A 57,671-nucleotide genomic window follows, 5' to 3' on the forward strand; every position below is an offset into this window, starting at 1 on the left:
AATAGGAGGCGAACCTGCTGAACTGAAACATCTAAGTAGGCAGAGGAGAAGAAAACAAAAGTGATTCCGCTAGTAGTGGCGAGCGAACGCGGAATAGCCCAAACCAATGTTGTTACGGCAATATTGGGGTTGTAGGACCACGATATTTCTTGCGGATTGAATTAGAATTACCTGGAAAGGTAAACCGAAGAGGGTGATAGTCCCGTATAAGTAAGAGAAGATAAGGATAGTGGTATCCTGAGTAGGTCGGGGCACGTGAAACCCTGATTGAAACTGGCGGGACCATCCGCTAAGGCTAAATACTCCTGAGAGACCGATAGTGAACCAGTACCGTGAGGGAAAGGTGAAAAGAACCGTGAATAACGGAGTGAAATAGATCCTGAAACCATACGCCTACAAGCGGTCGGAGCCCATTCGTTGGGTGACGGCGTGCCTTTTGCATAATGAGCCTACGAGTTACCGTTGCTGGCGAGGATAAGTGATTAAGTCATGGATCCGTAGCGAAAGCGAGTCTTAATAGGGCGCTTTAGTCAGTAGTGGTAGACGCGAAACCGTGTGATCTACCCATGGGCAGGTTGAAGTTTAGGTAACACTAAATGGAGGACCGAACCGTTTAACGCTGAAAAGTTTTCGGATGACCTGTGGGTAGGGGTGAAAGGCCAATCAAACTCGGAAATAGCTCGTACTCCCCGAAATGCATTTAGGTGCAGCGATGATCATAGTTACTTAGAGGTAGAGCTACTGATTGGATGCGGGGGCTTCACCGCCTACCAATTCCTGACAAACTCCGAATGCTAATTAATGATAATCATCAGTGAGGGCATGGGTGCTAAGGTCCATGTCCGAGAGGGAAAGAACCCAGACCATCAGCTAAGGTCCCCAAATGTATGCTAAGTTGAAAAAACGCGGTTTGATTGCCCAGACAGCTAGGATGTTGGCTTGGAAGCAGCCATTCATTTAAAGAGTGCGTAACAGCTCACTAGTCGAGCGATCGAGCATGGATAATAATCGGGCATAAGTATACTACCGAAGCTATGGATTTACGTTTTAGACGTGAGTGGTAGGGGAGCATTCTATCGACATAGAAGCCGTACTGTGAGGTATGGTGGAGTTTATAGAAAAGAAAATGTAGGCATAAGTAACGATAAGGGGTGCGAGAAACACCCCCGCCGTAAGACTAAGGTTTCCTGAGCTATGCTAATCAGCTTAGGGTTAGTCGGGACCTAAGGCACACCCGAAGGGGGACGTCGATGGCCAACGGGTTAATATTCCCGTACTACTAATAATTGTGATGGAGTGACACAGTGATGAAAGCACCGCGAACTGACGGAATAGTTCGTTGAAGCACGTACCTATATTCCCTATAGTAAAATGCGTAGGGGATGGAGAAATGCGATAGTACTCAGCGTTTTCGAACAACGAGATAGTGTGCCTAAGGGCTGTCAAGAAAAGCTTCTAAACTTAGATTATTAGTACCCGTACCGTAAACCGACACAGGTAGTCGAGGAGAGTATCCTAAGGCGCTCGAGAGATTCATGGCTAAGGAACTAGGCAAAATAGACCTGTAACTTCGGGAGAAAGGTCGCCAGCGCAAGCTGGCCGCAGTGAAAAGGTCCAGGCGACTGTTTATCAAAAACACAGGGCTCTGCAAAATCGTAAGATGAAGTATAGGGCCTGACACCTGCCCGGTGCTGGAAGGTTAAGAGGAGATGTTATTCGCAAGAAGAAGCATTGAATTGAAGCCCCAGTAAACGGCGGCCGTAACTATAACGGTCCTAAGGTAGCGAAATTCCTTGTCGGGTAAGTTCCGACCTGCACGAATGGTGTAACGATCTGGACACTGTCTCAGCCATGAGCTCGGTGAAATTGTAGTATCGGTGAAGATGCCGATTACCCGCAGTGGGACGAAAAGACCCTGTGCACCTTTACTATAGCTTAGTATTGTTCTTGGATAAGTGATGTGTAGGATAGGTGGGAGACTTCGATCCTGCGTCGCCAGGCGTAGGTTAGTCATTGTTGAAATACCACCCTTTGCTTATTTGAGATCTAACTCTGCATTGCAGAGGACATTGCTTGGTGGGTAGTTTGACTGGGGTGGTCGCCTCCAAAAGAGTAACGGAGGCTTCTAAAGGTTCCCTCAGCACGCTTGGTAACCGTGCGTAGAGTGCAATGGCATAAGGGAGCTTGACTGGGAGACTAACAAGTCGATCAGGTACGAAAGTAGAGCATAGTGATCCGGTGGTTCCGCATGGAAGGGCCATCGCTCAAAGGATAAAAGGTACGCCGGGGATAACAGGCTGATCTCCCCCAAGAGCTCATATCGACGGGGGGGTTTGGCACCTCGATGTCGGCTCGTCACATCCTGGGGCTGGAGAAGGTCCCAAGGGTTGGGCTGTTCGCCCATTAAAGTGGCACGCGAGCTGGGTTCAGAACGTCGTGAGACAGTTCGGTCTCTATCTACTGTGGGCGTTAGAAATTTGAGTGGATCTGATTCTAGTACGAGAGGACCGAATTGGACCAACCTCTAGTGCATCTGTTGTCTCGCCAGGGGCATCGCAGAGTAGCTACGTTGGGCAGGGATAAGCGCTGAAAGCATATAAGTGCGAAACCCACCACAAGATGAGATTTCTTTAAAGAGCCGTTGAAGATGACAACGTTGATAGGCTATAGATGTAAAGGCAGTAATGTCATAGTCAAGTAGTACTAATAGCTCGTAAGCTTATGTGTACTCCCTCTACTTTAGAGTAGAGGGAGGGCAACTTTCTAAAATGAAGTAAGTATTTGTTACGTTATAATATACCGAATTAGTTATAGGATCCGCAAGGAATTTATAACAACCGCTTTAGGGTGGTTATTGCGGCGGGGCTCACCTCTTCCCATTTCGAACAGAGAAGTTAAGCCCGCTAGCGCAGATGGTACTGCCACATGGTGGGAGAGTATGTCGTCGCCCTTCTTTTGAAAAGCCTGATTACGTAAGTAGTCAGGCTTTTTTGTTTTATAGCTGTTGGTGAGAAGGTGTGGTGATGAGAGGGTGTGGTGTTGAGCAATTCTCACAAAGAGCAAAGAGCAAATTCACAAAGCAATTGGAGAGAGGAAAGGGGAAAAGGGAGAGAAGTAAATTTTCTAAATAGTGTAAATTTTTCTTTAATCGATAAATCTTACAACTTCACAAATAACAAACCTCACGAAAAACAAACCTCACAAAAAGCAAACCTCACAAAAAGCAAAACACAATTCTTCTATAAAAGTCGCAATAGGACAGAAAAATCGCAAGATATAAATATTTCGCTTTTTTAAATCTCATGTTTTGTCTTTTATTTTATGTATTAATACAAGAAATATTTTATATTGTGAATTTTATTATATTTGTTTGTGGTGTTTAACATATTTTTTGCTATTATTGTTTAATATGGAATAATTGTAGCTTTTTTTATCTAAATAATGTCGAAAATGTACTATCTTTGATAAAAAAGAAGAAATATCCATTTATATTGCTATGATTGAGCGTTTAAAAAGTAGGTTGAAGAGAGATATCCCTCGAGGAATTATATTCATTATAGATATCTTTATTATCCTTTTCACTTATTTTATATCATTACTGTTCTTAAGTAATTTTTATGGTACTTATGATATTGAGCTATTCTATTCTAAGTTACCAATTGTTTTAGGAGCTTATATCCTTAGTTTTTGGTTAGTAAAACCATATCGTAGTCTAATTCGTCAAACCTCTATCAAGGACATAGAGCTAGTTTTTATCACCTGTTTATTTGCTAGTGTTTTGATTACAATTCCTGCGGCATTACAGCGCAATGGAATTATTGAAGGTGAGCAATTAGATGATTTCATCAGACAATCTTATTCATTTATCGTGATGCATATGTTGTTGTCTGCTGCTATTCTTGTTTGTGCTCGTTTGTTCTATAGCCAGTTTTACCGAAGTTATATTTTAGAAGTTCGCAATGAGAAGCGTGTATTGATTTATGGTGCTGGTGATTCGGGTTTAATAACGTTAAACGCTTTAGCTGCAGATACCAAAATACGCACTCAGATTATTGGGTTTATTGATGATAATGATAAAAAAGTAGGGCAACGTATTGCGGGGTATCGTATTTATGGAAGTAAGGATATTACAACTGAATTTGTTCAGCATTATCGTATTGACGATATTATTATTTCTATTCAGAATATTCAGCGTGAACGCTTGAATGAGATTGCTGAATATTTGGTTGAATTGCCAGTTAAGATCAAGATTATTCCTCCAGCAACTGATTGGTTGAATGGGAAATATACCAATAGACAAATTAAAGAATTGCGAATTGATGATTTATTAGGTCGCAAGGCAATTAATCTAGAAAACCCCATCATAGGAAACGAATTAAAAGGCAAGGTTGTTATGATTACAGGGGCTGCAGGTTCTATTGGGAGTGAGATTGCTAGACAAGTAGCTTTGTTTGATTTCAAGCAATTAATCTTGATTGATCATGCTGAGTCTCCTTTATATGATGTGCAACAATCAATGGTTTCTCCATGTAAAGACCGCATTGTTTATATTGTGGGAAATATCCGTGAAGAGGCGAATATGTATGCTATTTTTGACCAATATAGACCGGAGATGGTCTATCATGCAGCGGCATATAAACATGTACCTTTGATGGAGTCTTATCCTTATGAAGCAATTTATACAAATATCAAAGGAACAAAACATATTGCCGATTTATCTGTTGCTTTTGGTGTGCATAAGTTTGTAATGGTTTCCACGGATAAAGCTGTGAACCCAACGAATGTTATGGGAGCTACAAAGCGAGCTGCTGAAATTTATGTTTCTAGTTTGAAAGATAAAAGTAAAACGAATTTTATCGTTACGCGTTTTGGGAATGTTTTAGGATCAAATGGATCAGTGATTCCTCTGTTTAAGCGTCAGTTAGAAACTGGTGGACCATTAACTGTTACTCATCCTGATATTACACGTTATTTTATGACGATACCAGAAGCTTGTCAATTGGTTTTGGAAGCTTCTATTATGGGGAATGGAGGAGAGATTTTTGTTTTCGACATGGGAAAATCGATGAAGATTGTTGATTTGGCTAAACGTATGATTCAATTAAGTGGATTGGTTTATCCGGATGATATAGATATTAAAATTACAGGGTTGCGTCCTGGAGAAAAGATTTTTGAAGAGCTTTTGGCTAATGATGAAAACACGGTGAAGACACACCATGAAAAGATTATGATTGCTCAAGTAAGAGAGCAAAATTTAATGGAAGCAAAATATGCAATTGAACAATTGTGTCAAGGGGTTTTAGAAGAAGAAACCAAAAAAGATATCATGTATTTAGTTACAATATTGAAACAAATTGTTCCAGAGTTTAAATCACAAAATTCGGTTTATTCTTCGTTGGATCAGATAGAAGCATAAAGAAAGGCTATCCAAATGGATAGCCTTTCTTTTTTATTTTTGCCAGAGTTCTATACTTTGAAATTTGATTTCTTTGATTGTATTTCCTTTTGCATCACCGATGGGTTTTTCAAAAACAACCCAATACATCATTCTCTTTTTGCTATCTGGGTTGGTGTATACGCAACTTAATAGGGGAGATTCAGGGTTATTGCCACTCCCGTTTTTGTATTTCATGGGGGTGGTACAATAAGAACTTAGTTCTTCATAGTTTGTATTGTATGCGTAATTTGCATGGGTATAGTGAACCTGTTTTTTACTGTCTATAGTATATTCACTTTTTAGTAGAAATTGAACACCAAAATACAGCTTATTGTCTCGTTTTAATTGTTCAACTGTAAATCTACTTTCTTCTGCTGTTGTAAAGGGAATATAATACATTTTATCTCCATCAAAGCCATCAAAAATACTATAGGAAAGGTTGCCTATTTTTACTTCTTTGTTATCAACGGGCATGGATTGTAAGAGCTGTTGAATCTTTTCTGTGTTCGGTTGACTTGCTGTCATTTCATACATCAAATCACCTATTTTCTGACCAAAATTTTTGGTTTGGCCATATGTGCTTATTGAAAGAATAAATAAGGCAAATACGGCAAATACAGGGTGTGAATAATATTTTTTCATCTTTTTTGTTTAACCTTAAAAATACAATTTTTATGCCAAACAAGTATGCTTTTGTCATTTGTTTTCGTTCCAATAGTAGCTATCTGGATAAAGTCGTTCTCCAAAAATAGCTGTTCCCACGCGAACAATGGTAGCACCTTCTGCAATAGCTATTTCTAAATCACCACTCATACCCATGGATAGTTCTTTCATTTCGACATTTGGAAGATGGAGCTCTTTGGCTTGTTGTTGTATGCTTTTCAGCAATCTAAAACAAGGGCGTATTTGAGCTTCATCTGCGCTAAATAAACCAATGGTCATAAGTCCTTTGATGTGCAATGTATCAAGTTGAGCAACTTCTTGTATAAGTGCTAATGCATGTTCAGGTGCAATACCAAATTTGCTTTCTTCATTTGAGGTGTTAACTTGAATCAGTACATCCATCGTTTTATTTTCCTGAGTTAAACGTTGGTGTAACTTAATTGCTAAGTCCAGTCGATCAATCGAATGAATACACGTAACATCGTATTTTAAGATGTCTTTAATTTTATTGGTTTGCAGGTGACCGATGAAGTGATTGGTCGGTTTAAGGTCAAGAAGATCGTTGTATTTTTCTTTGATTTCTTGAATTTTGTTTTCCCCTATTAATGTTTGACCTGCTGTAATAGCTAAGCGAATTCTCGCTGCAGGAACGGTTTTTGTAGCCAATAATAATTGGACCTCTTTGGGATCTCTATTGTTGGCGATACAAGCATTTTCAATGCGTTGTAAAATGTACTTGATGTTTTCTTGAATGTGTAACATAGCATATAAATTTTAAGAAAAACAAAATTGGCGAAGCCGAAACTCCGCCAACAAACTAGACTTATTTCCACCAATTATAGTAGTTATGCACTCCATCGTATTGAAAATCACATTTCGGATAGAGATTATTACCTATGATGTTCGTTTTTTCAGTTTCTAGCATTAATCCACAAGCACCTGTTTCTTCACACCATTTTTTGCTACGGTCAATTAAAGCAACCGACAATCCTTTTCCTCTATAGTCAGGATGTACAAATAGGTCACTTAATAACCATTGTTTTTGTAGTTTAATGTAGTGAAAAAGCTTGTATAATTGCACGAAACCAACTGCCTTATCATCTATCATAGCCAAGAAAATATCAGATTCTCCATGGAGTAGGCGGTCTTTGATAAAGGTTGTACTTCCTTGTAAATCTGATTCTTGTCGATAGAATATACGGTATAAGTTAAATAATTCTGAAGCTTCTTTTACGTCTTCTAAGCTTGCTTTTTTAATTGTGTAGTTCATCTTTATTTTTATTTTACGGGACAAAAGTATTAGAGATTAGGACTATCTTTGTGGTCCAGATAAGTTATAATTAGTAGTCCACTATGTTGCCATTTGAAAGAATCATAACGATAGATAGAACAAGTAGTATTCCCATTTATAGACAGATTGCTATTTCGTTTATCAATGCGATCAGTCAGGGAATTATTAAAGCCAATACCCATTTACCCAGTACGCGTGATTTGGCGAAATTACTAGGGGTGCATCGAAAGACAATAGTAGCTGCCTATGAAGAATTAGAAGCTCAAGATTGGGTTGTTTCTGTTCCGCGAAAATATGTTGCTGTTTCTGCTAAGATTCCTCATTTAAAACCCAAAAAGTGGTCAGAAGAAGCGAATCAATCCTCGTATAGAGCCATTTTTGATTTACCTTTTAAACAAATAACAACCCCAAAACAGAAGTCAACTACAAGATTACCTGATGTCATCATTGACGACGGTTTTCCTGATGTACGTCTTTCTCCCATTGATGATTTGCTTAAGATTTATCGTTCTTATACTTCTAAGAAACACAGTATTCGCAATGCTACTTTTAGCAGTGCACAAGGCAGTTTAAAATTGCGTGAAATCTTGGCGGAATATCTGTCAGAAACGCGAGGGTTAAATATTGAAAAAGAGCACCTTTTAATTACTCATGGCGCACAAATGAGTATTTATTTGGCTGCACAATTATTGTTGGGACAAGGGGATATTGTTGTGGTTGGAAAACCGAATTATGCCATGGCAACAAAGGTGTTTGAACAAACAGGAGCAACGGTTATTGAAGTTGGAGTCGATGATTGTGGTTTAGTTGTTGAAGAGGTACAAGCCATCTGTGAACAGCAGCCCATCAAGGCTATTTATGTGATTCCACATCATCATTATCCTACTACTGTAACAATGAGTATTGAAAGGCGTATTGCACTACTTAAGTTATCTCAACACTATGGATTTGCTATTATTGAGGATGATTACGATTATGATTATCATTACGCATCATCTCCTTATTTACCTTTGGCTAGTAGTCCACATAACGGCCATATTATTTACATAGGATCTTTTTCAAAACTATTAGATCCATCGATTCGCATCGGGTTTATGGTTGCCCCTTTTAATTTTATTGAACAAAGTGTAGCTTTGAGAAAGCGAATTGATGTGGGAGTTGATGGATATATGCAAAATGCTTTAGCTGAGTTGATTAAACTTGGTGAATTGAAACGACATATTAAAAAAGCAAAAAAATGTTATTTTTCTCGAAGAGATTATTTAGATCAGTTGTTGCAAGAGCATTTGCAAGCTCATGTGACGTATGCTTTACCATCAGGGGGAATGGCGATATGGTTGGTCTTAAAGAAACCTCACCTCGTTGAGTATTTAATTCATCATCCACAATTGGCCATTAAGCGAGCTATAGTAGAATTAAATGCTTTTCGCTTTGGTTTTGCTTCAATGAATGAAAAGGAATTGGAGCAGGCTGTGTTGTTGTTGAAAAAGATTATAGAAGAAAAGAAATAGAGGAAATAAGTATAAGATAAAAACGTTGATTGTCGCGTGTGAAACATGAAGTGCTTCACACACGACATTTCACGTTTTATTATTTAGCAATATCAATTAATATTTTTACTTCTGAAGGGTTATTGATTAAAGCTTCAAAACCTTTATCCACAATTTCTTCTAGGCGAATTTTATTGGTAATTAGTTTTTCTACAGGCATTTGTCCACTGCTAATTAGCTTCATGGTTTGCGGAAATATATTTCGATATGCAATTACTCCTTTGACTGTAATTTCGCGTAAAACTTGTTGGAGCGCATCATGTTGAACGGGTTGACCAAATAGTGCCACAAGTACTACAGTTCCACCGTTTCGTACAACATTAAATCCCGTAGTGTAAGAAGCTTGTACACCCGCACAATCTAAAAAAACATGAGGACCTAATTGATCGGTTACTGCTTTTATTTTTTGGTGTAAATCAACAGCTGTAGCTTTGAATACATGAGTTGCACCAATTTCTTTCGCTTTTTCTAGTCGTTTCTCTGCAACATCGGTTACGATAACAGTACTAGCACCCGCTGCTAAAGCCGCTTGGGTACACAATAGTCCGATAGGGCCTGCTCCAGAAATGAATACCGTTTCTCCTAACTGCACCTTACTTTGCATAATAGCATAAACAGCGACGGCTGCTGGTTCTACCATAGCACCTTGTTCAAAAGTCATAGCGGTTGGCATAGGATGGACCATATAGTCTTCCACAACAACATAGTTTGCAAATCCACCATCACCAGCTAATCCAATAAAGCCAAGGTGTTCTCCTAAATTGTATTGGCCTGCAGTCGTAAAGGGACTATCAAAATTTTTATAGATTGGTTCTACTACTACGCGATCGCCTTTTTTGAGATGAGTAACTCCTTCGCCAACTTCTTCAATAATTCCTGAAAATTCATGACCTAAGGTGGTTACGCCTTGGTGGCCATTTAGGGGATAAGGAGCATCCATGGGAATTAATTGAGGTCCGTGGTTATATTCATGAAGGTCAGAACCACAAATTCCAGCAAATTGAACGGCAATTTTGACTTGACCTGCTTTGGGTTGTGGAATATTGACTTCCTCTACACGGATGTCTTTGGCTGCATGCCAACGTGCTGCTTTCATTGTTTTCATAGGTAGATTTTTACGTGTTTCTATCAAAGTTAGGAAAAAGGAAGCATATCGTTTGTTTCTTAGTAGTTAAACGTATATAAATTAACGAGGTTTAAGAAAAAAGAAAGGGAGAGTAATCAAGGGAATACTTGTGGTATTCAAATCCTCAGCATTCCGTCTTGTGATTTGCGACAAGACTTCGCAAGATTTAAAGCAAATAGTTGGGCATTTTTTCTTATTTTTGTTTGAATAAAAAAAGTAAGGTATGGCAACAGTTACATTAAAAAATAATCCCTTTCACACGGTAGGTGAATTACCAAGCGTAGGTGTGGTAGCTCCTAATTTCGAATTAGTTGGAGTAGATTTAGCAATAAAATCAATAGCGGATTTTGCTGGTAAAAAAGTAGTTTTAAATATTTTTCCTAGCATTGATACGCCTACATGTGCGATGTCTGTTCGTACATTTAATCAACAAGCAGCTCAATTACCGAATACTGTAGTATTGTGTATTTCTAAGGATTTACCTTTTGCTCAAACTCGTTTTTGTGGTGCTGAAGGAATTGACAATGTAGTTATGTTGTCTGATTTTAGAACGGGAGCTTTTGGTCAAGCGTATGGAGTAACATTTGCTGATGGACCTTTGGCAGGTTTATTATCGCGTTCTATTGTTGTAATTAACGAAGAAGGAAAAGTCGTGTATACAGAACAAGTGGCTGAAACAGCGAATGAACCAAACTATGAATTAGCTCTAGCTGCCCTATAAGCGGATTAAATTAGCGCATGTAAAAAAGATATTTTTAAAGAAAGTAGTGATTTGTTATTTAAAATTGACGACATTCTTTAAAGATATCTTTTACTTTATTACATTAGCGAGCCAAGTGTAAAAGCCTATCTTATCAATTGCAATGTATAAATGGAAAGAGAAAATAAATCAACAAAGAAAAAAACAGCCCCGCTTGAACAGAAAAAATACGATACAGCCATTTTAAAAAATTCGCGTTTTCTATTTTCTATTTTATTGATTATTATGGGGATATCCCTTACTCTGAGTTTTATTTCTTATTTTATTTCAGGAATAGAAGATCAAAGCAATTTAATCGATGTAGGGAATAGAGAGCTTGAAGTCAACAACTGGTTGGGTAAATTGGGGGCCTATCTGGGTCATGTTTTTATTTATCAAGGATTTGGATTAGCTTCTTTTTTCTTTGCCAAATTATTGATACATACAGGAGTCTATGCATTTTTTGGTATAGCTTCAAGAAGAATTAAAAAAGTTGTTTTTTGGGACCTAACTTCTATGGTATTACTTGGGGGATTTTTAGGGTTCTTTTGGCAATCAAATCCGCTTTTAGGAGGAACAGTAGGATATGAAATTAATTTGTATTTGACTGATTATCTTGGTACTGCGGGTGCTATTTTACTGATTAGCTTTATTACGTTGACCTTCTTTTTATTCCGCTATAAATTGTCTCCTACTAAAATTAGAGATTTTATTGCGACTATCCCAACTAAGTTTTCTAAACTTTCACCTGCTACTAAGTTAGATGATGCTTCTTTCGATAAAGAGATAATTGCAACGCCAGAGGGAAATAAAGAGGCTGTTGAACCTAAGAAAAAGGAGCCGATTGTACCCGTAGATGAGAAGGTGAATAAAGGAATACAGCCAGAGGAAGAAATTCGCGCAAAAGAAGTACAGCCTTCTGCTTTTTCCATCGATCATAAAAGTATTAAACCAACCATAGGGCATAGTTCGGAACTGAATTTACCTCATAAAAAAGAAGGAAGCGATTTACAAAAAGAAGAAGAGCCTAAACTTGTTTCAACCGAGGATTTTGTTATTGAGGCTGCACAGGACGAGGGAACGGTAGAGGAGAATTTAGCGGCTCAATTGGTACAAGATTTTGGAGAATTTGATCCGACGTTAGAATTGTCTAATTATCAATTTCCTTCCATTGATTTGCTGAAAGATTATGGAACAGGAGGGATTACCATTAATCAAGAAGAACTAGAAGAGAATAAAAATAATATTGTAGAGACCCTGCGAAATTATAAAATCGATATTGCTCAGATTAAAGCAACGGTTGGACCAACGGTTACTTTATATGAGATTGTACCGGAGGCAGGTGTGCGTATTTCTAAAATTAAAAACTTAGAAGATGATATTGCTTTGTCTTTAGCTGCTTTGGGAATTCGTATTATTGCGCCGATCCCAGGAAGAGGGACAATTGGTATTGAAGTACCTAATACAAGTCCATCGATTGTTTCGATGCGCAGTGTAATTGCGTCGCCTAAGTTTCAAAGTGCTGAAATGGAATTACCTGTTGCTTTAGGGAAGACGATTTCCAATGAAACTTTTGTGGTTGATTTAGCAAAAATGCCACACTTACTAATGGCTGGTGCAACAGGACAAGGTAAATCGGTTGGATTAAATGCTTTATTGGCTTCTTTGTTGTATAAGAAACACCCTGCCGAAGTGAAGTTTGTATTGGTGGATCCGAAGAAAGTAGAGTTGACCTTATTCAATAAAATTGAGCGTCATTATTTAGCGAAATTACCCGATTCAGAAGAAGCAATTATCACAGATAATACCAAGGTTATCAATACCTTGAATTCCCTTTGTATCGAAATGGATAACCGTTACAGCTTATTGAAAGATGCAATGGTTCGAAATATTAAGGAGTATAACGAGAAATTTAAGCAAAGACGTTTAAATCCTGAAAATGGGCACCGTTTTCTACCTTATATTGTTTTGGTAATTGATGAGTTTGCCGATTTGATTATGACGGCAGGAAAAGACGTTGAAACACCAATTGCGCGTTTAGCTCAGTTGGCGCGTGCGATTGGAATTCACTTAATTATTGCAACGCAACGTCCATCGGTAAACGTAATTACAGGTATTATTAAGGCGAATTTCCCTGCGCGAATTGCGTTTCGCGTAACGTCAAAGATTGATTCTCGTACGATTTTAGATCAACAAGGAGCTGATCAGTTAATTGGTAGAGGGGATTTATTGTATACACAAGGGAATGATTTAGTTCGCGTACAATGTGCTTTTGTTGATACGCCTGAAGTTGAAAAAATAACAGAGTATATTGGTGGGCAAAAGGCTTATCCAGATGCTTATTTATTGCCAGAATATGTAGGAGAAGAAGGAAGTGGATCTGCTTTAGATATGGATATTAGTGAAAGAGATTCGCTTTTTAGAGACGCAGCTGAAGTTATCGTAGTAGCACAACAAGGCTCAGCTTCTTTACTACAACGTAAATTAAAGTTGGGGTACAACCGAGCAGGACGTATTATTGATCAATTGGAAGCAGCGGGAATTGTTGGTCCTTTTGAAGGTAGTAAAGCCCGTAGCGTACTGATTCCAGATATTGCCTCCTTAGAACGCTTCTTTCAAGAGGAACAAAATGACTTATTTAACTAAGAAAACGAAGAGTAAACATGAAAAAAATAGTATGTCTTTTATTAATTTGTAGTACAGCGCTAACGTATGGACAGAGTAGTCAACGTGCTAAAAATTATTTAGATGAAGTAAATAAGAAAATAGCAAGCTATACAACCATCTCTATTGATTTTCACTATACGCAAATTGATGGGAAATCAGGTGATATCAATCAAGAAACGGATGGGCATATCGATTTGAAAGATAATTTATATCGCTTGACCTTTATGGACATGACGCGTATTTTCGATGGGAAAAAAATCTATACCATTAGTGATGAAGATAAAGAAGTAACCGTTTCGAAATACGATCCCAAAAAGATTGACAATGCATTGCCTTTACAAATATTGACGTTCTATAAAGAAGGATATGATTTGCAATGGGATATCTTGCAAAATGTGAAAGGTAAAGAAATTCAGTACATTAAATTGATTCCACTAGATAAGAAATCTGGAATCAAAGAAGTATTGGTTGGTGTAGATCATGCAACAAAGCAGATTTATACTAAAATTCAAGTAAATAAAAATGGTTCGAAGTCAGTCTTGACGGTTAAATCTTTTAAAACTAACCAAAGTTTGTCGAAAAATCATTTTACCTTTACAAGCGCAGATTATTCAAATTATTACATCAATAACATAGATTAATTCCACTTCGTGAAAATACTTGATCGCTATATACTAACCTCTTTTGTATCGACACTGTTTACAGTGTTTATCATTCTTTACTTTATCTTTATTTTACAGGGAATTTGGTTGTTTATTACTGAATTGGCTGGAAAGGATTTAGATTTTTTTATCATTGTACAGTTCTTACTGTTTTATTCCCCTAAAATGATTCCGTTGGTTTTGCCCTTATCGGTTTTATTAGCGTCGATTATGACGTTTGGGAATTTTGCAGAACACTACGAGTTTGCTGCGATGAAAGCATCGGGAATTTCATTGAAAAGAGCGATGCAGCCGTTGTCTATTTTTATTGCTATACTAGCTTTAATTTCATTTTGGTTCGCGAATGATGTTATTCCAAAAGCGGAATATCGCTTTATCAATATGCGAAAGGAAATTTTGCAAACTAAACCTGCGATGGCAATTGCAGCGGGACAGTTTAATGATGTAGGTGCGATTAATATTAAAGTAGATAAGAAAACAGGAGATAAGGGACAGTATTTAGAAAATGTAACCATGCATATTAAATCAGCATCAGGTTATGATAATAAAGCTGTTATTCGTTCTGTAGATGGTGAATTAGCTTCAGACAATTCGTCTAATATTTTGCAATTGCATTTGTTTGATGGGAACTATTATGAGGATGTTGTTCCTAAATCTACAGCTCAAATGCGTAAAAAACCTTTTACGAAGGTGGCTTTTGAAAAGTATACGATGAATATTGATTTGGGCGCTTTACAAGATGATGGAGCTGAAAAGGAAGAGATTAAAAACACATATCATATGTTGAATATCAGAGAATTAACCTATACGATTGATTCTTTGGAAACGTCTTTAATCAGCGATAGAAACTCAAATATGGAAAATATGTTACTTCGCTATAATGGCATTTACAATCCATATAATTACAAAAAGACTGTAGTTACATCTACGACGGATACTACAAAAGATTCTATTCAAGAGAAAGAAGTGGATTTAAAAGGAAATGCATTAGCAAGTTTTTCTGAACCCATGCAAGGAAGAATTTTACAATCAGCTATTGATTATACTAATAATATTGTGTTTAACACAGAATCAAATGATGTGGCAGCATTGGGGCAGATTAAGAAATTAAATGATCATTACTTGGCGTTGTATGAAAAATTTGTCATCGCATACTCTTGCTTTTTGATGTATTTCATTGGAGCACCTTTAGGAGCAATTATTCGAAAAGGAGGATTGGGATTGCCAATCGTATTTGCTGTGATTATCTTTATTTTGTATCACTTTGTCAATACATTTGGTAAGAAATTAGCCCAAGAAGATGGGATACAACCTATTTTAGGAGCTTGGGCAGGTGCAATGGTACTGACACCATTGGCAGTCTTTTTGACGTTAAAAGCAACACGCGATAATGGAGAAGTCAATTTCTTGGGATTCTTTTCAACAGTTGGAGATTTCTTTAAAGGATTGTTCACCAAAAAGCAAGCAGGAAAAGAAGAAAAAACAGTAGAATAACACACAACAAAAATATATTTATTATGTCAACGAATCATATTCAGTTAAATACGATAGAAGAAGCTATAGAAGATATTAGAGCAGGGAAAGTAATTATTGTCGTGGATGATGAAGATCGTGAGAATGAAGGGGATTTTATCGCTGCAGCGGAGATGGCAACACCAGAGATGATTAATTTCATGGCTACGCATGGACGTGGTTTGATTTGTGCGCCATTAAATGAAAAACGCTGTAAGGAATTAGACTTAAAACCAATGGTTCAAAATAATACGGTATTGCATCAAACCGCTTTTACAGTGTCTATCGATTTAATTGGTAATGGCTGTACAACGGGAATTTCAGTGCAAGACCGTGCTAAAACTATTTTGTCTTTGGTAGATGATACAACAAAGCCGGAAGATTTAGGACGTCCGGGGCACATTTTCCCTTTGATAGCAAAACAAGGTGGGGTTTTACGTCGTACAGGGCATACAGAAGCAGCAGTAGATTTAGCGCGCTTAGCGGGATTTAAATCGGCGGGAATCTTAGTTGAAATCTTAAATGAAGACGGAACGATGGCTCGTTTACCTCAATTGATGGAAGTAGCGAAGAAATGGGATTTAAAAATTATTTCAATTGAAGCTTTGGTGGCTTATCGTATGAAGCACGATAGCTTAATTGACAAGAAAGAAGATTTTGAAATCGAGACGCGTTTCGGTAAGTTTAGATTACGTGCTTATCAACAAATTACAAATAAACAAATCCATATTGCTTTAACAAGAGGAACGTGGAATGAAAGTGAAGCGGTTTTAACGCGTATTAATTCTATGATTGGAAGTAATGATATTCTAGATGCATTGAGTGGAAAATTGGATGTGCGTATTGAATCAGCATTTGCTAAAATCAACGAAGAAGGGAAAGGAGCTATCTTATTCATCAATCAAGATGCACAAAATATTAGTTTGTTACGTCGATTGAGTTTTATTAAGGATCAATTGAATGGGAAATTAGATATGGAAACCCCAAAATTACCAGGAGATGAAAAGGATTTTGGTATTGGAGCTCAAATTTTACATGATTTAGGAATTACCAATATTCGTTTAATGACGAACTCTGAGCCAGAAAAACGTGTAGGAATGATCGGGTATGGTTTAGAAATTACAGATTACGTTACGTATTAACTAACGATATAGTAAGTAGTTGGAAGTATAGTGTGATTTTTTATTTAAAAAATGAATTTTCTTTTTTGCATAATTAAAAAAACGCACTATATTTGCACTCGCAATACAGAAGTAAAGCAGACTACTGGAGAAATGGCAGAGTGGTCGATTGCGGCAGTCTTGAAAACTGTTGACTGTAACAGGTCCGGGGGTTCGAATCNTGCGGCAGTCTTGAAAACTGTTGACTGTAACAGGTCCGGGGGTTCGAATCCCTCTTTCTCCGCTGATTTATAAAAGATAACTTTTTCAAAAGTCATCAAAAAAGCACAAAACCTATGATTCTCAATGAATTATAGGTTTTTTCTTTTTTAGGGGTATCGCATTCTGTTCAAAAGTGCACCTAAAAAGATTCGGGATTCGGTGCACAAAAAAACATCTAAGCAATGTGCACCTTTCAACTGAGCAAACCTAGACGCCAAAGGGTGCCAGAGAGTTTTAAACTGTGTTTTTGGAACGTTTTAATTCGACATTTATTAATATTTAAAACAGTTGAATTATGTTAGAAAAACAGTTATCAATTAATTTCTTTCTCAAACCGAGTAGAGAGAAAAGTGATTTAAGAGGTGTTTACCTTAGAATCACGGTAGATGGTATTCGCAAAGAGACTTCTCTAAGTCATAAATGGGATATCAACCGATGGAACCAAAAAGCAGGTCGTGCTAATGGTGCGAAAGAAGATGCTAAAACTCTAAACTACATCTTAGATACAATCGTATCTAAGATTACCAAGTACAAATTAGAACTTTTAAGTAATGAAGAGCCTATTACTGCCTCTGTGCTTATGGATTATATCCAAGGTAAAGGAACAAGTAAAGCTAAAGTTTTAGAAGAATTCCAAAAGCACAACGATGAAATCTTTAGACTTGTACCTAAAGAGTATGCTATTGGAACACATGAAAGGTATGTTACAGCAAGATCACATGTAGCTGAATATATTCGTTATGTATATGGTAAAGAAGATATAGAGTTTAGAGAACTCAATTATGAGTTTGTACTTGGTTATGAGCATTATTTAAAGACCGTTAGAGCGTGTTCTAATAACACAGCTATAAAGTATATCTCAAACTTCAAGAAAATTGTTTTACGAGCAGTTGCTAAGGGAATTATTGCTTCTAATCCATTTGTACAATACAAACCTAAAAAGACTAAACTCAACAAAAAACCATTAAGCAAAGAAGAATTATCTATTTTAGAAAACAAAGAGTTTACCAATGAACGATTAGCAACTGTAAGAGATGTATTTGTTTTTCAGTGTTATACTGGTCTTGCCTATATTGATGTATTTCAACTAAAGAAAAGTGATATTACAAAAGATGAAGAAGGTAATCTGTGGATTAGAATTAACAGACAAAAGACAGATGCTAATATTACTATACCATTACTTCCAAAAGCTATTGAGATAATGGAAAAACATAAAGATCATCCTGATTGCATTGGAAAAGACGTAGTGCTTCCTGTTCGCTCTAATCAAAAGATGAATGAGTATTTAAAAGAGATTGCTTCACTTTGTGAAATAAGTGAACTAAACACACACAAAGCAAGAAGAACTTTTGGAAGTACTGTAACTCTTGGTAATGGTGTACCTATTCATGTAGTAAAAGAAATGTTAGGGCATCACTCTGTTAAGCAGACAGAGGAATACGCTCTAACAGAAGAAGAGTCTATCAAAACCGAAATGCAGAAATTAAAAGGTAAGCTTGAAATAAAAGCAAATAAACATGCTGATAGTTACACAGACTTAATTGAGAGTTTAAAAAATCTAAATCCTGATAAATTAGCTCAGCTAACTACTTTTATTAATCAGTTAAATGGATAATAAAACTCCCTTGGATTCTCTACATTTTATAATAATTCAACTGTCATATTTGTAGCACAGAATTCGAGGGAGTCAATTTTCAACCTTTTTAATGAGTAGAAGTTAGCTTCTACTCATTAAAAAGGTTCATAATATCTTTGCGGTTGTAGTAATACGAACCAAGTATTTTGCGACACTGCAATTTACCACTGATGCGTAGTGTTTGTAGTGAAGCTGGCGAGATACTGAGTAATTGCCTTGCTACTTTTGCCTTTACCCAATCAAGAGAATTCTCTTTGTTTTGCTTAGCTAGGATTTCTTTTAGCTCTCCAATGATTGTTTGTGCAAACAATCTTAAATCTTCTTTTGTGATTTGATTTTCCATGATAGTTGTTTTTTAGGTTAAACAACTAAGGTAAAGTAGTTGCCAAAAGGTTTATATCCTTTTGAACATTGATGTACTCTTTGGCTATAATAAATAAATTATTCAACTGTAATAAGAGCTTTGATTTAAAAGTAATATTCTATTTTAAATACTATCTTTATAAGATATAGACCACTTATAATAAAGCTATTCATAATGCGTAGAATTATTTTTTTCTCTAAAGACGATTTGGCGTCGTATTCAATGTTAAATCAAATAGATGAATTCTTCAAAAATAAATCTTATCAATCATCAGTAACAACGATTAATGATTTACTCGAAAAACAACATATCATACTTTATATGGACAACGATTTTGTTCATGATACGTGGACTAATGAAGAAATAATTGATTATAAGAAACTAACTAAAACTTTCAAAGAAGAAATTAGTTTGTATTTTCGATCATTAACTACAGAAAAAATATCAGCTTTCTACAATAAAATAAGATTCGATTATTATTCAACATTCTGGCTTCTACTAAATAAAACTGGGGTTTACAAAATGTTTTCAAATGAGGATTTAACTGAGTTATTAAAAAACAATAGAACATCATTGAGAGATGTCTTATATTGTAAGAACATTGTTACTCATTTTGATTCAGAAATTAGTTCACATATCATACAGAACTCCAAAAATGCAGAAATTTTGTTAGATTACTACGAAGCACATCATGATAGAGTTCCAAAAGAAATGTTTTTTCCTAAATCATTAACATTAGATAAACGAGAAGCAATTATATGTAATTATCTGGATAATGAAGATGCAAATTTAAACTATGTAAGATTAATCAAGTCAAGTAAAGATTCGGATCATCTTAAATTCTCTGATAAGATTAAATTTAAAGCAAAAAGAATTTCAAAAAAACTTAATGACGATATTCGCGATAGTGATTACTCAATCAATATACGAAAAGGTGTTTCATTATCAGAAGATCAGGAAGAGATAAAGAAAGTAATATTTAAAAATAACGTAAAGATTATTTCTTATAGTAAAAAGAGACTGTTAGAAAATAGTGATAAAATTATTCTATTTAAGAATTTTAAAACGGTTTTTGAATTGCTAGATAAGCAAGGAGGTATAAATTTATTAGCTAGGAAGCGTGAAATTGATACGTTTGAATCTACTATAGGTATCAATTCTAAAAATGATTACTTTTTATCTCATTCATTTTATGAAAAAAGAATGAACTCTTTATTATCATTTGAAGTTTACAAAATAGCACTTGATACAATAAATATTAGTTTTGAAAATTTGATAGAAAATTACGTAAACAACTACTTAAACCAAACATTTAATATCAATTACTTTAAGTTACATCTTCCTAGTTCAACATCAACTTATCTTGAAAAAATTAGGTTAATAGTACCTGAATTTGAATCAATTCTTGAACAATATAAATTGTATGTAGAAGACGATATTGTAGATTATGAACTCTTACAAGTAAGTACTAAAACCTCAAAGTTTAATACAATACCATCAATACTTGAAAATAAGTATATTTATCCAAAAGGAGAAGAATACAATAAACTTATTCATACTTTCTTTAGTACGAATAGTTATTTGTTTAATTATGAAAAGCATAAGGATAAATATCAAAGTTTATTTCATCTATTAGTAGACCCAAATTATGCGTTGACTAGGGATGATTTTAATACTACTCAAAATGAATACTTACAACACTTTTTTGATTCAAATTACATTCGAGAATCGAAGAAAGGTAATATAGAAATTATTGATTTAGAGTTTTTTTATATTCTTTTTCTTTTTAGTACTTATGACGTCATAAGTTATTGGCACTTACCTATAAGTATTAGAAAAAAGATAGTCTTATTAGACACAAAAGGAATGGTGAAATTTTCGAATAAGTTGCTGACAACAGCAGAGCAAGAATATTTTGATTTTTATTTAAACAATCGTTTCAGTAATGGTTTGTGGTTAAGGAATAAATATGTTCATGCAACGAATAGCCATGATGAAGAAATTCAAAAGGATGATTATCGCACACTCCTTGTACTTATGGTACTTTTGATTTTAAAAATTGAAGATGATTTAAGTCTTGCATGTAAGATATTAAAAGAAAACACATTAAATGTAATGGATAAATAAAAAACAAGAGAGGAGTTAGACCTCTCTTGTGCTTGTAATTATTTTTAATTCAGCTTGTAATTGAGTAATTAGTTCTAATAGTACTTCTGTTTTTTCTGTATCAAAATTAATAAGTCGTTGATGTAGGACTCTATAGTAATCTAATAAAGAAAAAAACTTGGTACCGAATTTATCAAATAAGTATTGATACTTAATTAAGTCAGTATTCACATTTACACAAAGCAACCATAAAGAATAGCTAGATAAGTAATTAGGTAAGTATGATAAATGAGCTAATATATATGTCCTACAAAATGACATAAAATAAAGTGATAGTAGATAAGGAATACTTTGCTTGCATTCTTGGTTCTTTTTTAGTTTCTGTAGTTTTTTGAGTAGTTCTTTAGCAGTATTATTAGTAACAGAATTATAGTAATATAGATCAGTATATAAGGATTCGTGAGGGACTAACCAATGTAGTGATGCATTATGTTGACTAGATGAATAAATCTTGTTCTCATTTTTTATGATGTCAGCAAAGAAATCTTGTGAGCAGTATAATTCTGTTTGAATCCATATTTTAGTATGAGCTATAATAACAAAGTTCGTTTGCTTATTAAACTTATCTTGTAAACTTGATTCCAAATTCTTAATCTGTTCATTTGCAAACTTATCACCTATGATAAGAAGATAGTAAATAGTTTGGCTACCAAGAATTAACATTTGGTACAGATAAATTTCTTCTATACGCTGATTTTGATTTAAGCATCTTTCAATGATGATATCATTAAAAGTATCTTGCTTATTTAGTTCTAAATTTACCTCTGTAGTCGTAGGAATGGATGTTGGGTGTTTGATTAAACGTTTTAAAGACTTAAAGCGGTCTTGAACAAAATTATGAAGAGTGTTTTCAACATTATTAAAAGCCTCAAAGCACTCATGGTAATAAACTTCTCTATCCTCTTCGATTGCTTCTTTTACTCTGCCTATTAAAGCGATAAGGTAATATTCCTCTTCATTTCTTTTAAGAAATAAACTTTCAATCTCTGGATTAAACTTGCTGATTGCTTTTATTCGTTGGTGCAGATTATTGATTGGGCTGATATGCCCTACATATAGTTCTTCTAAATATTGTAAGTGTAATTCTAATATACGCTCGTATAGGAGAAATACACTTGAAATAGCGTCTAAAGACTTATACTTATTAAGTTCAGAACTCAAAAGATCATAATCTTGAAAATATCTCTCTTTATAAATATTGTACTGATTATTAAATTCTTTGAAACTTCTTGTAGCGAGTTTAGTAAAATCAATTTCTTCTTGCAGATAAATTAGATGCTCTTCTTGGTAGATAAGCTCTATTAGTGGATAACCATGTTTAAACTTGTATTTCAAAGAGTCATAATCAAATAACAATACTATGATACCGTAGTTCTTAAATAGTTTTTTAATTCCTTTGCGATTGGCAATAATGTCAATATCACTTCTATTATTTAGGTGTATAAGTAAATAGGAAGTCATCTCTATATTATTACTACAATAGTAAATTTCTAGTACAGAAGGAAACTTTGCAATAATCTCTTTAAGCTGATTACTTAAAAAGTCGTTGATAGATAAAATAGTTGTTTTCATAATTATTGAGTTTTTTTGATTTGATTAAAATTCAATAGAACTCATAGAGTAAACTATTCTACTTATGAAGTATAATATTCTCATTATGGGATATTTTACAAGATATTTTTATAACTTTACCTTTCAATCTTTTTAAATCATTGGCTTTATCTTTGAGCCTTCTTAACTCAGCTATTAATTATGGAACATAAAATACATCAAGGAAGAAATGTAAAGCGTTTTAGAGAAATGCTTGGAATCAAACAAGAAGTTCTTGCTTTTGATTTAGGGGAAGATTGGAATCAAAAAAAGATATCTGTTTTGGAACAGAAAGAGGTAATTGATAATTCACTACTACAACAAATATCAAAGGTGCTTAAAATACCAGTGGAAGCAATTGAGAACTTTGATGAACAACAAGCTATTAATATTATTTCAAGTACATTTAATGATACTCAGGGATTGATAAATTATAATCCTGTATTTAATAATAACACAATTGATAAAATAGTTCAGCTTCACGAAGAAAAAATAGCTTTGTATGAGCGTATGCTCAAAGAGAAAGAAGAAATGATGGCTCGTTTAGAGAAATTGATTCAAACTAAGTAGATATAAGTTTCTATATATAGTAGAAAAAAGGTAGAATTACTATGGATGGTATTCTACCTTTTTTTGCTTATTCAGATTATTCATCCCTCTGATATAATAACCAGCATGCCTCTATCAATCTATTTATACTAATAAAAGAGGTATTAACTTCTATTGATGGTGGTTCTATAAAGTCTCCAAGTGCAAACTGTGTTATTTCAAATAAATCAGTTTCTAACTTAACTACAGATTGTTTTTCAAAAACATTCTCTAATGCTAAATAAGGGTTTAAATACTCATCTTGTGAAAGTGAGCCCAAAAATGTCATTAATTTGGATACTTCTGATTTGTCTATTGGATTTATCGAATAATATTTTTTTGAGTTGCTTACTATCTTATAACTGCAACGTACAGTCGAACGTAGTAAAGAATAGATCAAAAAAACTATATGAGGGGTTTTCTGTAGATAAATTTCACTTTTATGAGTATGATTCATTAATTCTGATAGATGCAATTTTAACTCAGGAGGGTGAACTACATCAAATAAGCAGTACAACATATAATAAGGATTCTTGATTGGTTCTCCATACCACATATGGGCTTCTAAAGAAAATTTTACTTTTTTCATAATTCTTGTCTTTTATGGTTTGTTTAAAAGTATCATGCTCTATATCAGTAAACTATTCACTTTAAAAGATAAATTATCTTCTATAAAAGTATTGCTACTTTAAAAAGATAAGACTCATTAAAACATAGAAAATCAGAACTAAAAGAAAAGAATTATTAGATTTTATTTTTATTAATAATTGCACAAAGTTAGGCAATGCCTAGCGGTTCGCTAACAAGAAATTCCCCCATAAATGCTTGACTAAAGTCTTCGCTTTATTGCGTTGCTTCTTGTGCTCGCTAAGCCATTACCAATTGTGGCTCCATAATTAATTTAAAAATTTAATAGTATGGAAACTACAGTTTTAAACACAGAATGGCTTATCGCATCAGAAGTAGAATTGATTTACAAATCAAAAGTGAAGGCTTCACAGAGACCTCAAATTACATCTTCTTACAGTGCATATCAAATAGCATTAAAAGCTTGGGATAGTAACAAGATCGAATTATTAGAACAGTTTAAAGTACTTATGCTTTCAAACAACAATAAAGTACTTGGAGTATTAGAAGTTTCCTCAGGAGGGATAACAGGTACAATAGTAGATTTAAGAATCATTTTCTCCGCTCTTTTAAAAGCACATGCTACAGCATTCTTGATTGTACATAATCATCCGTCAGGAAAATTAGCTCCAAGTGATGCTGATAGGCAAATTACAAGAAAGATTAAAGAAGCAAGCAAAATACTTGATATTACGCTTTTAGATCATTTAATTATAACAGCAGAGAGTTACTACTCTTTTGCAGATGAAGGCACCTTATAGGGTGCCTTTGTTATTTTAAGATGTAAAACTGTAAAAGCACCTTTACAGTTTTACATTTTTATTGTTTTATTGAAATACTTAAAAGATAGGTTTGTTCTTTTCATTAAAGCTTGTGGTTATCTCTTGTTCGAATTCGTTAAAGTGATGCTCTAATAGATTGTTTATATAAGTATAGACAGATACCTTATTTTCGCCTATTACTTGGACTATACGGTTTAACTTCTTATGGAAGTCAGGTCGAATATAGACCGTTTTACCATCTTTTGCTTTAGTAGATACTTCTTTTAAAAAAGTATCTACATAATTCTCTATACTCTTAGTCGTTTGTACTTGAGCTGATTCTCTTAATTGATTAAGTTTTTCCATTATAAAATAGGTTTGAATTTGTCATTAAAATATTGGGTAATTTCAGAGTTATACTGCTGTAGATGTTGCTTTAAGATATTGTCTAAATAAGAGTAAAGCGTTGTTTTTTCTTCTTTAGCTAGTTGGGTTATACGAAGTAATACTTCGTGATACTCAGGTCGGATATAAACAACCTTCCCTGCTCTTGATGAAGGAAATTCATTAATTAGAAAAAGCTCTTGGTATTTAGTAGTTGCTATTTCTTTCTTTGGCTTCTTCTCTTTGACTTTTGTTACTTCTTCTTGGATTAGAGGTTCTTCTTTTTCTTCTACGATTGGCTTAGCTTGTTCTACAGACTTTACTTCTATATCACCACTCATGATATTCATTAAGTAGTCTTCATCGACTAACTCCTTTTGACTGTCTTTTTTTGATGGTTGTTTTGCTGTTTCCATATTATACATTTTTAAAGGTTTACATTTTACATTATGGATAGTTGCAAGTTTTAGCTTGTTAGAAACATTATACTAATACGTTTTTACACCAAGATCATTTTAAAACAGCTTTAAGGCACTATTTCAAAGACAATTGCAAAACTTACTTTACTATCTTACAGCAAAGAAAGTATATATACAGTTTGAAAACTTTAAATGGAATTTTAAGGTTGTACTTGGCACTTTAGTGTCAAATAGTGAGTAATTTCTTAATATGAAATCACTATAGATTTTACTTTGTAAAATTGATAGATTTAGTAATCGAAAGATTACAGCAAGTTATGTTTTGAGGCACTCGAAATTGAGATTCTCGCTTTTCAAAACGACTTGCTCTTGCAGAGGGCTGGAAAACTACTCCGAAGTCGTCAGTTTTGGGTTTAAAATAGTAGATAGACTCAAAATATTGAGGGGTTTACGGATTTCAGTAATAGAATTAACAAAAATTTTAATATGTTTGATTTGATTATTTAGCTATCCATATTTTAAAAAGATATTTTTTATTTGGATAGTTTCGATAACTGTAATAGACTAGCTTTTTGACTATTTAATTTACAGTAAACTAAGTATATTAACAGCATGCTATCTGAAATATAGATGTAGTTTTATGAAACTATGCTCCATTTTATTTCGTAAAAAAAATTATTTAAAAGTTATGTCAAAAGTATCTGCTAAAAATGAAAGAAATTAATCTATTATCAATATTAAGTGCTTATAAAAATTTAGATAAGGAAGCATTCGAATCTTTTTTGTTATATCACAACATCAAAATCAAAGTTAGTGAAATTAAAGATTTACATAAGCTTGTACAAAATTTCACTTCAATTAGTAAGAATACAAAATTATTAGATAAGTATTTTATTGGATATTCAATACCTCAAATTGGAAAGGAATTTGATTTATTAAGAATAGATAACGAAACAATAGTTAATATTGAATTAAAAAGAAGTAGTACTGAAGATAAAATAAAAACTCAATTACTGCGAAATCTTTATTATTTAAGTTTTTTAAAGAAAAAGATATCTTGTTATACATATGTTTCAGATGACGATAAACTATATACTCTTGATAATACTAACAATTTAGAAGAGGTAAACTTTAGGCAGTTAATCAGTGAACTGGTATCACAAGATGTTTTAAAAATAAAAAATATTAACAGTTATTTCAACCCATCTAATTACTTAGTTTCACCATTTAACTCCACATCTGAATTTACAAAAGGAAAATATTTTTTAACTTTACAACAAGAAGAGATTAAAAATATTGTACTTGCTGAATTAATTAAACCAAGTTATTCTATATTATCTATCAAAGGAAATGCTGGTACAGGAAAAACTCTTTTGACTTATGATGTTGCAAAAGAAGTTTTAAACAAAAAAGAAGTCATATTAATCCACTGTGGTATTCTAAATAATGGACACTATCAGCTAAGAAATGATTATGGATGGACAATAATATCTGCAAAAAATATCGTACATCAAGACTATTCTAAATATCATCTAATTATTGTGGACGAAGCTCAAAGAATTCGTCCTACTCAATTGAATTTCTTAATTGAAAAAATAAAGAAAACTACTAATAATATCATTTTTTCATACGACGCACAACAAACACTAAGAAAGCAAGAAATAGTTTATAATGCTGTCGAAAAAATTGAAAATAGTACTACAATTCTACCTTTTGAGTTGACTACTAAAATTAGGACTAATAAAGAAGTAGCATCATTTATTCAATGCCTTTTAAGTAAAAAGAGAGCTTTAGTAAAACATAATTATGAGAATATTGAAATATTTTATTTTGATAATTATGATGATGCTAAAAATTATCAAATTCAACTTAGAACTGAGGGTTGGAAAGTAATAAACTATACTCCATCAACAGTTGATGTTTTGCCATATGAACAGCATAATTTAGAAGACGAGTTAGATAACGCTCATACTGTAATTGGTCAAGAGTTTGATAGTGTTGTAGCTGTAATAGATAGCCATTTTTACTATAAAAGTGGTTATTTGTCAACCAGAAATTATAATAAATATCCTTACTATCATCCTACGAAAATGCTATTCCAAATAGTTTCTAGGACAAGAATAAAACTAGGAATAGTAATAATTAATAATCAGGAAGTATTAAATAGATGTATGGAAATTTTAAATCAAAAATAAAATAATTTTCACATAACTTAACATTCGCTCAATTCAAACCTGTACTTTGCCAAACCAAGTACCGTTAGCTATAACTTTACAAAAAAATTTCACACATGAATTTAGAAACCATCAATACTATATCTTCTATAGCAGCTCCTTTTTCTACAATAATCATCGATACTTTTCTAAAACCAAAAATTGAAGATTTCAAAAAAAAATATGATAAAAAATCCAAAATAATTGATCATTTCTTTGACAATACTTTTAAAGATTATCTCAATGATTGTTATGATAAATACTCTACACTTAATACTGTTGCATTTAAAAGGAATAAAATACTCCTAAAGAATGTTTATATTCCATTAACTATTAAAAGTTATGATAATTCTAAAAGATTTAGATTAGATGAAATTACGGATGAGATATTCATAAGCAATAAAATACTTATTACTGATTCCGCTGGAATGGGAAAGTCAACGATTTCGAAGAAGCTTGTTCTTTCTATTATAGAAAACAATTATGGAATTCCCATTTTAATAGAATTAAGGAGGTTAAATAAAAACAAAGATATTGTTCAAGAAATAATTGAACAGTTAGCACCAATTAATGAAGAAGTTGACAAACAATTAGTTTTAGATTTAATAAAACGAGGAGATTTCATATTTTTCTTAGATGGGTATGATGAAATACTTTTATCAGAAAAACAGCATGTGACGAATGAAATTCAAAATTTTATTGAAAAATCTAATAGGAATAAATTTGTACTTACTTCAAGACCAGAAGAAGCAATTTCTTCTTTTGGTAATTTTGATAAATTTAGCATTGTAAGTCTTGATCAAGATGAGGCATTTGAATTAATTAGAAAATATGGAAACAATAATGATGTAGCAGAATTATTAATTACTAAAATTAGTGAACCGGAAATATTCGAGAATATTCAAGAATATCTGAATTCACCACTTCTTGTTTCACTATTATATGCTGCATTTGAATACAAGCAAAAAGTGCCCTTTGAAAAACATAATTTTTACCGACAAGTATTTGATTCTTTATATGAAAGTCATGATTTATCTAAAGGTGATTCCTTTGAAAGAGAAAAACATACAAAACTTACTTTAGATGAGTTCCATAAAGTTCTAAGAGTTTTAGCATTCAATTGTTTAAAAAAAGACAATAAAATTGAGTTTAATAAAGATGAATTTATCAAAATCATAGAAGCTACTAAGGATAAATGTCCTGATTTCAATTTTAGTGTTTCTGACTTAATGAAAGACTTAGTGGTAACAGTTCCAATTTTTTCACAAGATGGGTTATATTATAGATGGTCACATAAATCTTTGCAAGAGTATTTCGCAGCCCAATTCGTTTATTGTGATGCAAAAGAGAATCAAAAAATACTTCTTGAACATATCGCATTTCATGATAATAACTCAACATTTTACAATGTATTAGATTTGTATTCAAGTATAGATTCAGAGTTTTTTAATAATACTGTTGTTTATAAGCTGTTGAAAGATTATTTTCAATTCTTGAATAATTCTTTTTTGAACATTCCTGATAATGAAGATAGATTGTTTAGAATTCAAATTATGTTTACACATTATATTTATTTAATTAGACATAAATTTGGAGAAAGAGAGAGTGGTACTATCCTTTTTAAAATTATTAAAAAGTATAATCCTAAACACATATCCATGTCTATAGGTTTAAATGTGGGATTAGAAAAAAACTTGTCATATATAAAGATTCCTGAGATTACAAATAAGTATTTTGTATTACTAAAACTACTCTATTCAAAAAAATATGACTTTGTTGAAATTAAAGATTATGGAATATCAAAATTAAAGAGAGAATCCGTCGAAATCAAAATTGATTTGAAAGATGATATAATTTATCCTTTAAATAAGAGAAAGAATTCAACTTTTAACAATTCCATAAACTTTGAAAAGGTAAATACTCTGATTAAAATGTTTCTTTGTAGAAAAAATGAGAATGTATTAATCATAAATAAAGAAAAAGCTACTGATTTTATACAAAAAATTGAGACATTTAACAAAAATAAAAAGAGAAATAATTTATTAGATTTCTAAAATACCGTATTTATGAAATACACATTTTAGAGATAAATTAAAATAACTCTCTTTTATCATTAAGCAGTATATTTGACATAGAATCAAACGATTTCAATCATAGTTTAAAACTTTCCAAATAAGGTGCTCACCACAATTCAAAAAAGTGAACATCCCTATTTATAAAGCATACGAAGTAAAAGAGGCTAACCCTCTTTCTCCGCAAAGAAAACCGATAACGAAAGTTATCGGTTTTTTTATTTTGTGAAAGTGATGGAGAGTTTTACTCTCAGCATCACGTTTACAAAATAAAAAAAGTACAATACCGAGTGTAGCGAGGTATTGGTTTTCTTTGTGTTTATTTACCTTGTTTGGGATATGCAATCCCTTTATGGGAGATGGGAAATGAGAGAAGGGAAATGGGTTAAATTTTCTAAATAAAAAAAGCACAATGCCGAGTATATCGAGGTATTGGTTTTCTTTGTGTTTATTTCCCTTGTTTGGGATATGTAATTCCTTTATTGGAGATGGGAAATGAGAGAAGGGAAATGGGATAAATTTTCTAAATAAAAAAAAGCATACTACCGAGTGTAACGAGGTATTGGTTTTCTTTGTGTTTATTTCCCTTGTTTGAGATCTGTAATCCCTTTTCGGTTAAGGAATGTGAGCTATGAGTGATGTGAAAAATAAGTTTTAAAAATCTGACTTTTACAATGCTGATAGTTGAAAATGCTCGAAATCTGGGTAATGTTTTTTCATTCCCTTATTTTTTAGTGTATCTATATTAGCTTGACCTATGCCTACAAAATCAATCGCAAGGTTGTGAGCGGTTATTAAATCCCAAAGCCCGTCACCGAATGAAATAATACGATCAAAGTGTTCTGTTTTATAGTATGCTTTGGACTTTTCAATGGCTTTATTTACAATTTGCTCTCGTTCTTCTAGCTCATTTGAAGCCACTACTTGAATCGACTTAAAATTGATCCCAATTCGCTCAAGTTTTAATACGGCTGGCTTGTACAACGATCCTGTTGCAAAACAAACACCAAAATCAGTATTTGTTTCTAACTCCTCGACTATTTTCTTGGCTCCTTTAATTTCTTCTATCTTATGTTGTACAATTTCTTTATATAAGTATTCTTCAAATTCTTCGATTATTGTTTTATCACAGTTTTGATGGAAGGTAGACTCATATATTGTCTTAACAATGTGGGAGTCTGTATGGTGTTTAAAAGTTCCAAAAGAGTTAGAAAATTCTGGAATACCAATAGATTGTAGTGATTTTCTAAATGCATTTTGGTGTATTTCCACTGTATCGGTTAACGTACCGTCAATATCAAATACAATAAGATTCTTTTTTGCCATATTTTTTGTTGTTCGTAGGTGTCAAGTAAAGTTAAACATAAAATATAGCTTTAAGAGACTAGTATTAATTTTAATACTTTTCAACCAGCTAGTTGGTTGTGTATTTATATATCAAAGATAAATTATAGTAGTCAAATACGATATGAAATGCAGAGCTAGGTGTAGTTTTATGCTAAAAATAAATTAGAATTTCTTATCCGCTAGATGTGTTGAGATTCAGGTTTTTTCTATAAGTTCGCTTTTGAGAAACACATCGGCTACGTTTTGTCTATATTGAACTTTTCGTTGAATTAATTCGCCATTTGGGCCATGCGTTTCTCGTTAGCAACAAGTATAGATAAACTTAATATTGACATGAAAACTTTCCCCGTTATAGCCTCAATCGTATCCCCAACTGAATTAGGAGCATTTGTGAATGAAAAATATCTATTAGAGGCTCATTTCGATTGCACACTTTTTAGAACTGGAGTAAATCATACTTATTTCTTATCTCATGTAAATACAAAATATGTTGTTCGAGTTTACTGTCATAATTGGAGAACAAAAGCGGAGATCCAAGAAGAATTAAAGCTTTTAAATGTACTCAAAACACATACACTTTCAATTTCAATTCCAATTCCTGATAAAAATGGAAATTTAATTCAAGAAATAGTTGCTCCAGAAGGTTTGCGATATGTTGTACTTTTTACTTTTGCAAAAGGTGAAAAAATACGCTTCATGACCAATGAAACTTGCTCTGCAATTGGTTCTATGATGGCAAAGATTCATACTATTACGGCTGCAAAAAAAATCAACAGAATAAATTATACTTCGGATGTTCTGCTGAATAAGGCTTATGATAAACTAAACTTTTTTTTTCCAGAGGATTTGAATGAGATGAAGTATTTAAAACAAATCTCTTCAATAATAGCAAAGCGTTTTGAAACGATAGTTTTATCCGAAGATCAAAAAGGTATTGTTCATCTTGATATTTGGTATGATAATTTGAGTGTAAATAAGGTCAATGAAATTACAATTTTTGATTTTGATAATTGTGGAAATGGTTCTTTGATTTTAGATATCGGATATTTTTGCAAACAATTATTTTTTATTGAAAGCGATAAAAAGGAATATGAAACAAAAGTTGAAAGTTTCTTAGATGGTTATAAAAAAGAAAGAAATTTATCTGAAGAGGAGCTCGATTTAATTGCTGAAGCAGGAGCATCTATTTTTGTGTTTTATCTTGGTGTTCAAGCGCAAAGATTCGATTGGTCCAATATATTTCTAACCGAGAACTATCTTAAAATGTTTGTTGGAAGAATCAAAAATTGGTTAGAGTATTACGAAGAAAAAAACAACTGCAACTAATTTCGGCTTGACGAATAAGGCTGATCTAATTCGGAAGATAAAAATAGAATAAGCCTATAAAAAAATAGTATAAAAAAACCGATAGCTAGGCTACCGGTTTTTCAGCTTGTTGTTTCTAGTCAAGCTAATCTTTGTTTTTAAAATCTCCACAACATGAGTCCAGCTTGATACCCTGCGCCTAAGGTCCAAATCAAAATATATTCGCCTTCTTTCAATGGTTTGACGAGTTGCTGATATTGGTCTAAGGCTACAAGTGGACTAGATGACCCAGAGTATCCGATTTCTTTGGAATAGAAGGGAACTTTGTCATCGGGTAGGTTAAAGTGATTTTTGATGATCTCAATATTTTTTAGCGATAATTGAGAAAATAAAAACAAACTGATATCGTCTGTTGTAAGTTTGTTTCGACGAAGAAAATCTTCTATTTTATTGGTTGCGTACTCTACACTGCCACTGCCATCAAAGGAAGTATCCCACATCGTTAATTCTCCTGTTGCAAAACAGGAATGCCCTTTAGGTGGAAATAATACCGTATTGCAAAAACTGCTATCTGTGTGGTAGTGTACATCAATTAATCCAGAGGAAGTCTCATCTTTTTCTACGATAAAAGCAAAAGCAGAATCGGAAAAACAAAAGGCTGTTACTGGATTTTCTTTATCGAGTATACTCGATAATTTTTCAGCGCAAATAACCAAGGCTTTTTGTGCAGTTTTGCTATTATTTAAGTACTGGGCTACCTGATCTAAAGCGATGAATGTACCAATACAATTGGCATTAATATCATAGCACATGGTGTCGGGTTTACCTTGTAAGGCTTGGTGAATGAAGATGGAATCATTGGGAATTTGATGCTCTGGTGTAGCGGTTACAAAAGCAATAATGTCAATTTCATTCATAGTGATTTTACTCGCTCTTAAAACGCCTTTAGCAGCGTCAATTCCCAAAGAGAGCGAAGTTTCAGGAGAATCGGTTGGAACCACATAACGATTGGTTCTACCAAGTGCTTCTTGAATTTTTTTCATAGAAACACCTTGGTTTTCGAATTTTTCTATCACCGCTTCGTTGGTTTCTAGTTGCGAAGGATGGTGAAAATACATGTGTTTTAGTTTCATACTATAAGGGGTTTTGTTGATAATAAAAAAATAGTATGGAACGAATTTAGGATTAAAATTATTTTTTTTGATTTTAATTATGTTAATATTTACTTATTTTTTACAATATTAAGGGTTGGGTAGTAGGGATGAACAAGTGTTTTTCTATACTAGAGAACGGTATTGTTTGAAAAGAATAGCCCTTGTTTTTAGGTACTGTCCAAGAAAGTGTAAAGGCAATGGAAATAAGCTGTGGCCTTAGGTTGATGTAATGTCAGTGTAAAAGATTACTGTATTTTTTAGGGAGGTATCGGTTTTTGAGAAAACGAAAAAGTATCCTTGTAAGCCCCTATTATCCGGCGTAAAAGAAGATTTAGTTTTAGCAACTATTTGAGGTTATGCTTTGGTGTTTTGTTTGGAGAAACGTTGTAATGTTGTAGGAAATAAAAAACAAAGGCACCACAAAAATAAAGTAGGCAATCCATCCAATCTCCCGTATAACGCGGATTGTGTTGAGGTAAATACCATTCAAAATACACCGAATAAAATAGGGTAACAGCTAAAATTAAGGACAAAGAAAGATGAAGCTTTTTATCTTGTTTAATTTTCCGAACAACGAATAAGCAACTAGTTAATACTAAGGGTAAGAAGAGAAAATCATTGACGTAATTATTCACCCAAAGAGGAATATTCAGCTGTGTTTGTTGGAAAAGATAGATACTAATGGCAATACCTAAAGCAATAAAAAAGAGTGTTTTTTTCATCTTCCGAAGTTGGGGGTATTTTCATTAGGCTGCAATCATCCCAACGAGATAGGCAATACCTGCGGCAATAGTTGCAACTACTAACCAAACGGTGTGTACAAGGATATAGAGTACTCGTACAAAAGGATTGGAGTGGTTGCGTAAGGTTAAAAAAAACTTTTCTGTAGCCGTTGGTTCACGCAGAATTTCTTTTTGTATGCGCTCTTCTTTCAATCGTTGCTGCTCGAGTTGGCGTTCTAGTACAATATTGATAATTTCCCCGCAGTTTGTGCAGTAATCCGTATTTACATTTTCAGTCTGACAGTGTTTACACGTAATATAATGTTTACTCATGATTCGCTTTTATAAGGAAGAGAAAGACCAGATGTGGTATTGCTCTGCTGCAAAATTGAGACAAATAGTTAGCGTAAAAAAGAACGATTTGTCATCAAAACTGTTCTAAAATACGCCTTTTTTTCCATTTCTTGTTTTTGCCTGGGGAATTGCTTCCTTTACATGAGGGGGATAATGCATTGGTTTCTATTTTGGATTTAAAATTGCTTTCTGTATTGGCCAGGAGAACAACCTACTTTCCTTTTGAAAAACTTGCCAAAAAAAGAGGTGCTATTGAAGTGTAATTCATCTGCTATTTCCATAATGGTGAGTGTTGTATTCGTTAGTAAGAGCTGAGCCTCTATTACAATAGCTTGATCTATTAATTCTCCGATGGTTTTGGAGGTTACTTCTTTGATTACTTTGGCTAAATAACGGTCGGAAACACAGAGTGTAGCGGCATAAAATCGGACTTGTTTTTCGGTTCTAAAATGAGTTTGTAAAGCTTCTAAAAAGAGCAAGGTTAAATGCTCTTTCCTCGAAATGTGCTCTTGTATAATGGGATTTTGATGTTGACTAATTGCTTTTAATTCAAGTAAGAGTAAAGCAAATAAATGATGTATGGATGCGATGTAGTATTGAAAATCAGCTTTCTGTTTGTTTTTTTGATCAATTAATTCACATAGATTGACCAATATAGGAAGTTGTCTGTCATCCAGTAGTAGATGATGAACTTTAGAGGAGGCAAGTAAGCTGAAATCGCTTTTTTCATTTTGGGTATGAGTAATGGCAAAGGTTTTGTCAAAGCTCAATGTAATAAACACTAAATCAGTACAAAAGCTTTTAAAGTAGATAACGGTATGCGGGGGAACTATAACCAATGTATTTTGCTTTAGTTCATACGTCACTAAATCAAGTTGAACTGTCATGGTTCCTTCTTGAAGGAGCAATATGGTATAATTGGCTGTTCGATAGGGATGTTGAAGAGGATGGTCTGACAGCTGCTGTGTAAAATCAACATAGAGTCCACTTTCTTGAAAATCATGTTCAAGTAATTGAAGTATATCTTGAATGGAATAGTTGTGAATTTTATCAAGCATCATAAAAAATGAAAGGAAAAAAAGGCAAAATTGACCTACTGCGATACGAATATATTACTTTTTTGAGGGATGTAAAAGCCAACTTCTTCTTGTAAATCTAGTAAAAACCTCTTTTAGATTGACTAAAAATTAACGAAATAAAACAATGATAATTTTAATTAGTCTAATTCTATTATAATTAAGCGCGATGTTATAACGATTATGTAGTGAAATTTGTAAATAACAGCACCTTGTTTTTAATTAGATTTAATATAAATAGATTTGTTGGTAAAATTATAACTGCGTATTAATATGAATCATTTGTACCCTAAATCAGAGTTTAGACCGTTGTTTAATCCTCATCAATTTTATTTTTATCAACCCAAGGGATGCCCATTAGGTTTTGTTTTAGGAATGAATTAAAGATAGAAAAGCGCATAAGCGTTTTCGAATAAAACGAAATAAATCACTACATAATCAAACAACATGTGTATCTATACAGTTAAAAAAACACTTATCTTATTGATAGGAGGTATGCTAGGGTGCTTTACTACTCATGCCCAGCATTTTCGAGCACATACTGCTCAAACTTTTCCGGGGGTTTTCTATGGAGATGCCGCCGTACTTGACGTCAACCAGGATGCTTTTCCGGATTTAATATTCTCAGGAACTGGAGAAGGATATGGATCTGGAAATACGTTAGTCTATGTAAATGAACAAGATCATTTTACTGCCTTAAATAATCAATTTTCACAAATCATGTATTCTGCTATTGGAACAGGAGATTTGGATGGAGATGGGAAGATGGATTTTGCTATTACAGGGTTTCGAAAAGAGGAAGGATTTCCCAATGAAAAAGTTTTTGAAATTTACTATAACAATGGCGATAATACATTTACTAAAAAGAATATCGCTACAATTATTCCTGCGCAATATGGATCGATAAAAATTGCAGATTTAAATGGAGATGGATTAGCGGATTTGTTGGTTAATGGGCAAACAGATGCAGGCTATAGTTCTAAAGTTTATTTTCAGCAAGCGGACGGCGAGTTTATTGATGCTAATATTGAGTTGTTGGGAACTTACTTCAGTGCGACTGAAATCTTTGATGCAAACGGAGATGGATTACCTGATATCTTGATTACTGGTTTTAGTACTAGTTACGTACCTGCAACTCAGTTGTATCTTAATGAGGGCAATGGAAATTTTCGCGCCCATGACTCTGGCTTAGGAGCTGTATACTTTTCATCTATCAGTGTAGCTGATTTTGAAGGGGATGGCGATTTAGATGTATTATTAGGTGGAATGAATGGCAGCATGACGCATAGTCTTGTACTGTATTTAAATGATGGACAAGGTAATTTTACAGCTGCGCCTTATGCGTTTGAAGGGATTATCATGGGATCCAGTGCACTTGTAGATTACAACAAGGATGGCTTTTTAGATGTATTCTCTTTTGGAAGTACTGCTTCTTCTGGTATCAAGACAAATATATATACCAACCAACAGAATCAATCGTTTGTTTTGGATGAAGAAAATTCTAACGCGATTAGGGGATTGAGTACATCTAGAGCGAAGTGGTTTGACTTTGATCAAGATGGAGATATGGATCTCTTTGTGATAGGGTATACCAGTGATGGAACAGCAATGACTATGTTGTATGAAAATACACTTCCTCCTGTAGTTCCTTCGGATTACTGTGATGTTTCTGTATTGTATGGCGTAGAACCTATTACTTTGGTGCAATGGGCTAATCTGAACAATCAAACCGATGTAGACCCCAATGCAACAACAGCACCAGCACGTTATGAAGATTTTACTGCTATGACTGCACAAGTGCAACGTGGACAGACCTATACATTGACAGTTAAAGGAAATACCAACGGGAATTTTGAAAATGATATTCGCGTGTTTATCGACTGGAATAACGATGGACAATTCGATATGCAAACGGAATTTTACACCGCATCATTATTGCCTTCTACAGGTCAAGATGAGGTTAAAGTAGAAATTGAAATCCGAGTACCTGATACAGCTGTACTAGGAAAAACACGTATGCGTATTATTAAAGACAATTGGAATATTTATGAAGAAGGAGAATTTGATGCGTGTTTAGATGCAGAATATGGACAAGTGGAGGATTATTCCGTTCAAATAGCTGATGGTACAACTAATCCTGGGGATTATTGTGATGTTACCGTATTATATGGTGTGGAGCCTATTACTTTAGTACAATTTGCAAATTTAAATAATCAAACCGATGTAACTCCGAATCCAACAGTAGCTCCTGTGGCTTATGAGGATTTTACGGCGATGGTGGCTCAAGTAGAACGAGGTCAAACGTATACGTTGACAGTTAAGGGGAATACCAATGGAAATTTCGAACATGATATTCGCGCTTTTATTGATTGGAATAACGATGGACAATTTGATGTTCGTACGGAATTATATCGAGGATTACTCTCTCCATCTACTGGACAAGATCAGGTGAAAGTAGAGTTTGAAATCCGTGTTCCTGATGATGCTGTATTAGGAAATACGCGTATGCGTATTATCAAAGACAATTGGTATATATATGAAGAAGGTGAATTTGATGCTTGTACTGATGCAGAATATGGTCAAATTGAAGATTATTCTGTTCAGATTACGGACGGAACAGTACAACCTGGTTGTACCAATCAAGAGCCTGGAATGAACCCAGGAGATACAGGTTGTGTAACGTTTCAATATAATGGATCTACGGTAACTTATACAACGGTTCGCGCAGTGGATGGAACCATTTGGTTACAACAAAATTTAGGGAGTGAACAAGTGGCGACAGCCGCAACAGATGCTTCAGCTTATGGAGATTTATTCCAATGGGGAAGATGGGATGATGGACACCAAAAACGCACCTCTACTGTTGTAACTGGCGTGCTTTCACCGAATACTCCGCGTGGATTAGGACAAAATAATACGAAGTTTTATTTGACTGATCCATCTTGGTGGCAATCGGGAACAAGTACGGATACATGGGGAGCTGCTACTCCTCAAGCGGTAACAGATACGGATGGATGCGACCCTTGTAAAGCACTAGGAGAAGGATGGACGTTGCCAACTCAAGACCAATGGCAGGCAATTATTACTGCAGAAAGTATCACTAATATTCAAACCGCTTTTGATAGTAATTTGCGCTTAACAGTAGCGGGTGCCAGAGGAGGGAATGGCGTTTACAATGAAGGATTGCGAGGATACTATTGGAGTAAAACAGCTTCAACTAATCGCGATTTTGCAAAACATTTATTCTATAGTAATATCACAATGAATGCAGGTGCAGGTGCGCCTCGTGAACAAGGATCTGCCATTCGTTGTATAAAAATGGCTCCTGTTGTGACCCCCGATGAGTACTGTCAACCAGAAATTTCGGATACTGCATATAGTCTACCTATTTATGAATTTACTCTTGGTACAACAACACAAACCAGTGGAAGTAATACAAGAGTTGAACCGTTATATGAAGACTTTACAACGAATGTAATACCGGTAGCGAAAGGAGAAACTTATCCTATTACGGTGAAAGGAAAAAATGACGGACAGGATATGATGTTGGTGAAAGTTTATATTGATTACAATCGAGATTTTGAATTTTCAGCAGATGAAGCGGTCACTATTGGATTTTTAAATAACCTAGGAGGAGAAAGAGGAGAGGTATCAGGAACAATCCAAATTCCAGCTGATGCATTGATTGGATCAACGAGAATGCGCGTTGTGAGTATGTATCACAATCCAGAAACCACTTGGGTTCACTTAGAAAATGTACCTTGTCCAACAGGGTATTACCTAGGTCAAGTAGAAGATTATACGTTGGATATTCAAGGACCATTGGTAGCAATAACAGGGGTAGAAGTGACCACTGCAAATAGTGTTCCTGCAACCATTACAACTGAAAATGGAACATTGCAGTTAGTTGCGCGTGTATTGCCAACAGAGGCTAATCAAGCGGTAACATGGTCGATTGTTGAAGGAGCAGCATTTGCTTCTATTGATCAAAATGGACGCGTTTCTGCTTTAGCGAATGGCGTTGTCAAAGTAAGAGCTACTGCAGTTCAAGATACAACAAAGCAAGATGAAATTGAAATTGCGATTGATATTGAAGCCTTGCGTTGTCCTCCAGTAGAGCTTAAAGTAGAGGATATTGGGGAAGAAACGGCTACGCTTCAAATTTTATCTGAGGCTACTGTTTTTGATGTCGAATATGGAGAAGAAGGATTCGTTCAAGGAGAAGGAACGAGGATAGATCAAATTTCCTCAGTTCACCAAATACAAGGACTAACAGCTGAAACTACCTATGATGTTTATGTACGTGTAGCAGCAGATTGTTCAATTTGGAAAAAAATTAGCTTTACGACAATCAAAGTCAAAGAACAAACCATTACGGTTGAAAATGTAAACAAAGTATATGGTGATGCTCCTTTTCAAACAGGAGAATCAACCAGTCAATTGCCGCTTGTCTATACCGTTACAGATTCTTCTGTTGCAGTAGTAGAAGCGGGAATTATCGTGATCAAAGGAGCTGGTGAAACAGAAATCCGCGTGAATCAGGCTGGGAATAATGAATATTTTCCAGCAGAAGAAGTGCGTTTTACTTTACGCGTAGCGAAGGCTCCTTTAGTTATTCAGGCAACGAATCAAACCAAAACATACGACGGAACACCTCATACTACGTGGGACGTTACCTACCAAGGTTTTGTATATGGAGAGAATCCAAATGTGTTAACGGGAACCTTGCATTATGATGGAACGGCAATAGAAGCAACCAATGCAGGAACTTACTCGATTGAAGCAAGTGGGTATGTATCTACAAATTATGCGATTCAGTACCAAGCAGCTACCTTAACGATTACCAAAGCAACGCTCGAAGGAATTGTATTTGAAAACGGTTCATTCTTGTATGATGCAACGCCTAAATCCATAACGATTAGAGGTGAACTACCAGCAGGTGTTCGCGTAACGTATGAGGGGAATGAACGAGTTGAAGTAGGAAACTATGCCGTTACAGCACAACTTCACGGTGGAGCAAATTATGAAGATAGAACCTTAGAAGCCAATCTACAAATTCGCCATGCTTTAGCAGATCTTGTATTTGAAGATGCAACGTTTGTTTACGATGGTACAGCGAAGCAAATAACGGTGCAAAATGTACCAGAAGGTGTAACAGTAACCTATCAAAACAATGATAAGATTGCCGCTGGAACTTATACGGTCATTGCTGTTGTTCAAGGAGGAAATCAATATGAAAACACCACCCTTCGCGCTACTTTAAAAATTACTAAAGCGGCAATTGAAAATATTCAATTTGAAGGTCAAACGTTTACTTATGATGGAACAGCAAAATATATTTTCGTTTCAGGTTCACTACCGCAAGGAGTAACAGTAGAACATAGCAATAATGGAAAAATTGACGTGGGAAGTTATGAAGTAAAAGCGACAATAAATGGCGGAAATAACTATCAAAGTCGAGAATTGACAGCTACATTAAAGATAGAAAAGGCAAATCAAGACATTCGTTTTGATGAATTAGAAACGCGAATCTTAGCTGAAAGTGAAGATTTCCAACTTCAAGCTACAACAACGTCTAACTTACCTTTACACTATACATACACCTATACTAGTGGGCAACCTGCCGCTGAGGTAAGTGAAAAAGGTTGGGTAACACTTAAAAAAGTAGGAGAAATTACGATTACAGTTACACAAGCAGGTAATGCAAATTATCACCCTGCCTTGGCGGTGAGTCGAGTGTTGCGCATTGTAAATAACGATGCTTCTATTCACGATATCTGGATTGCTGATGAGCAGTATACGAAACCTCAAAATCAGATATACCACTTGATGAGTTGTGAAGATTTAAGAACCGAAGTACCTGTGAAAATTGAGGTAGATGAAGGAGCAAAAGTAACACCTAGTGCAACATTTAGTATTTCAGTACCTAAACCAGGAATTTACAAACAAACGGTTACAGTTGTTTCACAAAATGGAAAAGTAAAAGAAGAGTATGTTATTGTTGTAGAAAAACCATTTGCCTTTGAGCAAATTGCAGTACAAAAATTCGATAATACGCTATTGATTAACAAAAATCCACAGACCAATGGAGGTTATCAATTGGTAGGATTCCAGTGGTATAAAGACGGAGATCTAATTTCAGAAGAACAAGTCTACTCTGCGGGGCCTAAATCAATATTAGACCGCAATGCGGTGTATCATGCTATCGTTAAAACAGCAACAGGAGAAGAAATTCACGTTTGTCCAATGGAAATTACAACCGCAGTAACACCTGTGATTCAATTGTATCCTAATCCAGTAACTCTTGGTCAAAAAACAACCCTAGAGGTACATGTTACAGGGGTACAATTAAGAGGAATTCCTGTTCAAGTATTCAATTTAAACGGGCAATTGGTTCATACGTTTTCAATGGAAGGAGAACAGACAACGATTTATTTACCTCAAAACATACAAGGAGGAATGTATGTAGCCATTTTTGAATTAAATGGAACAAGAGAGTCAATCAAATTTGCAGTAAAAAAATAAGATGAAGACAATAAAAATAATGGTATGGGCCATGAGTATGATACTCGGTCTACATACAGCCCAAGTAATGGGACAGGAAGTTGAAGTTTCTGTTTTAGGAGGATTAACAGGAGGAAGAAAACCTAGTATTGGGTTATCTGATGGATCTACCGTTGGTTTTTCAGCTTTGTACATGCAAGAAATACGCCAAAATCTATCTTTAGGCGTAGGATTGGAAGTAGGAGCGTATCAATTAACGAAAGAAGATTCAAACTATATAGGAACAAGTCCTTCGATTGATGGACAAGGAGCTGCCTTTGAATTTCGCTATACAATAGCGAAATTCAAAGAAGAACTCCGCGGTAATTATTTTGCTATACCCATTAAAGTGCAATATGTAGGACCCAATTTAGGAAATGAAAAACTACGTCTTTATGCCGCTGGTGGAGTGAAGTATCAAATTTATACCAAAGTAAAAGCAACACAAACCTTGGAAGGAGTAAAAACGAGTGGTTACTATGAACAATGGGATGCTGAATTACACAATCCGACCTATGCTGGTTTTGGAAACCTCGGAGATAAAACAGAAGAAAATAAGTTCAAATTAAACAGCGGTTTTTTTGTTATGGGGGAACTAGGTGTGAAGTATGATATGGCTAATAACCAAGCACTTTATCTAGGATTCTACGGAGATTGTGATTTAGGCGCTGCAGGTCAAGCAGATAAATCAATATTGACCTATAAGGATAAAGAACAACTTAACAGTATACTGCCTGGTGAGAATGAACGATATAAGTTGAGAATGTTTACTTTGGGAATTAAGGTAAAATACAGTTTTGGTTTATAAGATTGTTTTTTGTGAGGATATAAACCTCTCGTTGAGTGCTGTTTTATTTCACATCGCCTCTGTTTAAAGGAGTAAATTAAAAGTTAAGTACAAAAAAAGCTTGAGTAATCTACTCAAGCTTTTTTTTATAGCCGTTCATCGCTTCCCTATTTAGCCTTTAAATGGGTAGCTACGCCAATTCTATTCCAAGCATTAATGGTGACCATGCACATGATTAGTTGAGCAAGATAGGTTGCATCAAATAATTGTTCTGCTTGTTGGTATAGTTCATCGCTGATTCCACCTTCGTGAATGAAAGTAACTGCTTCTGTTAGCGCTAGAATTACCTGTTCTTCTGCAGTGAAAAGTTCAGTTTCTCTCCAACCAGCCAATACAAGTAAACGTCTTGCGGATTCTCCGTAAGCTAAGGCATCTTTGGTGTGTAGATCTAAGCAGTATCCACAACCATTTAATTGAGATGCTCGTATTTTAATGAGTTCTTTATGCGTAACTGTAAGTTGTGATTCATTGAGGTATTGCTCTAGTTTTAGCATCCCATCATAAGCTTTAGGATCTACGCTGTAAATCGCTTTTCTTTTTGACATATTCTATTGTTTTTGAATGAAATCAAAAGTAGAACTTCGTCAAGTAAAAAAACTTCAACCTGTTTAAGAAAAGCGTTTCTTTTTAATTTCACTTAAGTATTCAGGGCTAAAGCCTAAGTAAGAAGCTAGTAAATATTGAGGAATGCGCTGTACAAAGGCAGGAAATTGTTTTTCAAAGTGAAAGTACAATTCTTCTCGGCTGTATTCATATAAGAATTTTAAACGATGTTGAGCTGCGCCACAAGCAAGCTGGAATAGCGTTCGGAAGTATTTTTCCATAATGGGATGGGCATCCACTAAGGCTTTAAAATTAGCCTGAGTAATACAAAGAATATCCGATGGTTCTACCGTTTGGATGTAAAAGTCGCTCGTCGTTTGTTTTTCAAAGGCAAGGTGATCGGTTAACCACCATTGTTCAATAGCAAAATCTAATGTTTGTACTGTGCCGTTTTCTTTGATATAATAGCTTCTCAAACAACCGTGGAGTACAAAGTACATCCTGTCACAAGGCATGCCTGCTTCTTGAATAGTCGTTTTTTTCGACAACGTCTGAAAGGTGAAAAATGATAGGATAGAGACTATTTCATCAGCATGGAGTGGGGTAGTGAATCGCTCAATATGTTCAATAAAAAGAGTCGCATTTTTCATATACAAGTAGTTGATATCTAGTGCAAGTAGTACAAAGTAAAGATAATAATACGAAGATACTACTTGAAAATTAGAATGCAATAGAAAACAAGAAAGAAGCGGAAGATCAGTTAACAAGTAGATGGTTCTACGGCTATGATAGTTTGGGTGAAAAGAAAGTGAAAAAAATATACTTTATTTTTAATCATATTTTGCGTTTTTTACATATTTATTTGTTAAATAGGTGTTTTTTTGTGTTGTTTTAGGTGTTTTTTTTGTGACTTTGTTTACGTTTCTAAGTCTTAGAGGAGAGGTAGTTAATTGTTGGATGGATATTAGGAGTCAAAGATGAAAAGTAAAAAGGGGGATAAGGTAAAGAAAAAGAAGCAATATGTTCGTAATGTATTAGTTGTCAAATCGAAGCTGCTAATTTGTTGTTTGTTATTTACTTGTATACTGCTAGTGAAAAGCACGGAGAAAAGTCATCTTGTTTTTCTAGTGTTTACTATCGTTGTTCTTGTGATAAAGCTAACAAAAGAAGGTATTCATCAGTTTCGCCAGCCGAAACAAGTATCGATATCAGATGAAACCGCTAGTGCTTATTTGAAAAATGAAAGTGTAATACTGAAACCTCATGTAAATACAACAGTTACAGTAAAAGCTAAGGCAACAGTTGCAGAAGTACAAGTATTACAAAATTTACTATACGTTCAAGTAATAGATAAACAGCTTTTTTTAGATTCAACTGTGACATTGACTGAAGTAGCAAATATTCTTAAAGTAGATAAAAATAAATTGATCGCATACTTCAAATATTCAGCATCTTCAAGTTTTAAATTATATATCAATCGATTAAGAGTTGAGCATGCATTCAATATTATTCGCGAGAGAGAAAAAGATATTACGGTTGAGGAATTAACTTTTCTGTGTGGATTCAATACACGATTGTCCTTTTATCGTGCATTCGTTTATTTTTATGGATTTGCTCCTTCCAAGCTTTTAAAAAATTAAGAGATAATTTTTGGTAGGATTATTCAACTTTCATTTTTGTAGAACATCGTCTATAGATACAAATAAGTGCAACGGTGATTAATACAAAAATAAATACAGTGACAAAATGAAAGGGTGCAAGAAGAAAGCGTGGTGTCCTTATTTTATTTGTTTACGCATAAAAGTTAATTCGTGTATCATTGTGTTTTTTTGATTGTTTATTGTTTTTTTGATACCTTTTTTAACTTTATTGTGCTTTAATTTTATGTATTGATTGTTATTGATACTGTTTACTGTAATGTTATATTAATCAGTAAAAACAAAAGTAGACCTTTTAGATGCTGTTGTTGATAAAAAGCACAAAATCAATTCATTACTTTTTGTGATAACAATAAAAGTGAATTTAAATTAATAAATATGAAAATAAATCTACTCTCAATTATCCTATTATTTTTGGTAGTAATGGTTTCTATACCGGTTGATATAGGAATACTTAGAACCTATATAATTGAATTGACTTTGCGGTTTATGGATAAGAAGTTAGCCTATATAAAGCATCCATTTAAATGGATGAAAACTCAACTAATTAATAGGAAGGAACAGGTGAAGTGTTCTATATCATTTGCTAGTATCAAACAGAAAGAGATCAAATCTAGATTTGATTATTGGAAGAACAAGAAAAGGAATCCCTGTCTTTTGGATGTAGATAGCAGGAATAAAGAAATAAGAATTCAAATTGATTCATTGCTCCAAATCAAACGCCTCTGTTTTTAATTATGTTTAGTATGCCGCTACAAATTTTCTTTCTTATTTTATTACTCCCTATTGTTTTGTATGAAATCATTACAGCCTATCAGCAGGTTGTGCCCAAAGCAAAACGAGTAACTTATTATGCAACTACGTGGTTTAGTTTTTTTGTGGTTGTTCAGTTAATTCTTTTGGTTTATGAAGATTTATTACTAAAGAATGTTTTTCATTTTTCAATTTGGCTCTTGTTGTTTTTGTTTTATGGACCTTTTTTAAACCTGATTATTTCCAGTAGACAAAAGGATCATCAATACAGGAACAAGGCTGATTATTTTAGTGATTTCTATCGGATTGTTTGTGTATTTATTTTTGGGTTGTTTCTCTCCTTGGTTCAGAATAAATGGGACTATGTCAATGCAAGTATGCTAGGTATATTTAGTGTAACCTTTTTATATTATGGGATTACGTTGCGAAAAAAAATAAAACTAATAGATGAAAAACGATCAGATGATCAACAGCCAAAGGAGGGGAAGAAGGATTGGAAAAAGAGTATATCCATCATTTTAGGCGGAATACTAGTAATCGTTTTTTTTCTCTTATCTAAGGATATTAAATTATCGATTTTCTTATTCCTACTATTCTTATATGTGTACTTAACTTTTTTGAGAAAAGAAATGGAAAGCGAAGCTGTTTTCATGCTCAAAGAATCAGAGGGAATTACAACTCAAATGGAAGAGTGGAATTTGGCGTATAGAGGAGAGGAGGATGGAAAACAAAAGAATATGCAGGAAGCTGATACGCTAAAATATGGACAAACTAAATTAAATGATATTGTGTTGCAACGTTGCGATATAAAAGTGACTCATATTATCATTGAAAATAAAGCCTATTTGGACGCCAATTTTAAAATGACAGATTTAGCTTCTCGTACGAAAATATCTCGGTATTATTTAGCCCAGTATTTCAATGTAGTATATCAGATGAATTTTCGTGAGTATATCAATAAATTGAGAATAGAGCATGTGGTGAAGTATATAGAGAATCATCATACAAAAGCAGAATTAAGTGTACATGATTTATTTTTGGAGAGTGCATTTAATTCGAAAACCTCTTTTTTCAAAAGCTTTAAACATGTTTTGGGATGTACACCCCTTGAGTTTTTGAAAAAAACATAATAGCACATAAACCTATATTTTATCGGAAATGAAATATCAAAAAAGATCCTTGCTAGGATCTTTTTTTTGTGTTGTAAAAAAAGAAAGATGCACCTAGAAAAGTTTAGTACTTGCTGCAGTATGTATAGAAGAGAAGGAAAACAGTTTTGGATTTCTTTCGATTACAATAGAGCGAGAAATAGAAATAACCCTATTGTTCTATTGTCTTTTTCGTTGTCTTTTTTTATCGAGAGAAGCTGATACAAAAATAATTTTGATTTCATTTTTATACATATGATGATCAATTGATGAAATAGCAGGATAAAGCAGATGGTAAATGTTAAGAAATATAGTAGCTGTGTTTCATTCAAGTATACGGTGAACAAGTAAAGGATTAGGAGGGAAAGTGTAGCTGTTTTAAAGTGGATTAAAATTGAAGTGAAGAAGCAGTAGGAAGACAATTAATACAATAAATATTGAGCTATACCTTCTGTTCAATCTAACGGAATTAGAGTAAAAACAGATCTTTTGATTTTCGGTTTGAATCTGTTATTCAATTCATTGTATGATTTGATGAAAGTGTTTTTTGTTCTTTTTTACATAAAAGTTAAAGTGCGTTTCATTGCGTTTTTTTTAGTGATTTATTGTTTTTTTGATACTTTTTTTAACTTTTTTCTGATTTAAGTTTGGATAATGATAATCGAATAGCCTTGTTGGGATAATTTTCATACAAAGAGTAAACAAGATGAACTTCGGAGCGAAAAATAGTTGTAACTGGATCTTAATTAATTAAAAGAATCAAATAATAAAAAGAAAAATAAATTGATAAATATGAAAAGAAAATTACTATCAATCGCCATGTTGCTTTTAGCTTCTACAATTCAGGCGCAGGTAGGTATTGGAACAACAACACCTAATAAATCGGCTGAGTTGACATTGTGGTCTAAAGATAAGGGATTACTTATTCCAAATATCCCATTAGAAAGTACCACCGATAGGATAACTATTGCAAATGGCAATATAGAAAGTTTATTAGTATATGCTACTATTAAACAAGGAGATATTGAGCCTGGTTTTTACTATTGGGATAAAACGAAATGGGCGCGTATTGTAGCAGATTCTGACATTGCTAGACTGGTGATTAATAATTTTACGGAGATTATTAATAATGAAAACGTAACGTATGAAATTGAACAACTTTTTAAAACCATTGGTGGCAATGTGTATTATGATGGTACTCAATTTGAGTATATGGATAGTGAGGGGGTAAAACACGTAATTAATTTCGAAGAGCTTGTTCAAGCCAATGAAACCTTAACTATTTTAGACTATAATGCAGCTACAGGTACATTAACGTATCAAGATGAAAAGGGCGATAGAGTAACAGTTGACATCAAAGGAGCGGTAAAGTCTTTTGAAACGGTAACGAGTATTACTAGTGATGCAAATGCTGGAACTATTACGTTCAAAGATGAAAGTGGGATTGAAACTATTTTGAACATCCAGCAGTTGGTTCAAGCCAATGAAACCTTAACTATTTTAGACTATAATGCAGGGACAGGTACATTGACCTATCAAGATGAAAAGGGCGATAGGGTAACAGTTGACATCAAAGGAGCGGTTAAATCTTTTGAAACGGTAACGAGTATCACCAGTGATGCGAATGCTGGAACGATTACATTCAAAGATGAAAGTGGAATTGAAACTGTTTTAAATATCCAACAGTTGATTCAAGCTAATGAGACCTTAACTGTATTAGATTATAATCTAACAACAGGTACATTAACCTATCAAGATGAACAAAGAAATACTGTAACAGTTGATATCAGAGGAGCGGTTAAATCTTTTGAAACGGTAACCAGTATAGCAAGTAATCCTAATGCAGGAACGATTACGTTTAAAGATGAAAAAGGATTGGATACTGTGTTGGATATTAAGCAGTTGGTTGCACTTAGTGAAACGTTAACCGTTTTACATTATAATGAAACGACAGGAACTTTGACTTATCAAGATGAAAAAGGAAATGTTACATATATTGATATCAAAGGGGCTGTTAAGCTTCATGAAACCTTAACTGTTTTAGGTTATAATACCACTACAGGAGCATTAACCTATCAAGATGAAAAAGGAAATACAGTTGTAGTAGATATTAAAACGGCTATTAAATCTTTCGAAACAGTAACAAGTATAAAAAGTAATGAAACAGCTGGTACAATTACGTATAAAGACGAAAGAGGAAGTGATACTGTTTTAAATATCAAACCCATAGTTAAAGCGAATGAGACGTTGACTATTCTAGGGTATGATGCAACAACAGGAATATTAACCTACCAAGACGAAAAAGGCAATACTTCAACCGTAGATATCAAAGGAGCGGTTCATACATTCGAGACTGTTACAAGTGTAACAAGTAATAGTACGAACGGAACTATTACCTTCAAAAATGAAAAAGGAGTTGATACCGTATTGGATATTAATCAGTTAGTGACACTTACTGAAACACTAACAGTTTTAACTTATGATGCAACAACAGGGGAGTTAATGTATACAGACGAAGTAGGGAATACTTCGATAATAGATATCAAAGATGTTGTTAATCATCATGAAACACTAACTGTTTTAGGTTATGATGCAACAACAGGATCTTTAACTTATAAAGATGAAGAAGGAAATACAACTATTGTAGATATCAAATCGGCTGTTCAAACGCATGAAACCTTAACTGTTTTGGGGTATGATACTGCTACAGGAACGTTAACTTATAAGGACGAGAAAGGACAAACAACGACTGTAGATGTCAAAGCAGCTGTTCAAGCTTATGAAACCTTAACGGTTATAGCTTATAATGCAACTACAGGAATACTGACCTATAAGGATGAAAAAGGCGTTACGGAAACGGTAGATTTAAAAGCAGCGATTAAAGCGCATGAAACGGTTACCAAATTGATCGATAATAATAATGGAACCTTGACCTATTATAATGAAAGCGAAATTGATAGTGCTGGTTTACCTATTGCCAATACGGGACTTACTTTTAGAATACCTAAAACAGAGTCATACGAGTTAACGAATGTTTTAACTCCTGGAAACGCACAAAATTACCCCAGTGAATGGGATTATGAAACCATGGTTAATGATTATGATGGAGTAGATTTTTATGCCTTGACTCATGCAACTCCGACTCCTATTTTTACGAGTTATTTCGATACAAATCAGAATCCAGGCGATACAAAATTTATGAATTTTGATTTCTTTGTGGAATGTACTGCATTAACTATTGGTAACACAAACCCCAATAAACAAGTTTTAACAGAACTAGAGGTACAGGTTTTAATTAATGATGTTTTAGTGAAAAGGTTTTTTCCGCTGAGGTATACTTTTGGAAAAGAGGAGGGATATGAACAAAATCATATCAGACACTATGGAGGAATTCTCTCCTATTCAGATAATTTAAATCTTGTTCCAACGAATAACAAATTAGAAATTAGAATTTGCCCTACACGAACTAGTTTTTACAATAATGAAGGAACGCGAGTTGGTTCTTTTTTGAGAGGATCTAAAACATTATCTATAAGGGTTTTAGATCCTATATTTCACATTTTCGAAAAACAATAACGCTATGAAAAAGTACGTTCAAGTATTTGTGTGTTTTTTGGTCGGAGTCATGCCCATTTTTGGGCAGGCTCCATTCCAAAAAGCAATGGTTAATCAAGGTACGCTAACAATTACCCCTAATGCGGTAGTTAGTACGAGCTATGATTTTGATAACACGGCAAGTGGAGTCGTAAAGAATGATGGAACAACCTATTATTATGGTAATTTCAACAATGACAATTTATATTATCACACCGATCAGTCTCCAACGTCCCAGGCTATTTTTACTCCATTCGGAGGAACTAGTGGTGCACAACAAATTACAGGAGAGAAACCGTCTGATTTCTATGATGTTGTTTTTGATAATCCCACTCCAGTAAAAGGATTTGATGTCAAGACGGAGATGAATGTTAAGGGGAGTGTTGATTTCCAAATGGGGATTGTACAGGTAGATTCTCTGGCTGGAATGTTGACCTTTCATCCAGGTGCGAAGGCTATGAATCCCTCTGATCAGAGCCATGTTGAGGGATATGTTGAGAAAATAGGAAAGGAAAATTTTACATTTCCTATTGGGGATAAAGAGGTGTATCGCTATGCTAAGATAGCTGCTATGCCAAGTGAAAAACAGGCTTATCAAAGTAAGTATATCTTAAATGATCACGACTTTTTTCGTCAACATAATAAAATGGACAAATCTATAGCAGTTCTCAACACAAAAGAATATTGGAAACTAGAGAAGTCTAATACTTCCCAAGGTGATGTTTTATTGACCTTGAGTTGGGATACTCGTACGACGCTTCCAGAAGTTTTAACTGGAAATCTTTCAGATTTACACATTGTTCATTGGGATGATGCAGCAGGTACTTGGGTGGATCATGGGGGAGTTGCTTCTTCAGATTTACAAGAGGTTACGACGGCTGTAAAAGGTTCAGGTTATTATACCTTGGCTGCAGTTTTACCGTATGTGGAAGAAGATAATGAATTAATTATTTACAATCTTGTTTCACTCAATGGAGATGGAAAGAATGATTATTTCTATATAGAAAACATTCAGGCATACTCGAATAACCAGGTGGAGATTTACAATCGTTGGGGGGTTAAAGTATACGAGACCACAAATTATGATTCTGCGGGTAATGTATTTCGTGGCTATTCAGAAGGACGTGTGACAATCAATAAAGATAAAGCGCTTCCAACGGGTACCTATTTCTATATTATTACGTATGAGGTTAAGAATCAAAATGGCTCTAACATCGTTAAGAAATCGGGATATCTGCATTTAGAAACAGAATAAAAATATAAGAGCAGTGGAAAAGAAGAGAATATATTATGGACTAAGTTTAGTAGTGCTAAGCTTTTTGTCCCACCAGGCGCATGCCCAACAAGACCCTCAGTATACCCATTATATGTACAATCATTCCAATATAAATCCTGCTTATGCAGGAAGCACAGAGGGATTACAGCTGTTTGGATTGTATCGTACACAATGGGTTGGCTTAGATGGCGCACCAAAGACGGCTACTCTTTCAGCTACTACGCCTTTGGGGACGAGTGGCTTGGGATTAGGTGTAAATTTTACTAATGACCGAATTGGTGTGATGAATGAAAATACATTATCTATTGATTTATCGTATGCTATTAGCTTGAATTACAATTATAAATTAGCTTTTGGATTAAAAGGGAGCGGTAGTTTATTAGATGTTACCTATAGTGATTTAAATATTTATGATGGTACAGATCCTGTAACAGGAACCGATATTACGAATTCATTTACACCCAATTTAGGAGCCGGATTGTTCTTGTATTCAGATAAGTCCTATGTAGGGGTTTCAGCTCCCAATTTGTTTACGCAATCTCGTTATGATGATAATCAATTGAATACATTGAAGCAAAAGTTACACTTATATGTTACAGGAGGATATGTGTTTGATTTGAATGCCAATTTACAGTTTAAACCAGCGGCTATGATTAAGATGGAAGAAGGCTCGCCGCTTCAGGTAGATGTTAGTGCGAATTTTATGTTTATGGAGAAGTTTACCGTAGGAGCGGCTTACCGCTGGGATGCCTCAGTGAGTGGACTGGTAGGATTTCAAGTTTCCAAGAACTTGATGCTTGGTTATAGTTATGATGCTGATACAACGAGGTTGGCTCATTATAATTCGGGATCACATGAGGTTTTTCTTCGCTTTAATTTGTTTAATAACCATAAGCGCATTGCTGCGCCAAGGTTCTTTTAAAAGATGAAAATGATGGTAAGAGAACTACATATAGGATTGCTGAGCTTATTTATCAGCATGGGAGCCGTTGGTTATAGCCAAGTAAAAAAGGAAAAATTGGCCAATGAAAGTTATGATGACATGGCATACGCCAATGCGATTGAACTATACGAGAATCTAGCTAAGAAAGGATATGTCAATACCTCTATCCTACAAAAATTAGGAGACTCCTATTACTTTAACGGAAAACTTGCCCAAGCCAATCAGTGGTATACAGAACTATTTGAAGGAGAATACAAAGGCAAGGATTTGACGGTATTGCCTTCTGAGTATTATTACCGCTATGCTCAAACACTAAAAGGTGTTGAGGACTATAAAAAGTCCTTGGAGTATATGAATGCATTTGCAGCTATGGAACAGAGTGACTCCCGTACAGCATTGTACAACAAGAATCGCGATTATCTATCTCATATTGAAAATCATTCGGACTTGTATGAGGTAAAGGCTTTGAGTATCAATACGGAATATTCGGATTATGGAGGGAGTATGTTGGGAGACGATCTCGTATTCACTTCTGCTCGTGCTACCTCTACAGTTAAGGACAGTCAATTGCATGCATGGACCAACGAGAGCTATACGAGTTTGTATCGCGTTAAGGTGAGTCCGGAGGGATTAGGGGAACCCGAGCGCTTTTCTACGAGCTTGGATTCTCAGGTGAATGACGCAACTGCTGTTTTTACTGCAGATGGAAATACAATGTACTTTACGCGTAACAATGCGAAGCATAACGGCAAGAGCAAACAAAATAAAGAACACACTTCGATGTTGAAGATTTATAAGGCAGTAAAGCAAGGGGATGGGCTGTGGGGACAGGTAGAAGCATTGCCGATAAACTCGGACAATTACAATACCGCCCATCCCGCTTTATCTCCTGATGGGAAGTGGTTGTATTTTGCTTCTGATCGCCCAGAAAGCATAGGGGAGTCTGATTTATACCGTGTGGCCTTGTATTCCAATGGAGGTTATGGACCTGTAGAGTCTTTAGGAATGGGAATCAATACAGCAGGACGTGAAAGTTTTCCTTTTATTTCCTCAGATTCTCAGTTGTACTTTTCGTCTAATGGTCACCCAGGATTAGGAGGTTTGGATGTGTTTGTGTCTAAACTTTATCCGGATGGAACTCTAGGACCCGTGGTTAATATGGGGAAACCAATTAATAGTTCGATGGATGATTTTGGTTTTTACTTTGACCCCAAAGAAAATAAGGGATTTTTAAGTTCAAACCGCGCTGGAGGACATGGCTCGGATGATATTTACCTTGTTGCAGAAAAACCGTGTACGCAGATCATCGAAGGAAAAGTGTACAATAAGCAAACACAAGCAGTGTTATCAGATGCAAGAGTGATTATCTCTGATGCACAATACCAATACACGGATACATTACGCACAAATAACCGTGGTTATTACAATAGTGAGCTGTTAAACTGTGGAAATAAATACCGCATCAAAGTTGAACATCCATCTTATAATACGGTTGAAGTAGTCTTTAATGCGGATCCAAAGCCTGGTATTAAAACAATGGATATTGGTTTAGAAGAAACCATAATTCCAATTGACATCGATGACGATTTGTTTAAGACATTAGATCTAGAACCGATTTATTTTGATTTTGACAGTGCAGTGGTTCGTTATGATGCTTCGATTGAGCTAATGAAAGTAGTGGAGTTGATGAAGAAATATCCGAAGCTAAAAATTGATGTTCGCGCTCATAGTGATAGTAAAGGAAATGATGCGTATAACTTGAAATTATCTGATCGACGTGCAAAAGCTACAATTGATTGGATGGTGAAGCAAGGTATAGCTGCCAATCGTTTAAGCGGTAGAGGATATGGAGAAACTCGTTTGTTGAACCATTGTAGCAACGGAGTTCGTTGTAGCGAATTGGAACACCAAGAAAATAGACGCAGTGAATTTATTGTCATAGAAAAGTAAGTGGTGAATAATGCAAGCTACTTTTAGGTCATCATGCTGTGCGATGTAAAACAACAGCTGGAGTATAGAAAGCTCCATTATTTGGAGCTTTCTTCTTTATGAGAAAAGAAAAATTTTTCAAAACAGAAAAATAATGCAAGTGAGGATGAAGGTAATCTGATTTCTGGATTGGCAAGAATGAAACGTAAAATCAACAAAAAAATAGTTGGTTAATCTATTTAATGTTCTTTGAATGACTGTATAGCGTTGGAATTAAGTAATAATTGGTTTGTATAGATGGAAGGTGCTATTGGCTGTTGGTAATCGTGTGGAGGAGGATAAGATAAATAAATAAAAATGAACGGTAGTATGGCGTTTAAATGATCAAAATAATTTGTTTTTTTAAAGTATGCGTGCTGCTTTTAGCCTGTATGTGTTTGATAATTGATGAAGAATAAGAAAGTAAATAGTACGTGAAATTTAAATGATTTTTTTGCTTTTTTAAAAAAGAACTTGTTTGTTTTGAATGAAAGGAATGAATAAAAGGAATCAATAAACAAAATACTACTGTTGTTTTTATCTAATTGATCAATTGGTTTGATTGTTTACTAATTTGCGAGTATCACCTTTTTTTATTTACACTTTAGGGGTGAAATTATGTACTGTTTTTAGAGTTTTGTTTATCGAAAAATGAAAAAGTATAGCCTATTTTCAAGATTAGTCCTAGTAATGTTGAGAGTTGTTCTCCTAAATGTTGAGGTTGAAAAGTAAAAGCTTGACCTTGTTTATGTTGTTTAAGCGGGAGAATTATTGAATAAAACTAGGAGTGAATAGGAAAAAGTTAATCTGTTGTTTCCAAGAAGTATTGCCCATTTATGGGCAAACTTCTTTTTTGGTTTAAATAAGAGAACAGCAGAGGAAGAGGACAATACTACGTTAAAAAAATGCAGTGGGATAAGACTACAAACAAAGAGCCAGCATATGGGGCTATACCGTTTGTTTGTATGAAATCTCGGCTGTGATACCTATTGTGCATAAAAATCAGTTAATATAAAACCCGTGAAAAAACAAATAATTAAAACAGGCATAAGCCTCTTGACTTTAGGTGTTTGTTCGTTGCTACATGCCCAACAAAATCCTGTGTATACACAATATATGTATAATCCTACAATCATTAACCCAGCATATGCTGCGAGTAAAGAATCGATGAGTTTTTTCGGTTTATATCGAAATCAGTGGGTGGGAATTGATGGTGCACCTAAAACTGCAAATGTTGGTTTTACTACACCGTTAAATAATCCAAAATTAGGATTAGGTGTGAATTTTGTCAACGATCATATTGGAGCATTGGATGAGAATAGTATTGCTTTTGATTTAGCCTATACCCTTGATGTCAATGCACAGTATAAATTAGCTTTGGGATTGAAGGGAACGGCAAATCTATTGAGTATGTCGTACTCTAAATTGAATATTTACGATGAAACTATGCCCTTTGCTTATGAGGATGTGAAAAATAAATTTAGCCCCAATGTTGGAGCAGGAGCCTATTTATATTCTGATGTAGCCTATTTAGGGTTGTCTGTTCCAAAAGTATTTAAAGTAGATTATTACGATGATATCAAAAGAAGAACGATGCGTCAACAACCTTTGTTCTATATGACAGGAGGATACGTTTTTGATTTAGGTTCAGCTTGGCTATTAAAACCAGCTTTTTTATCTAAAATAGGAAGGGGAAAATCAGCAATAGATCTGACCGCAAATTTCTTGTTTCAAGAAAAATTTACCATTGGAACAGCTTATCGTTGGAATGCAGGTATCAGTGCTTTAACTGGTTTTCAAATTGATGAAAACTGGTTTTTGGGGTATACTTATGATTTTGATACCACAAAATTAAATCAATATCATGCGGGTACGCATGAAATTTTTATGCGTTTCGATTGGTTGGGAAGTTTTAGATCTAAAGGAAAATCTAGATTCTTTTAATGTAGAAATTTAAAATGGAAGAAGTAGGAAAGTTGGGAAGTTACCCCATAGAAGATGAATAGAGAAGAGATTGTTTGTATGAGGTGAAGGAGAGCTATACAGTTTAAAAGAAAATAAAAAAAGTGTATTTGGCGGTTTTTCGTATCAATAGTTAGAAGTAGGAGTAAAAACGACAACAAGTATACGGAACAACGCTAAACAAATATTTTAAAATCACTATAGAAATTTATTTTCTATTTGAAATGAACGAAGAATAAAGTTGCAGGCAAACCCAATACGATGTACAGCAGTATGTTAAGAAACATCCATCATTCATCATGTGTTTGCTTATCAACCTTAAATCTACAGTATACTATGAAGGAAGAAATTATACAAAAACGAGAAGGAATTATCTCTTCGACAGAAGTCTTAACTAGATTAAAAATTTTATTAGGAGTGCGATCAGCTAAAGAATTAGCACATATCTTTAATTTGAAACCCAACACAATTTCTTCTTGGAAAAAGAGAAATACGTTGTGTTATGCTAAGGTAATTGAAATCTGTAATAAACATGAAATTGATCTCAATGAATTGTTTTATGCTGCATATCAGAATATTGCAATCAATAAAAGTTATGCTCAAGTGCCAATTATCTATTTAGATGATTA

General features: G+C 34.2%; 40 protein-coding genes, 1 tRNA gene and 2 rRNA genes (1 of these 43 running past the window's edge). 27 read left to right on the plus strand and 16 right to left on the minus strand.

Annotation, left to right across the window (positions count from 1 at the left end):
• The 3 genes from AWV75_RS13795 to AWV75_RS13810 all read left to right on the plus strand — a co-directional run.
• Positions 1-2,728 (plus strand): 23S ribosomal RNA (locus tag AWV75_RS13795); the annotation flags it as partial.
• Between the two features lie 115 nt (positions 2,729-2,843).
• Positions 2,844-2,953: ribosomal RNA gene (rrf, locus tag AWV75_RS13800) — 5S ribosomal RNA — on the plus strand.
• A 543-nt stretch (positions 2,954-3,496) separates the two neighbouring features.
• A complete protein-coding gene (locus AWV75_RS13810) occupies positions 3,497-5,416 on the plus strand; it encodes a polysaccharide biosynthesis protein (protein WP_060874932.1) in 1,920 nt (639 codons plus the stop codon).
• Between the two features lie 33 nt (positions 5,417-5,449).
• Here the strand turns inward: AWV75_RS13810 and AWV75_RS13815 are convergent, their stop codons facing one another.
• The 3 genes from AWV75_RS13815 to AWV75_RS13825 all read right to left on the minus strand — a co-directional run bounded on the left by AWV75_RS13815 (position 5,450) and on the right by AWV75_RS13825 (position 7,370).
• Positions 5,450-6,079, minus strand: a complete 630-nt coding sequence (locus tag AWV75_RS13815; RefSeq protein ID WP_060874933.1) for a hypothetical protein — start codon at positions 6,077-6,079, stop codon at positions 5,450-5,452.
• 54 nt (positions 6,080-6,133) lie between these two features.
• Positions 6,134-6,862 carry a YggS family pyridoxal phosphate-dependent enzyme gene (locus tag AWV75_RS13820; protein ID WP_060874934.1) on the minus strand — a complete coding sequence of 243 codons (729 nt, stop codon included), beginning with the start codon at positions 6,860-6,862 and terminating at the stop codon, positions 6,134-6,136.
• Positions 6,863-6,923: 61 nt separating this feature from the next.
• Positions 6,924-7,370: a GNAT family N-acetyltransferase gene (locus tag AWV75_RS13825; protein WP_060874935.1), complete on the minus strand. Its 447-nt coding sequence runs from the start codon at positions 7,368-7,370 to the stop codon at positions 6,924-6,926.
• An 83-nt stretch (positions 7,371-7,453) separates the two neighbouring features.
• On the opposite strand from AWV75_RS13825, the gene pdxR reads away from it, so the two are divergent.
• On the plus strand, positions 7,454-8,902 hold the full coding sequence (pdxR, locus tag AWV75_RS13830) for a MocR-like pyridoxine biosynthesis transcription factor PdxR (protein ID WP_060874936.1): 1,449 nt from the start codon (positions 7,454-7,456) through the stop codon (positions 8,900-8,902).
• Positions 8,903-8,981: 79 nt separating this feature from the next.
• On the opposite strand, the gene AWV75_RS13835 is transcribed toward pdxR, so the two are convergent.
• On the minus strand, positions 8,982-10,046 hold the full coding sequence (locus AWV75_RS13835; protein ID WP_060874937.1) for a 2,3-butanediol dehydrogenase: 1,065 nt from the start codon (positions 10,044-10,046) through the stop codon (positions 8,982-8,984).
• A gap of 244 nt (positions 10,047-10,290) precedes the next feature.
• Here AWV75_RS13835 and tpx point away from each other — a divergent pair, with 244 nt between their 5' ends.
• From tpx to AWV75_RS13870, 7 genes are all read left to right on the plus strand, one after another.
• Entirely contained in the window at positions 10,291-10,788 is a 498-nt protein-coding gene (gene tpx, locus AWV75_RS13840) for a thiol peroxidase (protein ID WP_060874938.1), read from the plus strand.
• A 150-nt stretch (positions 10,789-10,938) separates the two neighbouring features.
• Complete coding sequence (locus AWV75_RS13845; RefSeq protein WP_060874939.1) at positions 10,939-13,452, plus strand: FtsK/SpoIIIE family DNA translocase; 2,514 nt, start codon at positions 10,939-10,941, stop codon at positions 13,450-13,452.
• Between the two features lie 17 nt (positions 13,453-13,469).
• Complete coding sequence (locus AWV75_RS13850; protein WP_060874940.1) at positions 13,470-14,114, plus strand: LolA family protein; 645 nt, start codon at positions 13,470-13,472, stop codon at positions 14,112-14,114.
• 9 nt (positions 14,115-14,123) lie between these two features.
• Positions 14,124-15,629 (plus strand): LptF/LptG family permease, encoded by a 1,506-nt coding sequence (locus tag AWV75_RS13855; protein WP_060874941.1) that lies wholly within the window; start codon positions 14,124-14,126, stop codon positions 15,627-15,629.
• 23 nt (positions 15,630-15,652) lie between these two features.
• Positions 15,653-16,789 carry a 3,4-dihydroxy-2-butanone-4-phosphate synthase gene (gene ribB / locus AWV75_RS13860; protein WP_060874942.1) on the plus strand — a complete coding sequence of 379 codons (1,137 nt, stop codon included), beginning with the start codon at positions 15,653-15,655 and terminating at the stop codon, positions 16,787-16,789.
• Between the two features lie 126 nt (positions 16,790-16,915).
• Positions 16,916-17,051: transfer RNA gene (locus tag AWV75_RS18770), tRNA-OTHER, on the plus strand.
• Positions 17,052-17,324: 273 nt separating this feature from the next.
• Positions 17,325-18,644: a site-specific integrase gene (locus tag AWV75_RS13870; protein ID WP_060874944.1), complete on the plus strand. Its 1,320-nt coding sequence runs from the start codon at positions 17,325-17,327 to the stop codon at positions 18,642-18,644.
• Between the two features lie 109 nt (positions 18,645-18,753).
• Here the strand turns inward: AWV75_RS13870 and AWV75_RS13875 are convergent, their stop codons facing one another.
• Complete coding sequence (locus AWV75_RS13875; protein WP_060874945.1) at positions 18,754-19,008, minus strand: DNA-binding protein; 255 nt, start codon at positions 19,006-19,008, stop codon at positions 18,754-18,756.
• Positions 19,009-19,203: 195 nt separating this feature from the next.
• On the opposite strand from AWV75_RS13875, the gene AWV75_RS13880 reads away from it, so the two are divergent.
• Positions 19,204-21,156, plus strand: a complete 1,953-nt coding sequence (locus tag AWV75_RS13880) for a hypothetical protein (RefSeq protein ID WP_060874946.1) — start codon at positions 19,204-19,206, stop codon at positions 21,154-21,156.
• A 15-nt stretch (positions 21,157-21,171) separates the two neighbouring features.
• Here AWV75_RS13880 and AWV75_RS13885 read toward each other — a convergent pair whose 3' ends face one another.
• The gene (locus AWV75_RS13885; protein ID WP_060874947.1) at positions 21,172-22,767 is read right to left on the minus strand and encodes a hypothetical protein; all 1,596 of its coding nucleotides are present in this window, start codon (positions 22,765-22,767) and stop codon (positions 21,172-21,174) included.
• A gap of 180 nt (positions 22,768-22,947) precedes the next feature.
• On the opposite strand from AWV75_RS13885, the gene AWV75_RS13890 reads away from it, so the two are divergent.
• On the plus strand, positions 22,948-23,355 hold the full coding sequence (locus tag AWV75_RS13890) for a helix-turn-helix domain-containing protein (protein ID WP_060874948.1): 408 nt from the start codon (positions 22,948-22,950) through the stop codon (positions 23,353-23,355).
• 76 nt (positions 23,356-23,431) lie between these two features.
• Here the strand turns inward: AWV75_RS13890 and AWV75_RS13895 are convergent, their stop codons facing one another.
• Positions 23,432-23,962, minus strand: coding sequence for a hypothetical protein (locus AWV75_RS13895; protein WP_060874949.1), 531 nt, complete (start codon positions 23,960-23,962; stop codon positions 23,432-23,434).
• 328 nt (positions 23,963-24,290) lie between these two features.
• Between AWV75_RS13895 and AWV75_RS13900 the strand changes: the two genes are divergently transcribed.
• Positions 24,291-24,761, plus strand: coding sequence for a JAB domain-containing protein (locus AWV75_RS13900; RefSeq protein WP_060874950.1), 471 nt, complete (start codon positions 24,291-24,293; stop codon positions 24,759-24,761).
• 78 nt (positions 24,762-24,839) lie between these two features.
• On the opposite strand, the gene AWV75_RS13905 is transcribed toward AWV75_RS13900, so the two are convergent.
• A complete protein-coding gene (locus tag AWV75_RS13905; RefSeq protein ID WP_060874951.1) occupies positions 24,840-25,127 on the minus strand; it encodes a DUF3408 domain-containing protein in 288 nt (95 codons plus the stop codon).
• Positions 25,127-25,561 (minus strand): DUF3408 domain-containing protein, encoded by a 435-nt coding sequence (locus AWV75_RS13910; RefSeq protein ID WP_082711091.1) that lies wholly within the window; start codon positions 25,559-25,561, stop codon positions 25,127-25,129. The genes AWV75_RS13905 and AWV75_RS13910 overlap by 1 nt, the downstream gene beginning before the upstream one ends.
• Before the next feature lie 713 nt (positions 25,562-26,274).
• On the opposite strand from AWV75_RS13910, the gene AWV75_RS13915 reads away from it, so the two are divergent.
• Positions 26,275-27,759 (plus strand): DNA/RNA helicase domain-containing protein, encoded by a 1,485-nt coding sequence (locus AWV75_RS13915; RefSeq protein ID WP_060874952.1) that lies wholly within the window; start codon positions 26,275-26,277, stop codon positions 27,757-27,759.
• Positions 27,760-27,854: 95 nt separating this feature from the next.
• On the plus strand, positions 27,855-29,831 hold the full coding sequence (locus tag AWV75_RS13920; protein WP_060874953.1) for an NACHT domain-containing protein: 1,977 nt from the start codon (positions 27,855-27,857) through the stop codon (positions 29,829-29,831).
• A gap of 687 nt (positions 29,832-30,518) precedes the next feature.
• Here AWV75_RS13920 and AWV75_RS13925 read toward each other — a convergent pair.
• Positions 30,519-31,175 carry an HAD family hydrolase gene (locus AWV75_RS13925; protein ID WP_060874954.1) on the minus strand — a complete coding sequence of 219 codons (657 nt, stop codon included), beginning with the start codon at positions 31,173-31,175 and terminating at the stop codon, positions 30,519-30,521.
• A 354-nt stretch (positions 31,176-31,529) separates the two neighbouring features.
• Here AWV75_RS13925 and AWV75_RS13930 point away from each other — a divergent pair, with 354 nt between their 5' ends.
• On the plus strand, positions 31,530-32,522 hold the full coding sequence (locus tag AWV75_RS13930; protein WP_060874990.1) for a phosphotransferase: 993 nt from the start codon (positions 31,530-31,532) through the stop codon (positions 32,520-32,522).
• Between the two features lie 137 nt (positions 32,523-32,659).
• On the opposite strand, the gene AWV75_RS13935 is transcribed toward AWV75_RS13930, so the two are convergent.
• The 4 genes from AWV75_RS13935 to AWV75_RS13950 all read right to left on the minus strand — a co-directional run bounded on the left by AWV75_RS13935 (position 32,660) and on the right by AWV75_RS13950 (position 35,792).
• On the minus strand, positions 32,660-33,634 hold the full coding sequence (locus tag AWV75_RS13935; RefSeq protein WP_060874955.1) for a 3-oxoacyl-ACP synthase III family protein: 975 nt from the start codon (positions 33,632-33,634) through the stop codon (positions 32,660-32,662).
• Positions 33,635-33,999: 365 nt separating this feature from the next.
• The gene (locus AWV75_RS13940) at positions 34,000-34,377 is read right to left on the minus strand and encodes a hypothetical protein (RefSeq protein WP_060874956.1); all 378 of its coding nucleotides are present in this window, start codon (positions 34,375-34,377) and stop codon (positions 34,000-34,002) included.
• Positions 34,378-34,401: 24 nt separating this feature from the next.
• Entirely contained in the window at positions 34,402-34,710 is a 309-nt protein-coding gene (locus tag AWV75_RS13945; protein WP_060874957.1) for a hypothetical protein, read from the minus strand.
• 197 nt (positions 34,711-34,907) lie between these two features.
• Positions 34,908-35,792, minus strand: coding sequence for a helix-turn-helix domain-containing protein (locus AWV75_RS13950; protein ID WP_231738155.1), 885 nt, complete (start codon positions 35,790-35,792; stop codon positions 34,908-34,910).
• A gap of 462 nt (positions 35,793-36,254) precedes the next feature.
• Between AWV75_RS13950 and AWV75_RS13955 the strand changes: the two genes are divergently transcribed.
• Positions 36,255-42,332 carry a GEVED domain-containing protein gene (locus AWV75_RS13955; protein ID WP_060874958.1) on the plus strand — a complete coding sequence of 2,026 codons (6,078 nt, stop codon included), beginning with the start codon at positions 36,255-36,257 and terminating at the stop codon, positions 42,330-42,332.
• A 1-nt stretch (position 42,333) separates the two neighbouring features.
• Positions 42,334-43,158: a hypothetical protein gene (locus tag AWV75_RS13960; RefSeq protein WP_231738156.1), complete on the plus strand. Its 825-nt coding sequence runs from the start codon at positions 42,334-42,336 to the stop codon at positions 43,156-43,158.
• Between the two features lie 146 nt (positions 43,159-43,304).
• Here AWV75_RS13960 and AWV75_RS13965 read toward each other — a convergent pair whose 3' ends face one another.
• Positions 43,305-43,742, minus strand: a complete 438-nt coding sequence (locus tag AWV75_RS13965) for a carboxymuconolactone decarboxylase family protein (RefSeq protein WP_060874960.1) — start codon at positions 43,740-43,742, stop codon at positions 43,305-43,307.
• A gap of 63 nt (positions 43,743-43,805) precedes the next feature.
• Complete coding sequence (locus AWV75_RS13970) at positions 43,806-44,390, minus strand: Crp/Fnr family transcriptional regulator (RefSeq protein WP_082711089.1); 585 nt, start codon at positions 44,388-44,390, stop codon at positions 43,806-43,808.
• Positions 44,391-44,717: 327 nt separating this feature from the next.
• Between AWV75_RS13970 and AWV75_RS13975 the strand changes: the two genes are divergently transcribed.
• The 8 genes from AWV75_RS13975 to AWV75_RS14015 all read left to right on the plus strand — a co-directional run.
• Positions 44,718-45,380, plus strand: coding sequence for a helix-turn-helix domain-containing protein (locus tag AWV75_RS13975; RefSeq protein ID WP_060874961.1), 663 nt, complete (start codon positions 44,718-44,720; stop codon positions 45,378-45,380).
• Between the two features lie 764 nt (positions 45,381-46,144).
• The gene (locus tag AWV75_RS13985) at positions 46,145-47,281 is read left to right on the plus strand and encodes a helix-turn-helix domain-containing protein (RefSeq protein ID WP_060874993.1); all 1,137 of its coding nucleotides are present in this window, start codon (positions 46,145-46,147) and stop codon (positions 47,279-47,281) included.
• 810 nt (positions 47,282-48,091) lie between these two features.
• Positions 48,092-50,875 carry a hypothetical protein gene (locus AWV75_RS13990; protein WP_060874963.1) on the plus strand — a complete coding sequence of 928 codons (2,784 nt, stop codon included), beginning with the start codon at positions 48,092-48,094 and terminating at the stop codon, positions 50,873-50,875.
• 4 nt (positions 50,876-50,879) lie between these two features.
• Positions 50,880-52,148: a gliding motility-associated C-terminal domain-containing protein gene (locus AWV75_RS13995; RefSeq protein ID WP_060874964.1), complete on the plus strand. Its 1,269-nt coding sequence runs from the start codon at positions 50,880-50,882 to the stop codon at positions 52,146-52,148.
• A gap of 13 nt (positions 52,149-52,161) precedes the next feature.
• On the plus strand, positions 52,162-53,091 hold the full coding sequence (locus AWV75_RS14000) for a PorP/SprF family type IX secretion system membrane protein (RefSeq protein WP_082711090.1): 930 nt from the start codon (positions 52,162-52,164) through the stop codon (positions 53,089-53,091).
• Positions 53,092-53,100: 9 nt separating this feature from the next.
• The gene (locus AWV75_RS14005; protein ID WP_060874994.1) at positions 53,101-55,062 is read left to right on the plus strand and encodes an OmpA family protein; all 1,962 of its coding nucleotides are present in this window, start codon (positions 53,101-53,103) and stop codon (positions 55,060-55,062) included.
• 1,038 nt (positions 55,063-56,100) lie between these two features.
• Positions 56,101-57,024 carry a PorP/SprF family type IX secretion system membrane protein gene (locus AWV75_RS14010; protein WP_231738157.1) on the plus strand — a complete coding sequence of 308 codons (924 nt, stop codon included), beginning with the start codon at positions 56,101-56,103 and terminating at the stop codon, positions 57,022-57,024.
• A gap of 354 nt (positions 57,025-57,378) precedes the next feature.
• A protein-coding gene (locus tag AWV75_RS14015) for a helix-turn-helix domain-containing protein (RefSeq protein WP_060874966.1) crosses the window boundary here: on the plus strand, positions 57,379-57,671 show its 5' end (the start). Its footprint extends 349 nt past the window's final position; 293 of the gene's 642 nt are visible here — the first part of the coding sequence; the start codon lies at positions 57,379-57,381; its stop codon lies beyond the right edge, outside the window.

This window comes from Myroides odoratus (assembly GCF_001549985.1).
Taxonomy (GTDB): domain Bacteria; phylum Bacteroidota; class Bacteroidia; order Flavobacteriales; family Flavobacteriaceae; genus Flavobacterium; species Flavobacterium odoratum_A.

Coding starts and splice junctions, on each gene's coding strand:
- AWV75_RS13820 (WP_060874934.1), bottom strand. CDS start 6,862: ATGTTACACATTCAAGAAAACATCAAGTACATTTTACAACGCATTGAA.
- AWV75_RS13935 (WP_060874955.1), bottom strand. CDS start 33,634: ATGAAACTAAAACACATGTATTTTCACCATCCTTCGCAACTAGAAACC.
- AWV75_RS13850 (WP_060874940.1), top strand. CDS start 13,470: ATGAAAAAAATAGTATGTCTTTTATTAATTTGTAGTACAGCGCTAACG.
- AWV75_RS13825 (WP_060874935.1), bottom strand. CDS start 7,370: ATGAACTACACAATTAAAAAAGCAAGCTTAGAAGACGTAAAAGAAGCT.
- AWV75_RS13975 (WP_060874961.1), top strand. CDS start 44,718: ATGAAAAGTAAAAAGGGGGATAAGGTAAAGAAAAAGAAGCAATATGTT.
- AWV75_RS14005 (WP_060874994.1), top strand. CDS start 53,101: ATGATGGTAAGAGAACTACATATAGGATTGCTGAGCTTATTTATCAGC.
- AWV75_RS13845 (WP_060874939.1), top strand. CDS start 10,939: ATGGAAAGAGAAAATAAATCAACAAAGAAAAAAACAGCCCCGCTTGAA.
- AWV75_RS13905 (WP_060874951.1), bottom strand. CDS start 25,127: ATGGAAAAACTTAATCAATTAAGAGAATCAGCTCAAGTACAAACGACT.
- AWV75_RS13925 (WP_060874954.1), bottom strand. CDS start 31,175: ATGGCAAAAAAGAATCTTATTGTATTTGATATTGACGGTACGTTAACC.
- AWV75_RS13895 (WP_060874949.1), bottom strand. CDS start 23,962: ATGAAAAAAGTAAAATTTTCTTTAGAAGCCCATATGTGGTATGGAGAA.
- pdxR (WP_060874936.1), top strand. CDS start 7,454: ATGTTGCCATTTGAAAGAATCATAACGATAGATAGAACAAGTAGTATT.
- AWV75_RS13870 (WP_060874944.1), top strand. CDS start 17,325: ATGTTAGAAAAACAGTTATCAATTAATTTCTTTCTCAAACCGAGTAGA.
- AWV75_RS13970 (WP_082711089.1), bottom strand. CDS start 44,390: ATGAAAAATGCGACTCTTTTTATTGAACATATTGAGCGATTCACTACC.
- AWV75_RS13955 (WP_060874958.1), top strand. CDS start 36,255: ATGTGTATCTATACAGTTAAAAAAACACTTATCTTATTGATAGGAGGT.
- AWV75_RS13920 (WP_060874953.1), top strand. CDS start 27,855: ATGAATTTAGAAACCATCAATACTATATCTTCTATAGCAGCTCCTTTT.
- AWV75_RS13995 (WP_060874964.1), top strand. CDS start 50,880: ATGAAAAAGTACGTTCAAGTATTTGTGTGTTTTTTGGTCGGAGTCATG.
- ribB (WP_060874942.1), top strand. CDS start 15,653: ATGTCAACGAATCATATTCAGTTAAATACGATAGAAGAAGCTATAGAA.
- AWV75_RS13930 (WP_060874990.1), top strand. CDS start 31,530: ATGAAAACTTTCCCCGTTATAGCCTCAATCGTATCCCCAACTGAATTA.
- AWV75_RS13985 (WP_060874993.1), top strand. CDS start 46,145: ATGCCGCTACAAATTTTCTTTCTTATTTTATTACTCCCTATTGTTTTG.
- AWV75_RS13835 (WP_060874937.1), bottom strand. CDS start 10,046: ATGAAAACAATGAAAGCAGCACGTTGGCATGCAGCCAAAGACATCCGT.
- AWV75_RS13960 (WP_231738156.1), top strand. CDS start 42,334: ATGAAGACAATAAAAATAATGGTATGGGCCATGAGTATGATACTCGGT.
- AWV75_RS13910 (WP_082711091.1), bottom strand. CDS start 25,561: ATGGAAACAGCAAAACAACCATCAAAAAAAGACAGTCAAAAGGAGTTA.
- tpx (WP_060874938.1), top strand. CDS start 10,291: ATGGCAACAGTTACATTAAAAAATAATCCCTTTCACACGGTAGGTGAA.
- AWV75_RS13875 (WP_060874945.1), bottom strand. CDS start 19,008: ATGGAAAATCAAATCACAAAAGAAGATTTAAGATTGTTTGCACAAACA.
- AWV75_RS13950 (WP_231738155.1), bottom strand. CDS start 35,792: ATGATGCTTGATAAAATTCACAACTATTCCATTCAAGATATACTTCAA.
- AWV75_RS13885 (WP_060874947.1), bottom strand. CDS start 22,767: ATGAAAACAACTATTTTATCTATCAACGACTTTTTAAGTAATCAGCTT.
- AWV75_RS13990 (WP_060874963.1), top strand. CDS start 48,092: ATGAAAAGAAAATTACTATCAATCGCCATGTTGCTTTTAGCTTCTACA.
- AWV75_RS13965 (WP_060874960.1), bottom strand. CDS start 43,742: ATGTCAAAAAGAAAAGCGATTTACAGCGTAGATCCTAAAGCTTATGAT.
- AWV75_RS13900 (WP_060874950.1), top strand. CDS start 24,291: ATGGAAACTACAGTTTTAAACACAGAATGGCTTATCGCATCAGAAGTA.
- AWV75_RS13815 (WP_060874933.1), bottom strand. CDS start 6,079: ATGAAAAAATATTATTCACACCCTGTATTTGCCGTATTTGCCTTATTT.
- AWV75_RS13940 (WP_060874956.1), bottom strand. CDS start 34,377: ATGAAAAAAACACTCTTTTTTATTGCTTTAGGTATTGCCATTAGTATC.
- AWV75_RS13890 (WP_060874948.1), top strand. CDS start 22,948: ATGGAACATAAAATACATCAAGGAAGAAATGTAAAGCGTTTTAGAGAA.
- AWV75_RS13945 (WP_060874957.1), bottom strand. CDS start 34,710: ATGAGTAAACATTATATTACGTGTAAACACTGTCAGACTGAAAATGTA.
- AWV75_RS13915 (WP_060874952.1), top strand. CDS start 26,275: ATGAAAGAAATTAATCTATTATCAATATTAAGTGCTTATAAAAATTTA.
- AWV75_RS13880 (WP_060874946.1), top strand. CDS start 19,204: ATGCGTAGAATTATTTTTTTCTCTAAAGACGATTTGGCGTCGTATTCA.
- AWV75_RS13810 (WP_060874932.1), top strand. CDS start 3,497: ATGATTGAGCGTTTAAAAAGTAGGTTGAAGAGAGATATCCCTCGAGGA.